The sequence below is a fragment of the Maribacter aquimarinus genome, assembly GCF_047345505.1.
In the GTDB taxonomy this organism is placed as follows: Bacteria; Bacteroidota; Bacteroidia; order Flavobacteriales; family Flavobacteriaceae; genus Maribacter.
Window position 1 is genome coordinate 1 of sequence record NZ_JBLFEO010000005.1, and the last position, 57,671, is coordinate 57,671.

Annotated in this window: 41 protein-coding genes and 2 tRNA genes (1 of these 43 running past the window's edge); 14 read left to right on the forward strand and 29 right to left on the reverse strand. The window is 42.4% G+C overall.

The annotated features are described in order from the left end of the window. Positions 1 to 493 precede the first annotated feature (493 nt). Positions 494 to 1,921, reverse strand: a complete 1,428-nt coding sequence (locus ACKWCC_RS04850) for an ATP-binding protein (RefSeq protein ID WP_413994788.1) — start codon at positions 1,919 to 1,921, stop codon at positions 494 to 496. 425 nt (positions 1,922 to 2,346) lie between these two features. On the opposite strand from ACKWCC_RS04850, the gene rnhA reads away from it, so the two are divergent. Together rnhA and ACKWCC_RS04860 are read left to right on the forward strand one after the other, a co-directional pair. After that, positions 2,347 to 3,063: a ribonuclease HI gene (rnhA, locus tag ACKWCC_RS04855; RefSeq protein WP_413994789.1), complete on the forward strand. Its 717-nt coding sequence runs from the start codon at positions 2,347 to 2,349 to the stop codon at positions 3,061 to 3,063. Then, complete coding sequence (locus ACKWCC_RS04860) at positions 3,029 to 5,236, forward strand: UvrD-helicase domain-containing protein (RefSeq protein WP_413994790.1); 2,208 nt, start codon at positions 3,029 to 3,031, stop codon at positions 5,234 to 5,236. Before rnhA ends, ACKWCC_RS04860 begins: the two co-directional genes overlap by 35 nt. Before the next feature lie 535 nt (positions 5,237 to 5,771). On the opposite strand, the gene ACKWCC_RS04865 is transcribed toward ACKWCC_RS04860, so the two are convergent. Next, positions 5,772 to 5,855, reverse strand: a tRNA-Asp gene (locus ACKWCC_RS04865). A 109-nt stretch (positions 5,856 to 5,964) separates the two neighbouring features. Here ACKWCC_RS04865 and ACKWCC_RS04870 point away from each other — a divergent pair. Next, positions 5,965 to 7,191: a phage integrase SAM-like domain-containing protein gene (locus ACKWCC_RS04870; protein WP_413994791.1), complete on the forward strand. Its 1,227-nt coding sequence runs from the start codon at positions 5,965 to 5,967 to the stop codon at positions 7,189 to 7,191. Between the two features lie 402 nt (positions 7,192 to 7,593). Here ACKWCC_RS04870 and ACKWCC_RS04875 read toward each other — a convergent pair whose 3' ends face one another. From ACKWCC_RS04875 to ACKWCC_RS04945, 15 genes are all read right to left on the reverse strand, one after another. Next, positions 7,594 to 9,558 carry a heavy metal translocating P-type ATPase gene (locus ACKWCC_RS04875; RefSeq protein WP_413994792.1) on the reverse strand — a complete coding sequence of 655 codons (1,965 nt, stop codon included), beginning with the start codon at positions 9,556 to 9,558 and terminating at the stop codon, positions 7,594 to 7,596. Further along, a complete protein-coding gene (locus tag ACKWCC_RS04880; RefSeq protein ID WP_413994793.1) occupies positions 9,558 to 9,929 on the reverse strand; it encodes a DUF3703 domain-containing protein in 372 nt (123 codons plus the stop codon). Before ACKWCC_RS04880 ends, ACKWCC_RS04875 begins: the two co-directional genes overlap by 1 nt. 55 nt (positions 9,930 to 9,984) lie before the next feature. Continuing rightward, positions 9,985 to 10,401 (reverse strand): Fur family transcriptional regulator, encoded by a 417-nt coding sequence (locus ACKWCC_RS04885; protein ID WP_413994794.1) that lies wholly within the window; start codon positions 10,399 to 10,401, stop codon positions 9,985 to 9,987. Between the two features lie 11 nt (positions 10,402 to 10,412). Beyond that, complete coding sequence (locus ACKWCC_RS04890) at positions 10,413 to 12,593, reverse strand: TonB-dependent receptor (RefSeq protein ID WP_413994795.1); 2,181 nt, start codon at positions 12,591 to 12,593, stop codon at positions 10,413 to 10,415. Positions 12,594 to 12,654: 61 nt separating this feature from the next. Continuing rightward, positions 12,655 to 12,972: a DUF6660 family protein gene (locus ACKWCC_RS04895; protein ID WP_413994796.1), complete on the reverse strand. Its 318-nt coding sequence runs from the start codon at positions 12,970 to 12,972 to the stop codon at positions 12,655 to 12,657. A 52-nt stretch (positions 12,973 to 13,024) separates the two neighbouring features. Further along, positions 13,025 to 14,797 carry an efflux RND transporter periplasmic adaptor subunit gene (locus ACKWCC_RS04900; RefSeq protein WP_413994797.1) on the reverse strand — a complete coding sequence of 591 codons (1,773 nt, stop codon included), beginning with the start codon at positions 14,795 to 14,797 and terminating at the stop codon, positions 13,025 to 13,027. A 6-nt stretch (positions 14,798 to 14,803) separates the two neighbouring features. After that, positions 14,804 to 15,283: a DUF305 domain-containing protein gene (locus ACKWCC_RS04905; protein WP_413994798.1), complete on the reverse strand. Its 480-nt coding sequence runs from the start codon at positions 15,281 to 15,283 to the stop codon at positions 14,804 to 14,806. 23 nt (positions 15,284 to 15,306) lie between these two features. Then, positions 15,307 to 17,808, reverse strand: a complete 2,502-nt coding sequence (locus ACKWCC_RS04910) for a heavy metal translocating P-type ATPase (protein WP_413994799.1) — start codon at positions 17,806 to 17,808, stop codon at positions 15,307 to 15,309. 4 nt (positions 17,809 to 17,812) lie between these two features. Further along, complete coding sequence (locus ACKWCC_RS04915) at positions 17,813 to 18,535, reverse strand: acetolactate decarboxylase (protein ID WP_413994800.1); 723 nt, start codon at positions 18,533 to 18,535, stop codon at positions 17,813 to 17,815. 6 nt (positions 18,536 to 18,541) lie between these two features. Next, entirely contained in the window at positions 18,542 to 19,057 is a 516-nt protein-coding gene (locus tag ACKWCC_RS04920) for a DUF3347 domain-containing protein (RefSeq protein WP_413994801.1), read from the reverse strand. 15 nt (positions 19,058 to 19,072) lie between these two features. Beyond that, positions 19,073 to 20,293, reverse strand: a complete 1,221-nt coding sequence (locus ACKWCC_RS04925; RefSeq protein WP_413994802.1) for a TolC family protein — start codon at positions 20,291 to 20,293, stop codon at positions 19,073 to 19,075. Next, positions 20,290 to 24,036, reverse strand: a complete 3,747-nt coding sequence (locus ACKWCC_RS04930) for an efflux RND transporter permease subunit (RefSeq protein ID WP_413994803.1) — start codon at positions 24,034 to 24,036, stop codon at positions 20,290 to 20,292. The genes ACKWCC_RS04925 and ACKWCC_RS04930 overlap by 4 nt, the downstream gene beginning before the upstream one ends. A gap of 119 nt (positions 24,037 to 24,155) precedes the next feature. After that, positions 24,156 to 24,578 carry an HYC_CC_PP family protein gene (locus ACKWCC_RS04935; RefSeq protein WP_413994804.1) on the reverse strand — a complete coding sequence of 141 codons (423 nt, stop codon included), beginning with the start codon at positions 24,576 to 24,578 and terminating at the stop codon, positions 24,156 to 24,158. Between the two features lie 144 nt (positions 24,579 to 24,722). Then, complete coding sequence (locus ACKWCC_RS04940) at positions 24,723 to 27,035, reverse strand: relaxase/mobilization nuclease domain-containing protein (RefSeq protein ID WP_413994805.1); 2,313 nt, start codon at positions 27,033 to 27,035, stop codon at positions 24,723 to 24,725. Beyond that, complete coding sequence (locus ACKWCC_RS04945) at positions 27,032 to 27,418, reverse strand: hypothetical protein (RefSeq protein WP_413994806.1); 387 nt, start codon at positions 27,416 to 27,418, stop codon at positions 27,032 to 27,034. Before ACKWCC_RS04945 ends, ACKWCC_RS04940 begins: the two co-directional genes overlap by 4 nt. Positions 27,419 to 27,962: 544 nt before the next feature. Between ACKWCC_RS04945 and ACKWCC_RS04950 the strand changes: the two genes are divergently transcribed. Continuing rightward, a complete protein-coding gene (locus ACKWCC_RS04950; RefSeq protein ID WP_413994807.1) occupies positions 27,963 to 28,499 on the forward strand; it encodes a hypothetical protein in 537 nt (178 codons plus the stop codon). A 22-nt stretch (positions 28,500 to 28,521) separates the two neighbouring features. On the opposite strand, the gene ACKWCC_RS04955 is transcribed toward ACKWCC_RS04950, so the two are convergent. Both ACKWCC_RS04955 and ACKWCC_RS04960 read right to left on the reverse strand, forming a co-directional pair. Further along, positions 28,522 to 28,791: a hypothetical protein gene (locus tag ACKWCC_RS04955; RefSeq protein WP_413994808.1), complete on the reverse strand. Its 270-nt coding sequence runs from the start codon at positions 28,789 to 28,791 to the stop codon at positions 28,522 to 28,524. 2 nt (positions 28,792 to 28,793) lie between these two features. After that, positions 28,794 to 29,081 (reverse strand): helix-turn-helix domain-containing protein, encoded by a 288-nt coding sequence (locus ACKWCC_RS04960; protein ID WP_413994809.1) that lies wholly within the window; start codon positions 29,079 to 29,081, stop codon positions 28,794 to 28,796. 427 nt (positions 29,082 to 29,508) lie between these two features. Here ACKWCC_RS04960 and ACKWCC_RS04965 point away from each other — a divergent pair, with 427 nt between their 5' ends. From ACKWCC_RS04965 to cap12, 10 genes are all read left to right on the forward strand, one after another. Next, positions 29,509 to 30,519 (forward strand): helix-turn-helix transcriptional regulator, encoded by a 1,011-nt coding sequence (locus ACKWCC_RS04965; RefSeq protein WP_413994810.1) that lies wholly within the window; start codon positions 29,509 to 29,511, stop codon positions 30,517 to 30,519. Between the two features lie 76 nt (positions 30,520 to 30,595). Next, positions 30,596 to 33,037 carry an N-6 DNA methylase gene (locus tag ACKWCC_RS04970; protein ID WP_413994811.1) on the forward strand — a complete coding sequence of 814 codons (2,442 nt, stop codon included), beginning with the start codon at positions 30,596 to 30,598 and terminating at the stop codon, positions 33,035 to 33,037. Next, the gene (locus ACKWCC_RS04975; protein WP_413994812.1) at positions 33,030 to 34,184 is read left to right on the forward strand and encodes a hypothetical protein; all 1,155 of its coding nucleotides are present in this window, start codon (positions 33,030 to 33,032) and stop codon (positions 34,182 to 34,184) included. Before ACKWCC_RS04970 ends, ACKWCC_RS04975 begins: the two co-directional genes overlap by 8 nt. Continuing rightward, a complete protein-coding gene (locus tag ACKWCC_RS04980; protein ID WP_413994813.1) occupies positions 34,185 to 35,804 on the forward strand; it encodes a type I restriction-modification system subunit M in 1,620 nt (539 codons plus the stop codon). It begins immediately after the preceding gene. 2 nt (positions 35,805 to 35,806) lie between these two features. Then, a complete protein-coding gene (locus tag ACKWCC_RS04985; protein WP_413994814.1) occupies positions 35,807 to 36,913 on the forward strand; it encodes a restriction endonuclease subunit S in 1,107 nt (368 codons plus the stop codon). A gap of 6 nt (positions 36,914 to 36,919) precedes the next feature. Then, positions 36,920 to 38,311, forward strand: coding sequence for an RNA-binding domain-containing protein (locus ACKWCC_RS04990; RefSeq protein ID WP_413994815.1), 1,392 nt, complete (start codon positions 36,920 to 36,922; stop codon positions 38,309 to 38,311). 132 nt (positions 38,312 to 38,443) lie between these two features. Further along, positions 38,444 to 41,935 (forward strand): DEAD/DEAH box helicase family protein, encoded by a 3,492-nt coding sequence (locus tag ACKWCC_RS04995; protein ID WP_413994816.1) that lies wholly within the window; start codon positions 38,444 to 38,446, stop codon positions 41,933 to 41,935. A gap of 108 nt (positions 41,936 to 42,043) precedes the next feature. After that, positions 42,044 to 42,319, forward strand: coding sequence for a DUF2188 domain-containing protein (locus tag ACKWCC_RS05000; RefSeq protein ID WP_413994817.1), 276 nt, complete (start codon positions 42,044 to 42,046; stop codon positions 42,317 to 42,319). Positions 42,320 to 42,324: 5 nt separating this feature from the next. After that, the gene (locus tag ACKWCC_RS05005) at positions 42,325 to 43,401 is read left to right on the forward strand and encodes a hypothetical protein (RefSeq protein WP_413994818.1); all 1,077 of its coding nucleotides are present in this window, start codon (positions 42,325 to 42,327) and stop codon (positions 43,399 to 43,401) included. Further along, the gene (gene cap12 / locus ACKWCC_RS05010; protein ID WP_413994819.1) at positions 43,398 to 44,312 is read left to right on the forward strand and encodes a CBASS system CD-NTase-associated NAD(+) hydrolase Cap12; all 915 of its coding nucleotides are present in this window, start codon (positions 43,398 to 43,400) and stop codon (positions 44,310 to 44,312) included. Before ACKWCC_RS05005 ends, cap12 begins: the two co-directional genes overlap by 4 nt. Before the next feature lie 112 nt (positions 44,313 to 44,424). Here cap12 and ACKWCC_RS05015 read toward each other — a convergent pair. The 10 genes from ACKWCC_RS05015 to ACKWCC_RS05060 form a co-directional block, all read right to left on the reverse strand. After that, positions 44,425 to 44,498, reverse strand: a tRNA-Asp gene (locus tag ACKWCC_RS05015). 142 nt (positions 44,499 to 44,640) lie between these two features. Continuing rightward, positions 44,641 to 45,570, reverse strand: a complete 930-nt coding sequence (locus tag ACKWCC_RS05020) for a DUF58 domain-containing protein (protein ID WP_413994820.1) — start codon at positions 45,568 to 45,570, stop codon at positions 44,641 to 44,643. A 114-nt stretch (positions 45,571 to 45,684) separates the two neighbouring features. Further along, positions 45,685 to 46,002 (reverse strand): thioredoxin, encoded by a 318-nt coding sequence (gene trxA / locus ACKWCC_RS05025; protein ID WP_413994821.1) that lies wholly within the window; start codon positions 46,000 to 46,002, stop codon positions 45,685 to 45,687. 276 nt (positions 46,003 to 46,278) lie between these two features. Continuing rightward, the gene (locus tag ACKWCC_RS05030) at positions 46,279 to 47,040 is read right to left on the reverse strand and encodes a carbonic anhydrase family protein (RefSeq protein WP_413994822.1); all 762 of its coding nucleotides are present in this window, start codon (positions 47,038 to 47,040) and stop codon (positions 46,279 to 46,281) included. Between the two features lie 46 nt (positions 47,041 to 47,086). Then, a complete protein-coding gene (locus ACKWCC_RS05035; protein WP_413994823.1) occupies positions 47,087 to 47,779 on the reverse strand; it encodes a DUF2490 domain-containing protein in 693 nt (230 codons plus the stop codon). Between the two features lie 735 nt (positions 47,780 to 48,514). Next, positions 48,515 to 52,900, reverse strand: coding sequence for a DNA polymerase III subunit alpha (gene dnaE, locus ACKWCC_RS05040; RefSeq protein WP_413994824.1), 4,386 nt, complete (start codon positions 52,898 to 52,900; stop codon positions 48,515 to 48,517). 312 nt (positions 52,901 to 53,212) lie between these two features. Next, on the reverse strand, positions 53,213 to 54,391 hold the full coding sequence (locus tag ACKWCC_RS05045; RefSeq protein WP_413994825.1) for an acyl-CoA dehydrogenase family protein: 1,179 nt from the start codon (positions 54,389 to 54,391) through the stop codon (positions 53,213 to 53,215). Positions 54,392 to 54,534: 143 nt separating this feature from the next. Continuing rightward, entirely contained in the window at positions 54,535 to 55,254 is a 720-nt protein-coding gene (locus ACKWCC_RS05050; protein ID WP_413994826.1) for a tRNA1(Val) (adenine(37)-N6)-methyltransferase, read from the reverse strand. 194 nt (positions 55,255 to 55,448) lie between these two features. After that, positions 55,449 to 56,900: a sulfatase family protein gene (locus ACKWCC_RS05055; protein WP_413994827.1), complete on the reverse strand. Its 1,452-nt coding sequence runs from the start codon at positions 56,898 to 56,900 to the stop codon at positions 55,449 to 55,451. Positions 56,901 to 56,907: 7 nt separating this feature from the next. Further along, positions 56,908 to 57,671, reverse strand: the 3' end of a protein-coding gene (locus tag ACKWCC_RS05060) for a chitobiase/beta-hexosaminidase C-terminal domain-containing protein (RefSeq protein WP_413994828.1). It continues 1,297 nt past the right edge of the window; only the last 764 of its 2,061 coding nucleotides appear in the window; its start codon lies off the right edge, out of view; the stop codon is at positions 56,908 to 56,910.

Consider the following 57,671-nt stretch of genomic DNA (forward strand, 5'->3'; position numbering starts at 1 on the left):
ATGAAAAAAAAAATTAAAAATAAACGTTAACTTCAGCACCAAAATGAGTCGATCTCGTGCACTTGATTTGCACTGCTCATTTTCATCCGCCGCAGGTGGTATACATTGACCGCCCTATCCAATAGTCCCAGTTTTGCGAATTTTTTGCCTTAGCGCAAGCAGTTAGAAAAAGAACAAGCCTTTCTTTTACTCCATCAGTTACTCCCGCAATTGATGCCTTATTAGCTCCACTAGTACCTCCATGATCGACTCCACGAACAGGAATAGGGATTATGGTTTTGAATGTAGCTCCTTCAATAAATTGAGGATTATTTTTACCCGAATAGGCTTTGATATACTTATTCACATGGAGGATTCCCGAGTCTAATTCATCAAATCGGACCAGTTCCATAAAGAACTTGGCAATTGAAGGGTTTTTGGGAAATGGCGAAAAGTCAGTCGGAGTCAAGGGGCCTTCTCCGTGCGGATTGTTCGCATTCTCGGTTTTTGAAATCTATTTCTTCTTATCCAATGTGTTCTTGCCAACATTATAAGCATAGGTGGCACAAGGTACATATTGTAAGGTTACGCCTTGAAATTCCTTTTGGGTTTTGACATCGATAGTGGTTGCCAATGCGGATGTTAGCTTATTCCAATTACAGAAATCAATAAGGCTTTTTAACTCGCTAGGTTTTTCTTCATATCTATTGCTCCATTTTATTTCCAATGCCCAAATAGGTTTTAAGGTGCCATCATCGATTCCCACCATATCTACTTCCCCTTTTCCCCAACGGGCATAATACGGATTGAACCAATCACGGTGCATCCACTGTGAGTAAATAGCGGTTTCTACCAAGTTGCCCATGCGCTTTTCGTTGGTAATGGCCAAGGGCGTGAATAGCGCGGCGTACAAAGACGGGTTTGAGAGGTACATTTTAAACTTTACCTCTCTTTTGAAACGTTTCCCGCTCTGATCTACCCTACTGATTTTCTTGACCAAAAATGCTGATTCCAAATATTCAATATACCTTTTTATAAGATGTTTTTTTACACCAGAAGTTCTACTCAATTCTTCATATTCAAATTCATGAGCCGTATTAAAACAAATAGTGGTAAAGAGCCTGTTTAGTTCTTGCACGTCCTTAATACCGTACAAACTTGGTAGATCGCGCAACAGTACTTTATCCACAATATCCTGTTTTATATAGCGTCCTGGATTTTTTTGCATTTGAGGCGAGAAGATAATCTCGGGATACCCTCCAAAGTTGATATACTTCACAAAATGTTCGTTCAATAATTGTGTGTTTACCGTATCATAAAAGGGTTTTTCCTTCCCTTTCCACAGTAAATTGCTCTCTACCATTAAGTGCTGTAGATTGTTTATATGTATGTATTCGTAGAAGGTGAGGGGTGGTAATAAGAAATCTGTAAAACGCCCTGCGCCGCTCTCATTGCTTTTAAATTTTAAGGCAGCGGCGGCACTACCAGATACTATAAATTTTGTGCCGCGATAACTGTCCACCAGTGTTTTTAGATGAATTTCCCAATCTTTCAAATACTGGATTTCGTCAAAAAATACAAAGCAGTCTTTAGGGTTTTGATTGCCGATGGCTTCCAAAGCATATTTGAAAAGCTCCTCTAAAGCAATATTGGTATAAATGGGATTTTCTACCGTAATGAAAATAATCTTTTGGGCGGGTACCCCTTCATCCAACAACTCCTGAATGGTGTGGTGCAACATTACGGTTTTTCCTACCCTTCTTGGTCCCATTAGCACAACGGCCCTGTTGATGGACTGGTCAAATACCATAGGTTTGAAAATATCAAAGTACAATCGGCGTTGCATCGCATTGTAATCTTCTTCAATGCCATTGTTGCGCCACCAGTAATTTTCAAACTGGATGCGCTCTAAAACCTGAGATTTAGATATTTTTTCAATCATTATTTCCTTACTTTGTTCAAAAATAATAAAATAAGTAATATTTTTTATCTTAATTTATACAAAATAGACTTGATAAGGAAATTACTCGATGTTTTTTCGCTTAGTTCGTAGTTTACTTTATCCAACGGTTTCGTGTTAGATTTTTCCTGCAATCGAAAAATTGCCCTATTTTAGAACGCTGAACCCCACTACCGACCATTAATGATATTCAACGAAGACTCCAGGGTAAAAATACCTTCCATACTACATCTTATTAAACTGGGGTACAACTATTTGTCTCTATCCGAACAAACATGGGATGAATCAACGAATATTTTTACAGCTATTTTTAAGGGAAGTATTCAACGGTTAAATCCAGAATTGGATGCAGATGCTATTTCCCGATTGTATGCGGAAGTTTCGCTTTGTCTAAAAAGCTAATAAACTTGGAAAACAAAGAAATACCGGAAATAGAACTTTTTACCGATGGCGGAGCAGAACCCAACCCTGGCAAAGGTGGGTTTGGTGTAATTCTCAGTTACAAGGGAAGGCAAAAAGAATTCTTTGAAGGTTACGAGTTCACCACCAATAATAGAATGGAGTTGATGGCCGTAATCTTTGGTCTGGAAAAAATAAAAACCAAGGCAGCGGTCACGGTGTTTTCAGATTCTAAATACGTGATAGATGGTATAGAAAAAGGTTGGGCAGAAAATTGGGAACGAAACAATTGGATTCGTAGAAAGGGTAATTTAGTACTCAATAAAGACCTATGGGAAAGGTTGTTGGATGTCATAGATAAACATATAGTCACTTTTAACTGGATAAAAGGGCACGCTGGCCATAGACAGAATGAACGTTGTGATGCTTTGGCTAAAGAAGGTATTAACTCAGACAGTAAAAATACCGATGAAGGATACCTGGAATACTTGGAGCATATAGACTGGTACCAAGAAAAGAAAATAGAAAAGGAGGGTGACTTATGCAGAAAATGCAATACAGCCGTTATAAAAAAGAGTCCAAAGAAAAGAAAGATAAAACCAGGTCAAAATTATTATTTTGAGTATTATCTATTTTGCCCAAATTGTAAAGCCATGTATATGGTGAATGGGGCAAAAAGAGAAGTGTCAGATGGCGACACTTTATTTTCGGCCTCAAATTATTAAAGATTACTTAATGAAAAACCTTTCAACCAAAACAGATTTATCCACATTAAACGATAAGCAACGTGCGGCTGTACTATCCGAATGTAATCGTCTGCTTGTTTTGGCAGGTGCAGGTTCAGGAAAAACCAAAACCTTACTGCATAAAATTAATTATCTGGTAGAGGATAAGCTGGTAGATGCCAAAAACATTCTTGCAGTAACTTTTACTAAAAATGCAGCCCATGAGATGCTTGATAGGTTGATTGTGTCTGCAGACAACACGGGTTACTATGAAAAATTTCTGCAGACTAAAGGCAGTTCCATAACTGAAAAAAGTAAAGCACGCCAATCGTTTTTAAAAAAATTTCCATGGTTGGATAAATTAACCGTTAAAACTATACATAGTCTGTGTTATCAAATCATAAAAACTGATGGGGTACATGTATTTGACAATAAATTTAAAATAGTAGCCGACCAAAAATCAAGTAGTGAATTTTATGGAAGTACTGCACAAGAGACCGTTAGTCAAATCATTGAGAAGGTCACGATTAATTTGTCTAATGATAAGATGTTTCTATTGAAATTGAAACGATACATTTTAGATTATTTTGTAGACTTCATTCACCAGCATAAAGAACAAGAGGAATTTAGGCCCAAAGGTAAATTCTTTACAAGTTTAAAGGGAGATAAAGTTCGTTCAAAATCTGAGCAATATATTGCAGATTGGCTTTATCGAAATAGTATTGACTATGTGTACGAACCAGAGGTAAAAGTTGGGAGCTCGGCGTTCCATCCAGATTTTTTTATTCCCCAAGCAAATATTTATTTAGAACACATAAGCGCTAAAAGTTATCCGTCTTTTTGGAAAGAGGGCAAAATGAAGATCGCCGGTAATACTTGTATAAAAACTTACGATGATGCCACCCATAACTCCGCAGTATTCAATAAGGTTTTAGATCGGGTAATTAAAGGTAGGATCAGTGCTGATTTAAGTTCAGCAACAGTTCTTCATTACGACGAAGAGTTCTCAAATTTCAGAAAAGAAATAAAAAGCTTTTATAGGGAGGTAAATGAGGTAAGGAACAAAATTGTGACCTCAGAAAAGTCTGTAGAACAGATTATAAAAGAGGCTTCGGAAAGTGATTTTGAAAGAGTTCGTATGTTCTACGAACTTGCAATACCTATTATAAATGAATTCAATGGTTATTGCACCAATAGGTCATATTTGGATTTTGATGGGTTATTGACCAAGAGTATTCAATTGTTACAAGAGTACCCAAACATTCGTGAACGATATCAGGATAGATATAAATACATTTTGGTAGATGAGTTTCAGGATGTAAATAATCTACAGGTAAAATTGCTTAATCTACTTTCAAAAGAGTCAACACAACTATTTTGTGTTGGCGATGATTGGCAGAGCATATACGGTTTTCGAGGGTCTGAAATAGCCTATATAGTAGATTTTAAAGAACATTTTGCTGATTCTGAATTACTAACGCTCAATTTAAATTACAGAAGTACAGACCCTATTGTTAGCGCATCTACGGAGGCTATCAAGAAAAATAAGTTTCAAATACCAAAAGAAATAAAAGCGGTTAAGCGAGGTGGACAAAAGATTAAAATCTTTTATGAAGAACAAGACGGTCATTCACACGCCTTTATTCGGGAAACAATAGAAAAACACATTGGCGAAGGTATAAATCCAGAAGATATTTTAGTGCTTTATAGAAGGTCGGCGATGGCATCAAATTTAAGGCAAGCTTTAAAATATAGCGGTCACAAAATTCAATTTAAAACTATCCATGGCGCAAAAGGATTAGAGGCTAAGGTGGTGTTTATTTTAGGATTGCACTCTAATAAGGGAGGATTTCCCGATCCTTGGCTACAAGATAAAATTTACCAAGTCATAAAACCTACGGATTACGATTATTTGCTGGAAGAGGAACGAAGGCTATTCTATGTAGCTCTGACAAGAGCAGAGGAATACCTTTATTTGATATCTCAAAAAGGAGCAATTTCTGATTTTATTAGGGATATCCCAACGGAGTTTATTTATCAAGAACAAGCTGAAAATGATTTTACCGGCAATAGCGTAGTACTTTGTTCTAGTTGCGAGTCTAAAATAGAAGATCATTATAGGTTCTGTCCAGAATGTGGAAGCTCAATAGTTGAAGAAACTATAGAGTCTTAAAGTTTAGCTGAGAAACAAAGAATGGCAAAGTATAAGTAATTTACCCACTACTTATATGGCATCGGCAAACCTGATATGGGACAGAGGCAAGAAGGGATAGCGTGTCAAATTGATGTAGGGGTCTAATTGGCTAAGACAAGTAGAAATTAGCAATGTTCTGATATTGAGTATGGACAATTATTGCCTAAACACATCAGTTATGCGAAATACCCGAAGACAACTCGGGGTAGGTTGGTATATGAGCTGAATAAATCTTCTCATCGGCTCACGGAAGAGGAGATGATACTGCACTGTGTTAAAAAATGAATTTTTTGGAAAAGGTGGTTTAAAGCGGAACCAAGTTTTACAGCACTTGGCAATATAATAATATGAGAGTAGAGAAGTCCTGTAAAATGCTGCAAAGAAGTAAAAAAGGGGCAAAAATGCAGCACGAACGCAGCACGCTGATCAACTTTTGTTTGACATTGATATTTTTATAACAATGACGGTCAGTTAGTTACAATAAAAAAAGCCCCTAAAATAGAGGCTTTTGCGGTCTGGACGGGACTCGAACCCGCGACCCCCTGCGTGACAGGCAGATTTTAATTAAATTCATATGAATTAAAAAACCAATAAATACGGGGGTTTTCAGCGATTATTTGTATCTTTAAGTACATTTAAGACCATAAAAAACCATATTCTACGTGCAAACTACGTGCACATTTGTACGTAGTTTTTAATATCACAAGATGGCTACCTATATAAAACTCTCATTGGACACTCGGAGGAAAGATACTAAAACCTTTCCTTTAATCTTTAGATTAAGCCATAATCAGAAAACTACGAGCATCTCTACAGGGCATAAATTAGCAGCTTCCGAATGGGACGATAAAAGGCAAAAGATAAGACCATCCTTCAAAGGCACAGAATCACCTTCACGTTTGAACAATCTATTACAAAAGAAAATGGCGCGTATGGTGGATATCCTTACGAAATTGGAAGATGGTGACAAATTGAAATATATGAGCGTGTCCGAAGTTAGGAGCCATATTACCCGCACTACCAAAAAGGTTACTTTTTATCAGTTTGCCGAAAAGCAGATAGCCGACCTGATCAAAGCGAACCGTATTGGAAATGCAAGGGCCTACAAACATGCTTTAAAAGCGGTTAAGAATTTTAGAAACGACAAGGATTTTACATTCGATGAACTGAACCTAGATTTCCTTAACCGATTTGAAAAGCATCATTTGGCCAAGGGCAACAAATTGGGTGGCCTAAGTGTTTATTTGAGAACTGTAAGGGCAATCAACCGAAAAGCTATCAAAGCAGGGATTGCCGATAAAGAAGGTTATGCTTTTGATGACTATGTCATTCGAAACGGAAAGCCTGAAAAACGAGCTCTTCCTATTGATGCTATCCGTAAAATAGCTGAACTTGATTTGGAAAAGGATACCGCCCTGTTCAGGGACAGAAACATTTTTATAATGAGCTTCCTGCTCAACGGCATGTCCTACGTAGATATGGCCCATCTCAAGCTTTCCAATATCGTTGATGGTCGCATCCGATATTCAAGAAAGAAGACAGATGAACCCTATAACATAAAAATCCATGACCAACTCAAACCTTTGCTGACCTATTTTACCAAAGGCAAGAAAAGAAGCGACTACTTGTTGGGTGTTGTCAAGAGCGAAAATCCTATTGAAAGCTACAATCAAATCGTTTGGGCAAGAAAGCGGTATAACGATAATTTGAAAAAACTGGCCGAGCTAGCGGGAATTCAAGAAAATATTACGAGCTACGCTGCACGCCATTCATTTGCTTCCGGTGCCAATGAAATGGGAATTCCTCTTACAGCTATTTCTCAAATGTTAGGGCATAAGCGAATAAGCACAACACAAGCGTATTTAGCAAATTTGAGGAAAAGTAAAATGGATGAGTACCAAAATGAAATTTTCGGACAACTTTCAGAAAAATGAATTTATTAATTTCCTTTCAAATAACACCCGAATCTATCGTCTATTCCTTTGAACATTTTTCCGTTCTTCCCAAATCTTACCATAGCTAACCTGCGCGTGGATCCTGCGGAGTTTCTTTAGCGTTCCTGTAGATAAGCGTGAAGAAGAAACTCCGTAGGGCGCAACCGAACCTTTGCTCTGCACACTATCCCTCTTCTCTCCCTATCCACAAAAAAGCACCCGAAGGGTGCTAGAATAAATATCGAATGCGAAATTTTCTTGATGATTTTTAGTTCCCTAAAAAGCTAATTATCGGAACTTCCAAAAAAGAACGGTAAATGGAACAGGCCGCTAAAAACTTTGTTTTTTAATTATGTTGTTCCTTGAAACGGCCCTTTTTTTGAACTGGGTTAAAAACATAAATTACTCCCATTTCATCCTTTGCAACCGAACCGCATTTAAAATAGCAATCAACGCTACACCCACATCGGCAAACACAGCTTCCCACATTGTGGCCAAACCGCCTGCACCAAGAATAAGCACAATTACTTTCACCCCAAATGCCAAGCCAATATTTTGCCAAACAATTTTTCGGGTAGAACGCCCAATTTTAATCGCTCTTGCAATTTTACTAGGTTGGTCGGTTTGGATGATGACATCCGCCGTCTCAATGGCAACATCGCTACCCAAACCACCCATTGCGATACCTACACCACTTGCTGCCAATACAGGCGCATCATTTATACCATCGCCTATAAAAGCTACTTTTATTTCAGGTTGTTTTTTGAGCTCTTCGACCTCGTTCAACTTATCTTCCGGTAGTAGGCCACCTTTTGCCCAATCTATTTTCAATTCTTTAGATACTTGCTGGGTAATGGAATCCTTATCGCCAGAAAGCATTATGATTTTTGAAATACCAGCCTCACGTATTTGGTTAATGGCTTGGTGGGCATCTTCCTTCAGCTCATCGGCAATGGTCACGTAACCTGCAAACTTTCCATCAATGGCAACCATTACTATGGATTCTACAATGCTATCAGTTTCAGAAGGAACTTCGATGTTATTCGAGGTCATTAAAGCTTTGTTACCGACCAAAATAGTTTTACCACTAACCGTTCCTTTTAATCCTTTTCCGGCGACTTCGGAAACTTCGGATGCTTCCAGGTCGGCACCATCTGCTTTATATTCCAAAATTGCCTTTGCAATGGGATGTGTGGATTGCTCTTCCATTGCCATTAGGTATTGCATAAATTCCGCTTCCGCGAAAGCGGATTTATTGACTACTTCCTTAATCTTAAAGACCCCTTTGGTAACAGTTCCAGTTTTGTCCATTACTACTGTATTTACTTTGGTCATTGCATCCAAGAAGGATGCGCCCTTGAATAAAATACCGTTACGTGATGCTGCACCCAGACCGCCGAAATAGCCCAAAGGAATGGAAATGACCAATGCACAGGGACAGGAAATAACTAAGAAAATTAATGCTCTGTACAACCAATCACGAAACACATAATCATCTACAAAAAAATAAGGAAGAAATGTCAGACCAATAGCCAGAAATACAACGATAGGTGTATAAACCCTTGCAAACTTTCTGATGAACAATTCAGTCTTTGATTTACGGGCGGTGGCATTCTGCACCATATCCAGAATACGGGCAATGGAACTGTCCTTAAATTCTTTGGTGGTTTCAACTTCGATGACACCATCGAGATTGATGCTTCCCGCAAAAACCTTTTCGCCTTTCGCAATGGTATCGGGCTTGCTTTCACCTGTCAAAGCTGCTGTATTAAACGACCCTTTATCTGAAAGTAAAATACCATCGAGTGGTACTTTTTCACCCACCCGAACCTGAATTTTCTCGCCAATCTCGACGGTTTCAGGATTGACAGAGACAAAATCATTATCTCGATAGACCAATGCTTCATTAGGGCGCACGTCGAGTAACGCTTTAATATTTCTTTTGGCGCGATTGACCGCTGCGTTTTGAAACAGTTCGCCTACGGCGTAGAAAAGCATCACCGCCACACCTTCGGGATATTCACCTATGGCAAATGCCCCTAAGGTGGCAATTGACATCAAGAAAAACTCCGTAAAGAAATCGCCTTTTAGAATACTGTTCCAACCTTCCTTGATAACGGGAAACCCTACGGGAATGTACGCTATAGCATACCAAACGATTCTGACCCATCCCTTAAACAATGATATGGCATCGAAGTAATCAACGGCAATACCCGCAATCAGCAGTACAAAACTGAATATCGCCGGTAAATAGGTTTTAAAATCACTCCCATTTCCGTGGTCGTGGTTATGCCCGTCATCGTGACTGTGCTCGCCCTGATGCTTTTTAGGATCTAAATCGCGTAAGTTTACTTTTTTCTTTTTCATCATCGAGTTTCGTAAAGCCCTAAAATTTCTTCCAATTCAACCGGAAGTTTCATTCTTGTTAAAGGCGGGACATTTGAGCCGCCTGTATTTCCGATTGGTACATGGTCAATGAACGATTTCCAACCGCCGACTAGTAATCGTAGTAATTGTCCGAATACTTCTTTTAAGTTTTTCTGTCTGAAACCAAATTTTAGCATGAGCCAATGGGAATATGTATGCTCCAAAGGATAAGATTGCCCCAGCACATGCGAACGCTCAAGATGATGCCATGCCATCGATGAATCGTTCTTTTGAAGGCATGAACGATACTGTTCAAGTTCCATTAGGTAATGCCTTTTAAGTCCATCGGGAATAACCGTATTGAATTTCATTGGTCGTTCTTTTTTGTTGCAAGGTATGTCATGCAACCATGCAACGGAAGTGCATTTATTCCCCGCTGCACTTATCGCATACGCCCTTTAAGACCAAATTGGCATCTTCGGCAACAAAGCCATCCGGCAAGTTGATATGTGGAATTTTCCGTTCGGTCAGACATACGGTCTCACCACAATTCACACAGTGAAAATGAAGGTGTAGATCTCGTTCCAATTCACAATTGCAGCCTTCCTCGCATAACGCATACTTGGTCATGCCCGTGCCATCATCTATCTGATGCACTATGGCTTTATCTTCAAAGGTCTTAAGAGTTCTGTACAAAGTGGTCCTATCCGCCTTTGCAAAGGCGTTTTCGATGTCCGATAGGGTTTTGGTGGTTTCGCTTTCTGCCAAGAACCGGAAGACCAACAAACGCATTGCCGTAGGACGGACCCCTTTCTCTTCCATAAATTTATCTGCTTGTATCATGTAATTGTCAGTTAATCATTGTCTTCGTTTCCAAGTGGTTTAAAAATAAGGCCTACGCTAAAGATAAACCCATCCGTTGGGGCATAGATTTCAGGAAAGGTAGGATTTGCGTGCGGTGGTAGTACCAAAGGAGAGAAACGGCTCTGCCTCCTGTCCGTGAAATTTTCAAAATTAATGAATGTGCTTCCCCATTTAAAGTTGCGCATCATCAATAATCCCATCGTCACAAAATCCATAGTTTCAGTTCCATTGGAGAGCAGTTGCTTTCCAGTATAATAGGTTTCATAACCTATTCGCCATTTTTCCGATTCATACATCAAAACACTCCCTGCGTTGTGTTTGGCCGTCAACGGTTTTTGGGGATTGCTTGGCAAATAGTTCAATCTCGTATCGATAAGCGCATAATTTAAGAACCATCGAAAATCCTTGTAAGTAAATTTGATGTTCGTCTCCGCGCCCTTGCTCAAAATTTCCCCGGTCGCATTCTCGAACTCAAACAAACCATTGTCCAATGAATTAAGCAACAGGCCGTTTCTGATAGCGGTCAAATAGAACAATTGGTTGACCGAAAAGCCCAGCTCGTCCGATAATCGTGTTTGATAATTAAAATCAAGGTTCAGACCGTACGACCTTTCGGCTTTCATAGTTTCCCTATCAATGGGAAGTACATCCCTGAAATTGATGAACTCCGCTTCTTCCGTAAAAATATCAGGGATTTTATACCCTAGCCCACCACCGAGCCTACTTGAAAAACTAGTGTTTGATTTATACAACAAGGAGACCCTTGGGAGTGGAAAGAATCCCCAATCCTTGGCATAATCCGTGCGAAGGCCTGTTTCAAGGATCCATCGCTCTGAGAGGTCAAAGATACTTTTTGCGAACAGTCCGTATGTAATATCGCGTTGATCTCGTTCAACGGGATTCTCCATTTCATCAAATGATGTAGTATAAAGGTTGGCTCCCAAGACCCAATCTGATCCTAGCCCCTGTTTCTGATATGAGGCCTCCGTAAAGGTGTTCCATTGCGTTCCTTTGAAAGAAAGGTCAGGAATTTCAAGACTTCTATCAAAGAAGGCGACACTGTTCTTGACCGATATGGTTTGGGTCGAATCCAAACGGGTTTCAAAGACAGCTTGTGTGCTAATTCGTTTGGACAAGTTTTCTTCGGTGTACTGATGGATTCCATTTTCACCCTCTTCAATCTTCGTAATATCACCACCCCGTCTATCATCATAGGTTCCGTTAACACCAAACCAAACTGTTGTATTGTCGGAAGGATAATAGAATAATTTGGGATTGAAACTTAAGGAACGGGTACGAGGTAGGTTACTGAATCCGTCATCCTCTGGGTCAAAGACTTTTTGTAAATGACCGGAGCCGTAAAGTGTCCACCCCCATTTGTTGTTTCGTTGGCTATAAAAAATATTGGCCGTGCTTCCCAATGCTTGGGTCTGTGTAAGCATGATATCCAGTTCTGGATTTTCATTGGGCGTTTTGGACACCATATTGACCAAACCTGCTATGGCTCCACCACCGTATAATGTGGAGGAACTTCCCTTTACGATTTCAAATTGTCTCAAATCCAATGGTGGTATTTGTAGAATGCTCAAACCGCTTGAAAAACCTCCGTAAAGTGGAAAACCATCCCGTAGGAGTTGGGTATAGCGACCATCCAAACCCTGTATTCGAATATTGGTGTTGGCACTGCTCAACGAGGTCTGTTGCATTTGAATTCCCGTACTTTCCCGGAGTACCATGGAAATATTCGTTGGGTTCATCATCGCCTTTTCCCCTAATTCCTCGACCCCGATATATTCTATTCGTGTCGGTATCCTTTTTATGGTACGGGTGCTTCTTGAGGACTGGACTACCACTTCATCCAAAGCGTTTGCACTTTCCCTCAGATAAAAGACCAACTCTTCCTCCATAGGCACGACAATGTTGGTTTTCAAAGTCTCAAAGCCCAAGTACGAGATTTGAAGACTATATTGACCATCGGGCACGTCCTCCAATAAGACTACACCATCAAAATTGGATGTTGCCCCTTTGTTTAGGCTCTCAATGTAGACCGTCGCTCCAAATAAGGGTTCTTTTTCTTCTGCTGTAAAAATCTTGATTTCCAGATTATTTTGTGCATAACTGAATACACAGGAAATGAGCATAAGCCAAAGGCCTATTGCATATTTGTTCATAGTAATTTGAATTGGAATTGACTAAATTTTTCGGAGAGCGATGATGTCATCGCATAGGTAACTAGCCAATAATCTTGGGAGGTTGAAAGAGCGTAAAAACTGGGTCTTCGCTTACGCTTTCAAAATGGGAGAAACTTTCTTGAACAACTGTGGGTTCGATAGGCTCAAAAATGTCCAAACCAAAAACAAGGGTATGGGAATGACAGCAATGGCACTGACAAAAAGGCGAGCAAAGTTCGCAATCACCGTGATCCTGGTTATGGTCTAAATCCACTTGGAACTCGGTAGTTACCGAATCGGAAATTTCACCATCATCCCCGCAAGGCATTACATTAAGTGCCAAAAAATATAGGGATAGTATGATCGCTAAAAATCTCACATTGCAAAGATAAACGATTTATGATGCAACTGGATTGCAAAAATGAGTATCATTATTGCAACGAATCAATCACACTTCCACATGTTAACATTTGTTCACCGTAATATGGGTTGCTGATTGCTTTATCCTTGCTTATCCAGAATGCCCCTTTGTTATTATTAGCCATTGGGCATTTTTGAATATATACCTTCTGATTTAACCCCTGAATAGTCCTAACAATCGGCACAAAATTTTGGTTCAAAACCACAAAATGGTCACGCTGATTTTCAATGTCATCACTTTCAGAAATAGACATTAACATTTTTTTGATTTTGGAAATGTGGGCTTGTTCCATTCTACCCAAATCTGAATCAGAAATAGATTTTAATACCCCTAAAGTTTCCTTTGAGAAAGTAGAGACTTGTTCAGCATCACTAGCCACAAAGGCATCTTTCATTCTAAGATAAGGCGTTAAAGCAGACTGAAATGCAGCTTGAACTGTTTCTGGAAGTTCCATTTTCATTGTTGAACTACTAGTGGTTTCACTACCTGTATTCTGCATACCTAAGTGTCCTTCGTGTCCTGTCATTGTTTTTCCACCTGATTTATTCATCATTGATTTCTTGCCCTGCAATTGAGCAGCTGCATCCACCGTGAAAGTCCCATTAGTTACTATTTCATCGCCTTCTTGTAATCCGGATGCAACCATAAAAATATCACCAACTCGATTGCCGAGCGTTACTTCCCGCATTTCAAAAATGGGTTCATTTGGATTTGTCTTGATGTAAACTAATGAGCGTTCGCCCGTCCACAAAACCGCACTCGCTGGAATACTAAGTTGTGCTTCTGAGCTATTCGATTTACTTTTTATTCTACCTGTGACAAACATCCCAGGCTTAAAAAGGCCTTTATTGTTTTTCAAATTGGCCCGAACTACGACCGTTCTCGTTTGAGTATTCAGAACAGGGTCTATAAATGAAACCTTGGCATCAAATACCTCGTTGGGATAAGCATTAGTTGTAACCTTGATTTTTTGGCCTTTCTTAAATTCCGAAATCTGGTTTTCATAAGCATCAAATTCAGCCCATACCGAATTTAGATTGCTCACCTTTACGATGGGTTGCCCTTGCTTTACGTAATCGCCTTCAGAAGCCATCTTTTCAGATACCGTACCGCTAACCGTTGCGTATATGGGAAAGTTTTCTCTAACCTTCCCCGATTCTTCGATACTATTAATTTGGCTTTCCGATAGCTTCCAAAGTTTAAGTTTATTGCGTACCGCTTTATATAATTCTGGTTGTGATGCTTTAAGGGAAGCTGCGGTTATCAATTCTTGCTGAGTCGCTACTAAATTTGGCGCATAGATGGTTGCTAAAAGTTGTCCTTTCCTTACTTCCTGACCCTCAAAGTTGACATTGAGCCGTTCAATCCTACCATCAAAATAACTCGCTTGAATGGCGTTTTCCTCTTCATTCATTTTGATTTTTCCTGAAAGCGAAATCATATTCTCGCTGTCTTCTGATGCATTGCCTACAATAGTCGTTTGGATGTTTGCCAATGCCATTGCATTTTTTGTCATCTTTATTTCATTCATTGCTAAACCATCTGCGCTTGATTTCGCTGGAATTAAATCCATACCGCATATAGGACAGTCGCCTGGTTCTGGTTGCATAATTTGTGGATGCATAGAGCACGTCCACATTTGTTCAGCACTTTCATCTGAATGGTCGTGTGTTTCGGTCATCGCCGCCCCGTCTTTTTCGGTAGAATTACCACCAAAAATGAGCCACCCACCAAACAGTCCTATGACAGCTGCGATACCGATGTATAAAATGTTTTTGTTCATATCAAATTATTTATTTTCTAATCGTTCAATCATCTGCTTCATTTCTTCAATTTCCTTCTTTTGTGCCTTGATGATATCCTTTGCAAGCTTCTTTACTTCAGGGTCTTTAATATCGGCACGCTCACTAGTTAATATTGCTATGGAATGGTGTGGAATCATCGCCTTCATCCAGAGAACATCCCCAACTGTTGTCTTTTGTTCTCTTACTAAAGTCAAAGCCCCAACAAATAGGACTAGGCTGCCTACCAAAATGGCAATATTCTTCTTTTTATCGGTATACATATTGCGCATAAAAAACCACATTATTACGGCCATTGTAGCAATGCCAAGACAGACCATATAAAAACGGGTCAAGCTGAAAAATACGTGGTCTAACGAGTAGGTGTTTAGATACATTGTAACGTACATTGCAACAAAAGAGCACGCCAGCATTATGTAAAAAGTTTTATAGTTCCCTTTGTTTGAATCGTGTTTTGAATCTTCCATATTACTTTTGTTTTTAGTGTTAACTATATAATTGATTTTGTTCTTAATCTTAGTGCATTGGCGATTACCGAAACGGAACTGAAACTCATTGCCAAAGCCGCAATCATTGGGGATAATAGGATTCCAAAAAATGGGTAAAGCAAGCCAGCTGCTATTGGTATGCCCAGCGTATTGTAAATGAGTGCAAAAAACAGATTTTGCTTGATGTTCCTCATAACAACATCGCTTAGATTTCTGGCTTTCACAATGCCGTGTAAGTCACCTTTTACTAATGTTAGAGCAGCACTCTCTATTGCTACATCCGTTCCCGTTCCCATTGCTATACCAACATCACTTTTTGCCAATGCAGGGGCATCGTTTATACCATCGCCGGCCATTGCGACTACGTGTCCATTATTCTGCAATTTTTCAACTTCCCGTAATTTGTTTTCGGGTAGCATTCCTGCTTTAAAATCAGCAAGATTAAGTTCAGTTGCAACGGCTTGAGAGGTATCGTGATTATCGCCTGTGAGCATTATGACATTAATATTTTTATCTTGTAATGCTTTTATAGCCTTAGCACTTGTTTTCTTTATTTTATCGCCTATAACAACATATCCAGCTACTTTCCCATCTATGGCCATATAGGAAACTGTCTTCCCTTGTTTTTGATAAGTTTGAGCCTCATTTTCCATAGCCTCTGAAAGTTTCGCATTTGCTACTTCCATCATTTTAGTATTGCCCAAAGACAGTTCTTTTCCATTGACCTTTCCTTCAACACCCTTACCAGTTACAGCATTGAAACCAGTCGCTTTTAGAAATTCAGTTTGTTGTTCCCTTCCGTATTTAACTGTTGCTTCAGCGAGTGGATGCTCACTTTGGCTGTTCAGGGAAACGATATATTGTAGTACTTCATTTTCAGTAAAGCCATTATCAAAAGCCCCAACTTTTTCAACTGTCGGTTTACCTTCCGTAATTGTTCCCGTTTTGTCAACAATGAGTGTATCTACCTTGTCCATCTTTTCGAGGGCTTCAGCATTTTTGATTAGCACCCCATTTTGTGCGCCTTTACCAACACCTACCATTACGGACATTGGTGTGGCAAGACCCAAAGCACAAGGACAAGCGATTATTAATACAGCGATGGCATTGACCAAAGCATAAACATAGGCTGGCTCTGGTCCCCAAATTGCCCAGACCGCAAAGGTTATCAGGGCAATTATGACCACAACTGGTACAAAATATCCCGAAACCTTATCTGCCAAATTCTGGATGGGCGCACGGCTGCGACTAGCATCGTTTACCATATGGATGATTTGGGATAATAGCGTGTCTGAACCAACTTTTTCAGCTTTCATTAAAAAGGACTGATTTCCATTGATTGTTCCGCTACTGACCTTATCGTCTACGATTTTGTTTACGGGAATCGGTTCGCCTGAAATCATTGATTCGTCAACCGAAGTTTCCCCTTCGGTCAAAACACCATCCACAGGAATCTTATCGCCCGGCTTAACTCTTAGAATGTCGCCTAATTCAATGTCATCGATACTCACTTCTTTTTCTTCGCCATCGACTATTTTAATAGCTTTATTAGGTGCTAACTTCAATAGTTCTTTTACTGCGGAATTGGTCTTGCTGTGAGCACGAGCTTCAAGTAACTGCCCCAAAAGGACTAAAGTGAGGATTACAGTAGCGGCTTCAAAATAGACGTGCACCGTACCTGCTTCGGTCTTAAATTGGTCTGGGAAAAAGTCAGGGGTAAGCATACCTATTACACTAAATAACCAAGCTACACCAGCACCGATTCCAATGAGTGTAAACATATTGAGATTCCAAGTTTTAATACTGCGGTAGGCACGTTCAAAGAACATCCAAGTAGCATAAAACACGACTGGAATGGAAAGCACAAACTGAATCCAATTCCAATACTTCAGTTCCAGAATATCATATAATGGATTATTGGTCAGCATTTCGGACATTGCAATCAAAAAGATGGGCAATGTAAATGCCACGGCAACCCAAAACTTTTTAAGTAGTTTTCTATAGGTCTTTTCCTCTGCGGACATATCGGGTTCCATCGGCACTAAATCCATCCCGCAAATTGGACAGCTTCCAGCTTCATCCTTTACGATTTCGGGATGCATAGGACACGTATATTGAGTAGCTGAAGAATTGGATAGATTTTGTTCTTCGACCAAATCCATTCCACAAACAGGGCAATCACCTGGTTTGGCATAAGTTTTGTCGCCTTCGCAATGCATCGGGCAATAGAACGTTCCTGTTCCTTGGCTCTTCGGTGCCTTCTCTTTTTTATCGACAACCTTATGATGTTCGCCTGGTTTGTGAATACTGTATGAGTCCCCATCTTTCTTCAGAGCCTCTTGAAACGTATCTATGGAAATATGGGATTCCATTTCGATGACCGCTTCCGATTTCTCTAAGTTGACGGATGCATTTGTTACGCCATCAACATTTTGTAATACGTTCTCGACGTGGGTTCTACAACCGTTACAGGTCATCCCGTGTATGTGATATGTATGTTTCATTTTTTTAGCCTTTTGGTAATTTCAATATCATATCAGTACCCAATATTAATTCATCAACGTGTCCGGCCAATTCTTCATTTTGACTTTTAAAATGCATATGCAAAAAGGTAGTATGATGAGTAAATACCGCTTGATGCGATTTGGAAAAGAAACCTATAATTTCAACTTTCTTATTTTCCTCAACACCATTTAAACCAGATTCCTTATGCTTTTGATGGGTGTGTTCAGTATCGCCATCCTTCCAATTGATGACGTGCCAACTTAATGATTTCGCCTTTCCTTCAATTAAAAACGGAATAGGCTTTTCAGCATCGATGCCTAACTGATTTGCCTGTTTTTCAATAAATGTTTCTAATTTCTTTGAAGAATTAATTGCACTTGGAATTTCAATATTCTGCCAACTGGATATTTCAGCATATACAATGAGCGATGCCTTTTTATCGAAGGTTTTATCAAACACAAGATTTCCAGATTGCACAGTTGAGTTAAATGCCTTGCCGTCAAAAATTTGAATCTCACCTTTCAAATTTTCAAAAGCACCCAATGCATATAAATGAGGCTTTTTTGAAAGCGAGTCCAAATAAGCAGTCGCTTGTAAATTACCAGACATCATTGAGCGCAATGCACCTGAGTATTTTACTTCGGTATTCTGATTGCCTGAATTACAACCAACCACTAATAAGGCAAATGACACTAAGACAAGAATTTGTTCTGATAAACGACCCATAGTTGATTACTTCAAAGTTTCTGTGACTTTACCACATTTCAACATCTTATTCCCGAAGTATGGATTGCGGATTTCCTCTTCTTTAGACAGCCAGTAACCGCCTTTGTTGTTAAAGGCCATTGGGCAAAATTGTTTATAGACCTCACCACTAGAAAGTGATGCAGCTACCACATCAGTCATCTTTTCCGTAACATCGGAAAATATGGTACGTTGTGCTTCGATATCAGTTGTTTCTGAAATTTTAGAGAGCATACCTTTTAGGTCTGCATCATCCGTGTTTTCCATTAACATTTTTGCCCCGGATTGAGCCTCATTGAAATCTGAGTTTACCAATGCAGTTTTTAAATGAATGTAGTGTTGAAATTGTTTTCCAACCTTATCATCATTAAAGATTAATCCAGCTGTCTTGGCAGTCTCAGTAACGAAATCCGAATTTTTATTGTCATTTTTTGTTTCATTTTTACACGAAACCAAACTTGCGATAGCAAGCATTAATACTGTTGTCTTAAATAGTGTTTTCATTGTTATAATTTTAGATTATTGATTTATTAAATAATTGATGACGGCAGATTGTACATAGTACATTTGTACCGACACGATTTGATTAATTTGAAATTTTAGTTGTAATTCCTGTATGTCTAGCACATCGTTAAAATCTATGGTACCCGTTTCGTAATTCTTTATCAGAATTTCTTCAGCATCCTTTGCCTGTTTTAGATTTTTTTCCTGAGTATTGAATTTTATCCGTGCTTGATTACGTTGTGATTTTGCCTTTGCGAAAGCAGTTTCTAACGTATTTAATCGTTCTTTTTTTTGCGATTCTATTTCCTGTTGTCGCAACTTATTTTGCTTAGAAACAGAACTATACTTATTATTGAAAATGGGAATGGAAAGCGTAACCATTGGCATTACTATATCCTTTCCGTTATCGTTAAAGTTCATCGCTGGTCGCTCTGCCACGGGAACATAGTCTAGCCCAAATCCTAGATTTGGCGCACTTTCTTTTTGATTTAAAAGTTCTGATTGCTCTACGGATTTATAGAGTTTGTCGTATTTGAGCAGTTCGGGATTAAGCGTCAATCCTTCATTGCTCAGAATAGGGTCTTCCGTAGGAATCATCATTTCTGTAACAACTTCAACGACTATATCTTCTTTACGATTCAACAGATTATTGAACACAGTTTGTTCTGAGAGATATTCTTCCTGTAAAACTTCCTTTTGTTGTTGCAGTTCATTTTGTCGAATTTGCAAACGTAGCACATCAACAGCCGAAGCTTTTCCAACTTCAACTGATGTCAATGCCAACCGCTCATAGGTTTGCAATAACTGAATATTATTGTCCAATACATTTTGCTTCGCTTTATTAGCATATAAACGGTAATACGATTGTGCAACCGAAAGTGCCAATTTGCGTTTCGCAATGGCAATTTCCACAAATTCCGTTTCTGCCATTGAACTAGCATAATTTTCCCTAGCGGTAATTGTTCCGAACCAAGGCAACATTTGGGATATTGAAAAACGCGCACGTTGCGCACCTGTTCGGGTTTCGGGTTCGCTCACAAAATAACCAGCACTAATTGTAGTGTTGGGCAACGTATTGACTTCACTTGCCTTTTCTCGGGCAATATTATACCGCAATTCATACGCTTGGATATCTGGATTGTTCGCCTCTGCTTCTTGAATATAGGATTGCAGTTCTTGTGCTTTCGCAAAAGCGGAAACAAGCAAAAGACATACTATGATTATTATATTTTTCATTTGCTCGCTTGTTTTAGTTGAAACTCTTTTTTCATACTGAATAGCACAGGAACAACAAACAGCGTAATCAATGCTATAAGCATCCCACCGAAACTTGGTATGGCCATCGGTATCATTATATCGCTTCCTCGACCAGTTGATGTCAAAATGGGCAATAGTGCTAGTATGGTTGTTGCCGTTGTCATCAAGCAAGGACGAATTCGCTTTTCGCCAGCTTCTACTATCGAATCACGAATTTCATTCTTGTTTTCAGGTGTATTTCGGTCAAACGTTTGTGTGAGGTAGGTCGCCATCACAACACCATCATCAGTAGCAATACCAAACAGCGCAATGAATCCTACCCATACTGCTACACTTAGATTTATAGTATGCATCTGAAACAAGTCCCGCAGATTTTCGCCAAAGAAATTGAAGTTTAAAAACCAGTCTTGACCATAGAACCATATCATTAAGAAACCACCTGCGAAGGCAACCGCAATTCCCGTAAATACCATTAAAGATGTAGCTACCGAACGGAATTGGAAATAAAGAATCAAAAAGATAATGACAAGTGCCAATGGAACAACCACGGATAATGTTTTCTCTGCGCGTAATTGATTTTCATACGTTCCCGTAAACTGGTAGTTGATACCTTTTGGAACGGTTAATTCGCCATTATCGATTTTTGCTTTTATTAACGCTTGGGCATTTTCTACGACATCTACTTCGGCAAAACCGTCCAGTTTATCAAAAAGGACATAACCCACTAAAAAGGTATCTTCACTTTTTATAACCTGTGGGCCTTGTTCGTAACGAATATCTACCAACTCACCCAGAGGAACAGGATTTCCTTTTTCCACAGGTACGTAAATATTCTTCAAGTCCGTGGGGTTTTCTCGCAATTCCCGAGGATAGCGTACACGTACCGCATAACGTTCCCGACCTTCCACGGTTTGAGTTAGAGGCATTCCGCCAACGGCTACTTGCAAAATTTCCTGAACCTGCATTATTGAAATACCGTACCGGGCCAGTTGCTCTCTGTCAATATCAATTAGCAAATAAGGCTTACCTACGATTCTGTCTGCAAATACAGCTTGTTCTTTGACCCCTTCAGCCTGTTTAAGAACTGCTTCAAGCTGAAGACCAAAATCTTCGATTTCGCTCAAATTCTGGCCTTTGACTTTAATACCCATCGGCGCTCGCATTCCTGTCTGTAACATCACTAATCTAGTTTCAATGGGCTGTAACTTTGGTGCTGAAGTAATGCCGGGTAGTTTTGTGACCCGAACGATTTCATTCCAGATATCAGCTGGACTTTTGATTTCAGGACGCCAATTTCGATAGTACTCACCATCATCGTCAATAATCAATTCATCTCGTGTAACTGTTGTCTGTAATTGGGATGCTTCATAGTTTTCACCTTCCTCTATTTCATTATTTGGATTGATAATTAACCTACCATTTTTGAGAACAAAAAGACCATCATCATTGACTTTATAACGCTCTCGTTTTCCTTCCGAGTTCATCATATATTCAGACTTGTACTGAATGATATTTTCATACATCGATAGGGGTGCAGGGTCTAGAGCGGATTCCGTTCGTCCAGACTTACCAACGACCGTTTTTATTTCAGGGATAGTGGCGACTGCCATATCCAATTGTTGTAGAATTCGTTTGTTTTCTTCAACCCCTGCGTGTGGTAAAGATGTTGGCATTAACAGGAACGAACCCTCGTTTAATGAAGGCATAAATTCCTTACCTGTATTCTGCATTATAAGAACACCGAATATGATTATAGCCGTTGGTACGGAAAGAAATAGAAATTTATTCCGTAAAGCCCATCTTAAAATTCTTGTATAATATTTGCGGAAGACCCAAAATGTACCTAGTAATCCAAAACAAACAATACTCACAAAAATGAGGTTCATCGCAATGCTTCGGTCAAAGCCCAATGGTCGCCAGTATTCCGCTAATAGGAAAACAATGGCTACCGACGAAATGATGATGTTGACCAAATTTGCCTTCTTTTCGGTCAGCTTTCCTTGTAGTCCAGCAATTCCCGAAGCACCAAAGGCTATCAATATAATACCTAACCAGAACCCATATATCATTGCTATTATACCTGCAATTATCAAAGAAATATTTAGGATATACTTAAATGGATTTTTTAGGCTTTTCTTTCGGAATAAAAAGGCCGCAAATGGTGGGATTAAAAATAGTGCGACGATAATAGATGCCGTGAGTGCCATTGTTTTTGTAAAGGCTAATGGACGGAAAAGTTTCCCTTCGGCACCTACCATTGTAAAGACAGGAATAAAGCTGATAATTGTGGTTAACACCGCTGTAAGGATTGCACCTGATACTTCTGTTGTAGCATTGTAAACTACTGTGTTTATCGGCAGTTTATTTCCTTCGGAATCGGTGTTTTCCATATCCAAATGCCTGATAATATTCTCGGAAAGAATTACGCCCACATCGACCATTGTGCCTATGGCAATAGCGATTCCTGAAAGTGCTACAATGTTTGCATCTACATCGAAAAGTTTCATCGCAATAAAAACCATCAATACCGCAACAGGTAATAGACCAGAAATTAAAACAGAGGCTCGTAGGTTAAAGACCATTATGATAATGACCAGAATTGTAATTAAAATTTCGAGCGTTAACGCTTCATTCAGCGTACCTAAAGTTTCTTGAATGAGTTCGGTTCGGTCATAAAACGGAACTATGGTAACTTGTGAAGTGCGACCATCGGCCAATTCTTTAGAAGGAAGTCCAGCACTTAAATCGTTGATTTGGTCTTTAACGTTGTTAATGACTTCCATAGGATTTGCACCATATCGAGCCACAACCACACCGCCGACAACTTCAGCACCCTCTTTGTCAAGAATACCGCGTCTTGTAGCTGGACCTAAATGGACTTTGCCCACATCCTTTATCCTGATAGAAGTGAATTCTTTAGAGGTAACTACCGCGTTTTCTATATCTTCTATGGACTTTACATAACCTAGACCACGAACCAGATATTCAGCTTGGTTCATTTCCAAAGTCTGAGCACCGATATCCTGATTACTATGTTTAACGGCTTTTACAATATCAGATAGCCCAATGTTGTACTGGCGCATCAATTCTGGATTCACGTCCACTTGATATTCTTGAACATAACCACCAATAGAGGCAACTTCTGAAACACCGCTTGCAGATGACAAGGCATATTTCACGTAATAATCTTGGATGCTACGAAGTTCCTGTAAGTCCCATCCACCTGTAACATTGCCATCCTTATCACGGCCTTCTAATGTGTACCAGAAAATCTGTCCCAATCCCGTGGCATCTGGTCCTAAAGCTGGGTTAACACCATCTGGCAATAGACCGCTTGGAAGTGAGTTGAGTTTTTCAAGAATTCGACTTCGTGACCAGTAGAATTCTATATCTTCTTCAAAAATGATATAGATGCTCGAAAACCCGAACATTGAGGAACTTCTAATGGTTTTTACCCCTGGTATTCCCAATAAGGAAGTGGTAAGCGGATAGGTAATTTGGTCTTCAATATCCTGTGGCGAACGTCCTTGCCATTTGGTAAAGACGATTTGCTGATTTTCGCCAATATCGGGTATGGCATCTACGGCCACAGGGTTACTAGGCAGAATGCCAGTTTCCCAACCAAAAGGTGCATTTACAATACCCCAACCCACAAATAGAGCGAGCATCAGTACCGAAACGAGTTTGTTCTCGATTAAAAATTTTATGCTTTTATTGAGCATATAGAATGATAATTAGACAGTTATACAAAAGCTGGTCTTGATGTAGTTCTGAAAAAAGACCACAACAAAACGAGCCCAAAACGGAAATACCGCAGGGCGAAAAAGTTACTGTCTAAAAATCAAATAAGGAAAGTCTGATCTAGGATTTGAACATCCCGTATCAGGGGTGGGGGCGCATAGTCTTTAAAAGGAACTACATCTTTATTGAATCCTTCAAAGCGGCTTATATAGGAATATACAAAAGAGGCAACAAACACTTGTTGGTCAAAGGTGAGTTGATCGAAAGAAATTTTCAGATCATCTTGTCCTTCAACTACGACTTTGACGTCGGTACAACAGTCCATCTCCATTTCCATAACCTCACAGGAACCGGAAGTTTTGGTCATTTCGGCCTTCATCATGCAAGTATCGACCTTATCATAAAGGCTAAAATCTACCAAATGGTCGCCACAATAGTGCATGTCTACCGAAAACGACATGGTAGAGAACAACACTATAAGTGCCATCGCAATGGATGTTATTTTTCGCAAGGCTTCTTTCATTTGTTTGGCAAATTTACAAAATTTTAAGATTCGTTTTTTGGCTTTAAGGAAATTTTGGGTAAAGCAATGGATGAAAAAATAATCAGAAATTATGAGAAGTTTTATTTAATAAACGCTCTTGGGATTAAGAATGTAAAATGAAATTTAGAATGAAAGCCCAATACCCTTACCTTTCCTTTTAGATTTTGTGAAATCCGTAAATTCATCTTTGAACCCGTTATAGACTTCTTCGGTTTTCTTGCCGCTACCGCCCATTAATGAACTAACCGCATAAGCGCCTTTTCTGAGCAGTCGGTTTTGTTGAATATTGGTTTGCCTCACTGATGCCAAGTTCATGCTTTCGCGAAGTCCGTTGTCCATATGGTGCTGCACCATTTCCCGATGCAGGTTCGGATAGACTTTTTCAGCCGTTAGCAAAAAGGCGACCTTATCATATAGCCCTCTTTCCATGAGATGACCCGCCCATAGGTTTTTATGGTTGTTCCGGCCTTCTTCAACAAGCCCATTGATGACGGGTTGCTGTTCTTTTAATGCTTTGTTCAAATCGGGCATTGAACTCAAATATTGGCTCGTTCTTTTCGGCAATGGGCAACTTGTCCTATTGTCCGTATAAATGGATTTGACCTCGAAACCTTTCTCCCCTTTTACAAAATAGAACCCTTTGGCATTGAAAAGGGCAATATAGTCCTTCGGGGATTTTTCAAAGGGAGCGTGCATCCGTTCGGCATTTTTCACATAGGAACCCAATGCGACACTTTCATAATGCTTTTTGTAATCGGGATTCATTCTATCATACAGTTTAGGAAAAATCATCGGCAGGAAAATGGCCGATGCCGTCATCTTGGGGCTATTTTCAGAAGATTGCTCCGATAACATTTCTAGTATCAAATGATTTTGGCGGACGAATCCCGCGGATACATATTGTTCCATCCTCTCGGGGAAAGGCAAGTGCCCCAAAGGAACAGGAACCGTGTGCTTGTTCGAAAGGGTAAACGATAACTTGTTATCATGATACCTTACGCCCAAAGCTTGAAACAAAAGACGAACACTACCTTGTTTCGTGCCTACATCGAAAACATCTTTTTCCAATATCTTTCCGATAAGCTCGAATTTGCTTTCCAAGGTTTGCTTTTCCTTTTTGCTCTCAAGTTCATATAATCTTTCCCTGACCATAGGAAAAACATTTTCCACCACCTTCCTAAATTTCGTCCTTTTATCTTTTGGGATGTAACGTTCCAAAAAATTATACTTTTTCGAGGCCAACAGTCCCATAACGATATCCTTGAATTTCATATCGCCGATATGTTCCGATAGCAACCCATTCTGTTTCGAGGTTTTTAGGTAAGATGTCGTCAATGCCTCTTGTATGACTTTTTGGACTTCCAATCTGAACTGTTTACTTTCGATATCGATTTGAGTAGGTTTGTCCCCATTGCCGAAAATGTCCAAACGATTCTGCATCCGAACGTTCTTACCGAGCTCCCTTGCCCTGAAAACATACATCGATTTGTCATAGAAGGTAAATCCCTCGATAACGTCTTCATTCTTGTCCAGTTTGATGTCGATATCCTGATAATCCTTGAGTACTTCTTGTAAGTCATGCGGTCGGATGGTCTGGAAAAGGTCATAGGTCGTCTCCAACTGTTTCAGCAGTCTTTTTCGGTGCATCGGCAACAGCTTCGATTTGGAATGAATATCGAATACCTTTTGTAGTTTCGGGCCGCTTAGGTTACGGTGTACCTCGGAACCGTTGATGAAATTTGTCCGATACCCCTTTTGGTTGTTTAGTCCGTATTTTACACCTATCCTTCCCGATTCGTTCTTGGTCTGTTTTATTTCGATGTGATAGGGCTTGACCAGTCTGGCCAGTTGATCGAAACTGCGCACCTTGTATTTTTGGTTGATACTATTGAGTACATCTTGCAGGTAATATTTCGTTCCCTTTTCCGCGTTCATTGTAAACTGAAGTTGGGGTAACCTGTGAACCGGGAGTTGTTCTTTCCGTTTCGTTGTCGGAGCCGGTTTGAGGTCGTACTTTTTCTCCAAGAGCTGCCGTGTCGCCATGCTCCTTATATGGCTATTGAAAATTCCGAGTACTTTGCCATCTTCCTTGACCGTGGTCGTTACTATATGGACGTGTTCGTGTTTCGTATCCGTGTGCCGTACGACAACATAGGGCTGGTGACCAAAGCCCATGTTTTCCATATATTCCTCGGAAATTTTATAAAAGGTCTTATCATCCAGATGTTCCCCGTGCGGAAGGTTCAGGCTGATATGTGCATAGCGGTTCTTGGTGGCGTTGCGCTGTCCCTGAAAATACAGAACGCTCCCGAAGAACTTTGGCGATATACTTTGGGAAAACGTATTGCCGTAACCGAGTACTTGCATACCTTCCTTGCCGAGGACATAGTTCAATGTTCCGGTACAGGTTTCGCCGTAAATGATTTTCGCTATCATCTCGATTTATCTTCCCTCATAATTTCCAAAAGTGCACAAAGCAATTCGTTTGTTCTTTGTATCTCGTTTTGCAAACTACTGTTCGGACTTCTTAGGTTCTTGTGGTGCGCGATCTTTACCAGTTGGTTGATATTGTTGCCAATTTTATTGATATGGTAGGCAAGGTTTGAGGTGTCGGGGAGCATATCCTTTTCTTCGGATTCACTTTGCAAAACCAATCTTCTTAAAAGCGGACTTATCGTTCCCCTTTGCGAAATATCCAGATTATAGGATTGGCATAGTTGTCTCAATTTATCATATTCCGTATCGTTGAACCGCAGCATGATGTTATGGTAACGCTTCTTGTTTCCCAATCGTTTTCGGCCTCTTTTCCGTTCTTTCATTTTTATTGCTTTTCAAAGCAAAACACTTCGCAAGAAGTAGACAATTCTGAGTTACTCAGAATGCACCTCGCTATCCGTTTCACGGATAAATATAAGTGATTAATATTGAATATAAATAACTTATAATCAGTTATTTAACCTGATAAATCATATAAGGCCATATCAATATAAATGGGTACAGCAAGTAGATTTATCTGGTCTAATATGGTGTTGAAAAAATGGAAGGAAATACGGAAATGTTCAGGCTTTTTGTGGGTAGGGGGAGAAAAGGGCAAGCGGCCTTTTCGCCGCTTGTTCTTTTGCGCGGCCGCGAGGGTGTCGGGCAAAACTGGAACGGAAAGACGACCGAAAGCGGTCGGCCAAAGGTCGCCTGCTCGGGAGGATTGGAGTAGAGGGTTTGTGCGACTTCCGCAACGGCTTGGGGAACATACGATTGGGTGCAAAAGTTAAATTGTGAATAGCATCCTCGGATAATTTCTTTACTGGGTATCTTTGGGTAATCTCAAGATTTTAATCTGCAAACATCTCTAAAATTTAAAGCCCTTTGATCAGTATCAGCGACAAAATGTTCATTACGAAAGAGGTCAATTCGGCTACCGTAGCCTATTTTAAAAAGTCGGTTCTTCGTAAACTTTTGATGGCTTTTTCCTTCGAACCGCCATCAAATGAAAGGGTTATTACCGACTTGTTAAGAAGCGTCAATCACTATGGATTTGACTTGCCCTATGAAATCAGACTTGGCCTATTTGAAAAGTTATGGCGGTTCAAAAACAGCTTGGAAAAAGACGAACTTACCGCACTATACTTTTGGGGCCTGGACCAAAAATACATGTGCTATTTCGAGAACTTTTTAGGTGATTGTGATACCTATTCGGAAAAGAAATTCGATACTGAATTCGGGAGGTCTCTTGCCTATAAAATCTATGAGCCTAATGCAAGTGGATTGGAGGAGGATGTTATGGAAGAACTCAAACTACTCTTATGTAATTTCGCTAGCGAATTTGATCTTTCGCTGGTGGACAAATATACTTATAGGGATATTTTTGAAGTAATGGAAACGTATTGCTCGGCAACAAATTGAGTTTTATCGAATCTTCCGGCAATTAAAAGCTCGGCCCTCTCCCACGGGATTTTCCTTTTTTCCTTTTTAGTGTATCATCTGTACTTTGATTTAAAGATTCTTTCTTTTTGATGTTGATAGCTAGTTTGGCTTCATCAATATACTGTTGCATGCCCAAGTGTATTGGGTTATTGGGCACGAGCTTTTCGTGATCCCTAAGTATTTGGGTTTTTAGATCGAGTTCCTGAGCTACACGGTAGCCCATATTAAAGGAATTTTTAAAATCTTCGTCCACTCTAATTTCTTCTTCCATAACTAAAAGGTTTCTCTGGCGTGTTTCTCAATATATTCCATGACCGATTCCCTATCGTAAAGGATAATCTTCTTTTGAGGTTGGGAGTACCTTATTTTACCCTCGTCCCTTAATTTTTGTAATGTGGTCGTAGATTTTATCCTGAGTATGGACATCACCTCCGCCCCATCGATCCATTTATCCTCGGTGTCCTTCCTATCCGCTTCAAGATGTTCGACCACCTTTTTGAACAGGGCATAAAAAGCTTCCTTATGTAAAACGACCACCTCCATAAAATGATTTATAAACATATAAGTTATGTTTTCTATTTAGCTAGGACGTTGGATTTCGACAAATCACACATTAATTCGTTGTGGAGTTCAAATAAATAAGGGTTGGACATAAACCATCTTAAAAAAGTGTTTTGTGTAATCAAAGCCGAAAGGTTCAGTTTTGAAAATCAGCTTTCTGACTTTTTCATACAGTGAACCTATGACTGTCGCACTTTTTGCTATCATACCTTTACGTTTAACCGAAGTACTTATGGGAGAAAACGAAATGATCTTCAAAATTGAAAGAGATTTTCTTCGTCGATACCTAGATTTGGTTAGAATGCAACAATTCGAAATGACATATTTTTTATAGGGTATTTATTCAGGATATGATTAAGTCCTTGATTTATGCAGTTTGTCTGCACAGGTTTTCATATTTTTAAGGTCTAACCGTTACCGAACCAAAATGGCCATTACTAAAAACGCAATAATCCGATATCAAGCATTGGATAGATGCTTCAGAAATCCGGGAAGGAGATTTTACATAGATGACCTTTTAGAAATTTGTAATGAAGCCATTGCCGAACTAGACCCCAATTCTTCGGGTATAAAAAGACGGCAATTATACGACGATATTACCTTTATGGAATCTACCCAGGGCTGGGACATTCCATTAGAAAGAATCAAAGATGGAAGAAAAAAGTACTTCCGCTATGAAGACTTGTCCTTTTCGATAAACAATCAACCGATAAACGACTTAGAGGCTGAACAATTAAAATCTGCGATGATGGTATTGAGACGCTTTAAGGGAATGCCACAATTTGAATGGATCAATGAATTACTTCCCAAACTTGATGACACTTTCAAATTATCGAATCATTCCGATAATATCATCAGTTTTGACCGCAATGAATTTTTAAAGGGCACCGAACATTTAACCCCTCTGTTCAATGCCATCCTCTATAAGCAAACACTACAAATAACCTATCAATCTTTTAAAAGTGATACCGAACAAAAAATCGTATTCCATCCGTATCACTTGAAGAACTATAATAATCGTTGGTTTTTATTCGGAAAAAGTGGCAATTACGAAAACCTGACCAACCTTGCTTTGGATAGGATTAACGAAATACAAAATTCCAACATAGAATACATTGACAATGAATCGTTAGATTTTGATGAATATTTTGAAGAAATTATTGGTGTTTCAAAGACTATTGAGGAAGAACCCACAAGAATAGAATTATGGGCTACAAAGCAATTAGAGCCTTATATAAAGACGAAGCCCTTGCACGGCTCTCAAAAGACCATTTCAGAAACATCAAATGGATATTCCTTTTCAATTGAAGTAATACCCAACTATGAGTTAGAACAATTATTATTGTCTTTCGGAGAGGCCATAATCATAAAGGCCCCAACTGATTTTAAGCTAAAGATGAAGCAAAGGGTTCAAAAATTATTAGAAAATTTTGACTAGTGCAGTTGTACTGCAAACGTTATTCTCAAATTTGAAATCCAATACGATTTTAATTTATGAGGAATAATAAATTACCATGAGAGAAGACAATTACGAAAATATAGAAGAGGTAAAATTTGTGACTAAACAGATGTGGAAGTCTATGAATATCTTACGCGGTGTTATTCCTGCCGAACACTACCATGTATATCTGTTCTTGCTTTCCGCCTATTATGATGGAATCATTTCGAAGCGTTACGTAGATTTCACAAATAATCTATATAACTATATTAATCATTCAGTCGAAGGAAAAGAAAAGTATGCCCAAGTTATCGACGTATATTCTCCGATAATTAAAAGTATACCTGAGTATACTTTGGACGAATTGTTACATCAGTTCTCATTATTCAACATAGATATCCTAGAAGAAAATTTCGAAGAAATTTTTGATGATTTACTTTTCCGTTTGGCTGATTCGCAAGGTAAATTTTCGGGTGAATTTTTATTGCCCTATGAAATCAGCAAGGTTGCAATGGAAATTGCTAACCTTACGAGTGGAGCAAGTGTTTATAATCCATTTGCTGGCCTTGCCTCTTTTGCCACCCACTTAGAAAACAATCAATTTTATTATGGTCAAGAAATAGTTCAATCAACCTGGGCTTTGGGCAAATTACGCTTGATGAGACAAAATAAAAGTCTTGATTTGAAATATGTGGTCGAAGACTCAATCAATAACTGGCCTCAAAATAAGAAATTTGATTTAGTAGTTACAAATCCACCATTTGGACTAAAGATTAATTCACATCTCTCATCCGGTAATTACAGATACCCTAAAATGAATGCTGAGCAATGGGTACTAGAAAAAGGGCTAGATTGCATCAATCTCGGTGGCCAAGTTATTGGTATTTGTTCACAAGGCATTCTATACCGCGGTGGTTCTGAAGCTAAAATGAGAGAAAGGTTAGTAGAAAATGGCTACATAGATACCATTATTTCTTTGCCAGGAGGGCTTCTGAAACATACTGGAATACCCATATGCATTCTCATATTGAAGAATGAGAGATTCCCAGAATCTGAAATTAGATTAGTAGATGGAACTCATTTCGTAGAAACAATTGGGCGAAAGGAAAAACGTCTGAACGCGAATAAACTACTCAATTATTTAAAATCTAATGGCAATCGAGATTATTTACGCTATATCCCATTAGAACAAGTTAGGGATAATAAATATAACCTAAGTGTTCAAAGGTACTTTGCAGATGAGTTTGATGGAACACCCTTAAAAAGACTTGTTAAGTCTATTTCTGGAGAAAGAGCAGGTAAAGACACTTTTGGAAAATTCATCAGAACAGGTAATCTAAAAAATGATGATGTAGATTATTTACTGAACATCGACAAAATCGAAAAAAGAAAGTTGCCCGTACATTCAAGAAAGATTGAAGAATCTTGCATCTTAATTTCTACAAGATGGAAATCACTTAAACCCACATTGTTCGAATATAAAAGCGAACCAATTTATATCGGAATTGACATATTGGCTCTTGAAATCAGAAATTCTGATTTGGATAGCCATTATTTAATAAGTGAACTGAATTCCAAAAAGGTAATCAAGCAAGTAACTGCCTTTCAAAACCTAGGAGCAATCCAAGCGATTAATAGAGCAGATTTTTTCAGAATAAAAATCAATGTGCCTTCAATAGAAGAACAAAGGGCCAAAATAAGAGGAATACTTGAATTATCTCAAAAATTAAAAATCCTTCAGGAAGAGCGAAATGCTTTAGTACATGGACAACAAATAAAAAGCTTTGATGAGTTTGCCTCATTGAAGCATTCTTTAGGTGCACCACGACAGAACATACTATCCAATGCAAAAAGCTTAATCCGATTTTTTGAAAGTAATGATACTGAAGCGTTCAACGAGGTTAAAGATAATTATGGCAAACATTATGGAACTGACTTAATAACTGATTTGATTCAAATCAGGGAAGATATTAATCATATCAGTGTTATTCTTGAAAAGGGTGAAAACGGATTGACATTGGATAATTATGAATTGGAAACGATACCGATTCAAAATATCAACAAGCTCTTAAAAGGGTTAAAAAGGCCTAATGAAAAATATTCTTTACGGTTTGACTCCTTATCGGCCACCGAAATGTCTGGAAAAGCCATAACAGCAAATCTGACACTTTTTCAGATACTTATTAATAACATTCTTGAGAATGCTTCAAAGTATGCTTTTGAACAAAAAGCGGATTCCAATGAAGTTGTAGTTGAAATGAAAGCTACCCCTGACTACTTGTATCTTGAAATAATGAATAACGGGAAACCTTTCCCGAAAAACTACAACAAAGAGAAATTTGTCACTAAGTTTTCAACTATTAATCCCGAAAACGGAAGTGGCTTAGGCGGATATGACATTAATAGAATTGCAGAGTATTTCGGAAATCCGGATTGGGAACTAGTCCTTGATGAAAATGATGTTTTTCCAGTTGTATTCAAGTTCAATTTTCCTATAACACCGATAGTAAATGAGTAATAAATACAATGTTCTTTGGATTGATGACCAGCATGAGTCACTAGCTGCCATACATAAAACGGCCACAGATTTTGATATAAAATTGTGGCCCTATAAATCTATGAATGGCGGATGTGGTGATTTAGAAACTAATCCAACAAAATATGATGCTGTCTTATTGGATGCAAAATTCTTTGAAAATGAGGATGACGCACCTGGTACTGAAGATACAAGATGGGTGCATCAAACCAAAGATAGAATTAGGGATTTAGATAAATCACTTGCTTACTTTGTCTTGACAGGACAGGCAAAAACCTATGCATCACCTGAATTCAACAATGCCTTTCAATACGTATTTGAAAAGGGTAAAGACGAAGATGAGGATGTTCTTTTCAAAATGTTGGTTGAATCCTGTAGGAATAGAACATTGACGAAACTGAAGCATAAGTACCAAAATCCATTTAAAATTTGTTCGGATGAATATATTGGGAGAAAGCACTTTGAAAGGCTTTTAGGCTTAATACAACATATCGAACACCCTGAAAGTTTATCTAGAGCTGAGGATATGCTTAATCCCATGCGCAAAATCATAGAAGCACTTTTCTCTAAACTCAATGAAATAGGCGTTATACCAGACGAAATAATCAAGGGGCAGGGTTCAATAAACGGGTCAAGTTACTTTCTGACCGGAAAGAATTCAGGATATACTTACAACGAAGTTTTAATTCATCCCATGGTTGCTGAAAGTATTTTTAGATTGACAACGTTGACCCAAGATGCATCCCATAATGTTGGAAGTAAATTAGAAGCAGATGAATACCTTGCCAATAGTGAAACGAACCACCTTTATATAAGCAGCATTTATTTGCTACTGGACATATTGGATTGGATGAAAAACTATATTGATAATAACCCTAATAAGAAAACCAATTCGGCAAAATGGTCCAGAAAAGAGCAAAAAACGGATGCTTCTCTTTTGGAAGGGCAAATCAATCAAGACGAAGCAAACAATTATTATTGTGGGAAGTACCTTTTGAATTATGGTTATGTTCATGGTAAATTTCAAATAGGGCAGAAAATCAATATTCTTCAAGAGGATACTAATTCAAACCCCAGAACAAAACATTTATATAGTCATTACGCAGTAAAATTTGAAATCATAAACTAAATGATCACAGGAGACCTAAAATCACAAATAGACCAAATTTGGAATACCTTTTGGACAGGTGGCATCACGAACACCATTACCATCGTAGAGCAACTGACCTACCTTATCTTTATTAAAAACCTTGATGAGATCGAGACGCGAAATGAACTAAAGGCCAAACGTGGGTTTAAGTACACCCCTATCTTTAGCGAAGACCAACAAGATTTTCGTTGGAAAAACCTTCGACAGATGGATGTAAATCCTCGCCATGCTATTTTTAGTAATACGGTCGATGGGGTGTTTCCTTTTATTCGCTCATTGGGTAAAGATAAAAGTCTCTTTAGTACCTACATGAAAGGAGCCACTTTCGGTATTTCAAAACCTGCCGTTCTTGATCAGGTCATCGAGAAATTGGAACGGCTGCCTATGGAAAATCAAGATACTAAAGGCGATATCTATGAGTATCTACTTTCCAAGCTTGAAGGCGGTGGGACTGCTGGCCAGTTTCGTACCCCTCGGCATATTATAAAATTGATGGTAGAACTAATGCAGCCTACTTTGGAAGATAGTATTTGTGACCCATCGGCGGGTACCGCTGGTTTTTTAGTGGCTGCCAAAGAATATATCGACAAGCAATATGGCGTAACCGAACTGGACAAACATGCCGATTTTATCAACAAGAAAATGTTCAACGGTATGGAGTTCGATGCTACCATGTTACGTATTGCCTCTATGAACCTTTATCTGCATGGTGTAGAAGAACCCAATATTATCGATGTGGATGCGGTCTCCAAAGACAATACCATTACCGATGCCTATACTTTGGTATTGGCAAACCCACCCTTTAAGGGAACAATAGATAAGGAAAGTATTTCGCCCGGACTCAAAAACGTAACCAATACCACCAAGACTGAGCTGTTGTTTTTAGCCCTGATGCTACGCCAATTGAAAACGGGTGGCCGTGCTGCCGTAATCGTACCTGACGGGGTACTCTTTGGAAGTGGCAAAGCGCATAAAAGTATACGTGAAGAAATCGTGACGAACCATAAATTAGAGGCCGTAATCTCTATGCCCAGCGGGGTTTTTAAACCTTACGCAGGAGTTAGTACAGCCATTATGATATTTACAAAAACAGGTTCGGGCGGTACAGATTATGTCTGGTTCTATGATATGTTGCAAGATGGAAAATCATTGGATGATAAACGACAGCTATTGGTAGACGAAGCCTTGTTCGACGATTTTGCTTTTGGCGACGGCTCAAAGGCACTAAGTGCAGCAGAAGCGCATGAAAAATTTAATCTGCCGCAGTTATTAGATCATTACCGCTACCTGAAAAGCCCCTATTTTAAAAAAATGCATGCTGAAAACGGAGAATTGTTGCATGTACACGATTTACCCGAAAATTTAAGGTGGGATAAATTTCTCGAAAATACCTGTACGCACGATTATAGCGACCGTGCCTCGCAGTCTTTTTTAGTGCCGTTTGAAGAAATCAAGGACAGCGATTGGGACTTGTCCATCAACCGCTACAAGGAGATTGTGTATGAAGAATTGAAATACGATGCGCCAGAAATTATCATTGATCGTATAAAAAAATTGAGCAAAGAGCGAAACGTTCTTCTTAAAAACTTGATTCGGTAACTATGGGGAACTGGAATAACACAAGGTTGAACCAAGTATTGGATTATGAACAACCAACTAAATATATTGTAGAAACTACCGACTATGACGATAGTTTCAAAACTCCTGTGTTGACTGCGGGAAAATCATTCCTGTTAGGCCATACCGACGAAACTACCGGAATTTTTAAAAATGTGCCCGCAATTATTTTTGATGATTTTACGACGGCTTTTCATTATGTAGACTTTCCTTTCAAAGTGAAGTCTTCGGCAATGAAAATCTTAACAGCCAATGAAGACGAAGCCGATTTGCGTTTTCTCTATTACAGAATGGGGAGAGTTCGGATAGACACAGAGCTTCATAAGCGATATTGGATATCTAAATTTTCAAAAGTCGAAATCCCCCTTCCGCCCCTAGAAACCCAAAAACGTATCGCCCAAATTTTAGACGATGCCTCCGAAATGCGCGACAAAACCCAACAACTTTTAAAGGAATATGATTTGCTAGCGCAATCTATCTTTTTGGAGATGTTTGGGGATCCGATTACTAATCCAAAGGGCTGGGGCAAAGAAACATTTGAGCACTTTGCAATTATTGATACTCAAATGACAACAGAATTTGACAAGTATTCGGATCAACCCCATATAGGTATAGCAAACATTGAAAGGAATACTGGAAAGCTCAAAAACTATGTAACGGTTTCAGAAGAGAATCTCTCAAGTGGAAAGTATATTTTTGATGAACGGCATATAATATATTCTAAAATTCGTCCGAACCTAAATAAAGTCGCTCTTCCAACATTTAAAGGACTTACCTCTGCTGATTCATACCCTATATTAGTAAAAAGTGAAAATTCAAATAGGATATTTTTCGCATTTTTATTACGTTCAAAATCATTCGTAGATTTCATCTTAACCCATAGCAAAAGAACCAATATCCCAAAAGCAAATAAATCGCAAATCCTTAAATACAAGGGTATTGCTCCGCCTGTTGAACTTCAAAACCAATTCGCTGAAAAAATCGCCTTAATCGAAAAACAAAAAGATTTGGCAAAACAAGAACTAAAAGAAAGCGAAGACCTGTTCAATTGCTTATTGCAAAAAGCGTTTAATGGGGAATTGGTAAATTAGCGATACATGACAGTAGAAAGGTTACAAGATATCATAGATTTAGGCGAAAGCGTCAATGTTGAGTTCAAAACATCAAGTATTGCACTCAATAAAGATGCCTTTGACTCAGTATGCGGTTTTTTAAACCGTAGCGGTGGGCATCTGATATTGGGCGTACAGGATGATGGTACTGTAAGCGGCGTACAAGAAGATAAAGTACAGGGCATTATCGATGGTTTGGTTGCCAATGCCAATAATCCCCAAAAATTGAATCCGCCGTATTATGTTTCGCCTGAGGTCATTGACATGAAGGGCAAAAAAGTCATTGTAGTCTATGTACCCGAAAGTTCACAAGTACATGCCACCAACGGCCGAATATATGACCGCAATCAAGACGGCGATTTTAATATTACCAATCTGCCAGACCAAGTGTCGCAACTATATTTGCGCAAACAGAATACGTATTCCGAGAATCAGGTTTATCCATTCGTTGAACTATCTGATTTTAAAGAATCGCTCTTTGAAAAGGTGCGCAATCTGGTCAGAAATATAGAGTCCAAGCATCCTTGGCTCGCTATGACCAATGAAGAGCTACTGCGTTCCGCAGGTTTATATAAAAAAGATATGAAAACGGGGCAATCGGGCTATACGCTCGCAGCCGTTCTGCTCTTTGGAAAAGATGAGACCATACAAAGTGTAGTACCGCACTACAAAACGGACGCCATTGCCCGTAAAGAAAATACCGACCGCTATGACGATCGCGACGATATACGCACCAATCTTTTTGATAGTTATGACCGGCTCATGGCATTTACGGCAAAGCACCTGTCGAAAAAATTTCATTTGATAAATACACAGCGCATCAATGTAAGGGACAACCTTTTTCGAGAGGTAATCGCCAACCTGTTGGTACATCGGGAATACACCAATGCCTTTCCGGCAAAATTTATCATCGAAGCTGATCAAGTACGTGCAGAAAATTGGAACAAACCCCATGGTCAGGGCAATATAGACCCGGCCAATTTCTCGCCCTACCCAAAAAATCCGATTATTGCGAAACTTTTCAAAGAAATCGGGTGGGTAGATGAACTGGGTTCTGGTATACGTAATACCTATAAATACACAGAATTATATACTCCGGGAGCGAAACCTACTTTTACCGAAGGCGATGTTTTTGAGATTATAATTCCACTTAGCGAAAATACAAGTGAGAAAACGTCGGAGAAGGTATCGGGGAAAACGTCGGAGAAAATTATTGCGCTTTTAAAGGAAAATAATAAAAGAACCGCCAAGGAATTATCGGAAATCATTGGTATTTCCGACAGGGCAGTAGAAAAACAGATAGCAAAATTACAGCAACAAGGCAAGCTAACAAGAGTAGGCTCCGATAAAGCTGGCCATTGGAAAGTGATGAATTAAAAAATAGAATGTTAAGGCCGCTTTAAAAAGTTCGGAGTAAAGTTCGGAGTAAAGTTCGGAGTAAAGTTCGGAGTAAAGTTCGGAGTAAAGTTCGGAGTAAAGTAAATTTTAAAAAAAGGCGACACAAAACAAATGGGTACAAATTTCCAATTTTTAGCTGCTGAATGGGGCACTTTCTACGAAAGAGCAACCAAAGCGGAGCAATTGGTCATTACAGACCCTCGCGCCTCTTTGGCCTATTCGCGAATGGCCTTGGAACTTGCCGTGAACTGGATGTATACGAACGACGAAGAACTAACGCTACCTTTCGATACTTCGCTCAACAGCCTAATCACAGCGAAAGCTTTTGAAGAACAGTTCAATCATAAACTATACAATGAAATCCACCTCATTCGAAAAGCAGGCAATCTGGCCTTGCACAACAAAAGGGTTTCAGATGTTGATTCGCATACCGTCATAGAGTACCTGTTCTATTTTGCCAAGTGGTTCGCAAAATCGTATGCACAAGAAGTTCCCGAGAGCATAGGTCTTTTCGATTGGGAATTGATTCCAAAGGAAGGGCAAGATGCACTTTCAAAAAAGCAGTTGGCACAACTTCAAGAAAAACTTGATACCGAGAAAAATACTTTTCAAAAACAACTGGCTGCATCAGCTGAGAAAAATAGGTTATTAGAGGAAAAGAACGAACTTTTCAAAAAACGGCTCGAAGCCTTACAGCAGCAAATCGAAGCGAACAAAGTTGTCGCTAATACGCAAGATGAAGTACACCATCCGCGAAACGAATACGAAACCCGCAAATATTTTATAGATGTGCTTTTACGGGAAGCAGGATGGGATTTGGCAGGAATCAAGGATACCGAATTCAAGGTACAGTACATGCCCAAATCAACAAATACTTCCGAAACCGGGTATGTAGACTATGTGTTGTGGGACGATGATGGCCTCCCATTGGCCTTGGTCGAGGCAAAAAAGACCCTGGAAAGTGTCAGCAAAGGCGAAAACCAAGCCCAACTGTATGCTGATAGTTTAGAGACAATGTACGGGCGAAGGCCTGTGATGTATTATAGCAACGGATTCGAGACCTATCTCTGGGACGACCAGTTTTATAAAAGATCACGACCCGTACACGGTTTTTATACCAAACAGGAACTCCAGACCCTAATGTACCGTCGCAACCATCGCACAGATATTAGAACGGCTGAAGTAGATGTATTGATTGCAGGTAGAACGTATCAATTACGATCTATAAAAAGTATTGCCGAACACTTTGCAGGCACCGATAAAGAAACGGGGAACCTTATCGGAACAAACCGTGGTGCCCTATTGGTTTTGGCAACAGGTACTGGAAAGACCAGAACATCCATCGCCCTCTCAAAAATGATGTTGGAAGCCAATTGGGTAAAGCGTGTACTGTTTTTGGCAGACCGAAAAAGTTTGGTGCGACAGGCAAAGAGCAATTTTGTAAAATTTCTGCCTGAACACTCCAGCGTAAATCTATTGAAGGAAAAAGATAATCCGGATGCCCGTTTTGCTTTTTCTACCTATCAGACCATGATGGGATTGATAGACAGTTCAAAAGATGATGACAAACGTTTTTATGGGGTCGGGCATTTTGATTTGATTATCGTAGACGAAGCACATCGTTCCATCTATAAAAAGTACCAAGCGATTTTTGAATATTTTGACGGCTTGTTCTTAGGGCTTACCGCAACGCCAAAAAACAGTATCGATAAAAATACGTACTCCATTTTTGGTTTGGCGGACAAGTCTCCTACAGATGCCTATACTTTTCAAGAAGCAGTTGCCAATAAACATTTAGTCCCCTATCGAACCGTTTCCGCACCGACCAAATTTTTGAGGGAAGGCATTCGCTACGATGAGCTTTCCGATGAAGAAAAAGAAGAATTCGAAGAAGAAATATTAGATGGGGAAAAGGCAACGGGCAATGAATGGATAGCGTCCAATGAATTGTACCAATGGCTGTTCAATAGAGATACCACGATAAAAACATTACAATTTATCCTGAAGAACGGCATCAAAAAACGAGGTGGAGAAGAACTCGGAAAAACCATTTTTTTCGCCCGTAATAAAAAACACGCACAGTTCTTAAAAGATATTTTCATGGAATTGGATAAGGAGCGTTTCGGCAACGACTATGTAAAAGTCATTACACATGGCGAACCCAAAGCGGAAGAATTTATTCAGCGTTTCTGCGATGAAGAAAAAGACCGTTTGCCGCAGATCGCCATTTCTGTGGATATGATGGATACCGGTATCGATGCCCCCAGTTGTGTAAACCTCGTATTTTATAAACCTGTAAAGTCGTACGCCAAATTTTGGCAAATGATTGGCAGGGGTTCGCGCCTACGCCCTGATTTATTTGGTGTCGGAAAAGACAAAGAGCGTTTCTTGATATTCGACCTATGCGGCAACTTCGAGTTTTTCAAGGAAAATCCCGAAGGAATAGAAAGCAGCTCCCAAAAAAGTTTGACCGAAGTCGTTTTTGGCCTGAAACTTCAATTAGCAGAATATTTAAGGACGGATGCTTTTATCGAAAACACAGATTTACAGCAATTCCGAACAGAACTATTAAATACGCTGCATTCGGAAATATCACAACTCAACAAAGATAGGTTTGACGTTAAGATGCGAATGCAAACTGTTATGGAGTATGGTAGCGAAAATCGTGAACTGTGGAACCACCTATCGAAAAAAGATGTTAAGATAATCGAAGAAACCTTAGCTCCTTTAGTGAAGCCAGCAAAAGGCGATGTTGATTTAGCTCGATTCTACGATAAACTATTGTACACTCTAATGATAAAAGGTTTGGAAACCCCGAATAGAGCCGAATTTGTTTCCTCTTTTACCGTACCCATTTCTAAAGTGGTCGTCATTTCCAAAAAACTACTAAAGAAAACGACTATTCCAGAAGTAAAAGAAAAAGAAGGCCATATAACAAAACCTTTGGAAGAAGTGTTCTGGAAAAAGGACGGGATTGCCCATTTGGAAGAAATCCGAAAAGGTATCCGCAACCTTGTAAAGTACATTGACCCTTCCGATCAGAAGTATGTAACTACCGATTTTGAGGACAGTTTAGATGAAATTCAGGTGACTGCCGAGGATTTTGTAAATGAACCACCGATAACCTTAAGTACACCGTTTACCAATAATCTGCACCGACTAAAAGAGCTAATCCGAGCAAACAAAAACAACCTGACCATATCAAGAATACGCAAGGGCGAGACGATAACTGAAAGAGAACTGCAGTCTTTAGAGACCATACTATTCACTGACGGAATCAAGAAAGATGAGATTGAAAAGGAAATAGGCGAGCAATTTAACCTTGTTCAATTTGTTATCTCGCTTATGGGTCTTTCGGCTGATCGGGTTGATGAAGCCTTCGCCAATTTCATCAATCTGTATCAACTCAATTCGGTACAAATTCAATTTTTGGATACAATAAAATTGTTTTTGACCAAAAACGGAAAAATAGACCCTACCAAACTTTATGACTCTCCTTTCAGAAACTATCATTCCATGGGCATCGACGGTGTATTCGACGAGGCACAAGCAGATACCATCTTCGAAATTATCGAAAACTTGAACGGTAGCCAGTCCGTTTAATTCTTATTACCGTACAAAAAAACTACCTGATTTTACTTTTAATTCTTATGTGTGCAGATAGGCTGCATACATCCGTGTCATCTTTGTATCAGTTCAATCAAGGTCTAATTGCCAGCACCTAAAAAAGATGGCATAAATGAAATACTAGGAAAGATGAAAAATTTTCATTTGGTTCAGGAAGACGGGGTTTATAAACTCAAAAAAGAGAATGCTCAACGAGCATCTAAAGTCATTGACGCAAACAAGCCCGAAGCTATTAAAGAAGCACGGGATTTCATTACCGAACAAGGGGGAGGGTCATTAAAAATACACAAAAACAAGGGAGGTTTTCAAGAAGAAAGAACTTATCCTAGATCAAAAGACCCTAAAAAATCAAAAGGATAATAGTTATGAAAAAAAACTACGAACAGCTCATACAAAGAGTAAAGCAAAGATCTAATCCTGGCGCAATCGATGAATCAGTTCTATTAGAAAAGTCCTTTAGTGCAGAGCTTAGGGGTCTATATGATAAAAAGATTCTTGTCTATATAAAACGGGCTATGCAGGGAGTAGAAGCTGTATATACTAGCAACACGTTCGCTGCCGGGGACAAAGTAAAGGTTCAGTTGAAAAATGTGTATCCAAACTTAGACTATGAATATCAAGGTTCCGTACCGTCAAACACGCACATCAAAGGGTACAGCGATATTGATTTAGTGCAAATTAGCGGTGGCTTTTACGCGCACGATAATAAATCAAATTTTATCGCAGAAAGCCAAAAGTCAAATTTAAGCTACGACCAGAAGATTCGATTAAACGAAGTAATAAATGGAGCACCCTATTTGGGAAATGCAAATGAGGATTTAAAAAAGATTAGATTAAATGCTGAAGAGGTTCTAGCGAAGGTCTATAAAGAGGTCAATATAATAAAGGCCAAATCCATTGAAGTAAATCTAACCAACCCAAAAAGAATTGTAGATGTAGTTACGGCATCTTGGTATAAGTCCGTGGAGGCTGTTGTAAGTGCCAATGACTACGAAAAGGGCATTCAAATCTATAATAAGGAAAAAAATCAGCGTCTAAAGGCAGATTTTCCATTTTTAAAGATTCATCTGCTCAATAAAAAAGATTCCGACGTTAACGGACGATTAAAAAAAATGATTCGTTTTTTGAAAACTTTGAAAGCAGATTCAAATGTTGAAATTGATTTCTCTAGTTTTGATATTTCTTCAATTTGCTATAACATAGAAAAAGTGAAGTATTATGACAAATCTTATGATGAGCTTGTCCATGTCCTATTTCATGAACTGACAAAAATTGCATCAGACTTAGTTTATAGAAACACCATTAAATCGATTGATAACACGGAATATATTTTTAGAGATAGCCCAGAAAAAATTGTTCAACTAAAGCTAATGCTTGAAGAGTTAAACACGGTTAATTCAGATTTGATCAAGGATAATTTAATTAAGAGATTTTTATCATGAAAAGAATATTTATAGGTAGTTCAAGTGAAGAATTGGGCACCGCCAAAATAGTAAAGGCAATTTTGCGACAAGATTTTGAGGTGATCATTTGGGATGAGGCATTATGGAATAAATCGGTTTTTAAATTAAACCGTAACTTCTTGTCGAACTTATTGACCGCTACCTTAAAGTTCGATTATGGCATTCTAATCGGTTCCCCTGATGACAAGGTAGATTACAGAGGAAAGGAAATGCTTCAAGCCCGTGATAATGTTTTATTCGAATTGGGCCTATTTACAGGACGTCTGGGATTGGATAAATGTGCCTTTCTCGTAGATGATACTGTAAAGATTCCTAGTGATTTGGGAGGTATCAAGTTGGCAATGTTCAACAAAGGCAATCTTGCAGAAAAAGTAGAGGAGGTCAAACAAATGTTTCAAAATTCTAGTGAAGTGGATTTGAACTTTTTCCCTTCAAGCACCTTGGCATATGCATATTATGAGAACTTTATAAAGTACGTTTGTGAACACTTTGTAATGAATAAAGGATTCGAGTTCAAAAATAAATTGCATGACAAATGTAAATTCAAAATAATGATACCAAAAACGCTACCCAACGATTTGAACATGGCATTCCAGAAGATTCAAAATAAGATAGGAGTGGAAAAAATTTCATTTGGTGCTACGGGAAGAGTTAGAAATGTACATGTGGATGTTAAAATTGAGAATGGGCAGCTTATTTTATTGGATTTTCCGACAACGTTAACGGGTATTGATCATGCGATTTCCAATTTACTCCCTAACGATTTTAAAAATCAAACTAATGATTATAAATTGATATTGGATAGGGAGCTAGACAAATTTATAGCAACCTTGAAGAAAACAATAGAAAAAAATGAATACGATGATTTTGTGACTATTGAGCGGGTTTAAAGGCTATTAGGTGATTTTTCAAAGTTTTCAAGAAGATAAAAACCGCGTGCAATCTGCGTGCAACCTAAAAATAAAAAAGCTTCCAATTTCTTGGAAGCCCTTTATTTACTTGCGGTCTGGACGGGACTCGAACCCGCGACCCCCTGCGTGACAGGCAGGTATTCTAACCAACTGAACTACCAGACCAATGATTTTATGCCGATTCTTTTGGGCACTTCCGCAACAGCGGGATTCAAATCTTGTTCTAAAAAAACCTTCCGAGAAGGCGCCTGCAAATATACACTGCTATTCCAATTGCGCAAACAATTTTTTACATTTTATTCCGGGCTCAGAGAAATTTCTGCCGTTCGGTCAGAAAAGTGTTCAGTACCGTGGCAAAGTTGTCCTGGATGTCCACCGGCACATACTTTATGCGGTACTGGCTGCACTTTAACCTTAAGGCGGCAATGTAGGTTTCCACACCTTCCCGGTAGGCCTCTTTGATATTTTCCGAATACAGGTCCAGATGTTCGCCGGTCTCCACGTCCACATAGCGCTTTGGGGCATTTTCGAAGTTAAAGTGGCGTTCTTTTTCATCGTCCATCAAGTGGAACAGCACCACTTCATGCTTGTTGTACTTTAGGTGCCTCAGGGCCTCAAAGAGTTCCGCGTCCGTTTTTTGGGTCTGGAACATGTCCGTGAAGAGAAAAATAAGGCTGCGCCTTTTTATTTTTTCCGCTATTTGGTGCAAGTAGGTATAGGTGGCTGTTTCCGTGGCCCGTTGGGGCGAGGTGCTGGCCGAGGCCAATTGCGCCAACAGCATCTGCATGTGGCGCTCACTGCCCTTTTCCGGGGCGTAGTACTGATAGCTGTCCGCGTACATGCTCAGGCCCACGGCGTCCCTTTGCCGCTTTAACACGTTCATCAGGGCCGCAATGGCCAAGGCGGCAAAGCCTATTTTGTTCATGTTCTCCAGGGACGGTTCCTTTACCTCGGGGTAGTGCATGGAGGCCGAGGTGTCCAATATCATGTGGCACCTTAAATTGGTCTCCTCCTCGTACCTTTTGGTGTACAGCTTGTCCGTTTTGGCAAACAGCTTCCAGTCTATGTGTTTGGTGCTTTCGCCCTTGTTGTAGATTTTGTGTTCGGCAAACTCTGCCGAGAAACCGTGGAACGGACTCTTGTGTATGCCGCTGATGAAGCCTTCCACCACCTGGCTGGACAAAAGTTCCAGGTTTTGGAAAAGGGGCGCCTTGTTTAGTTCGTTCTGGAGTTTCATGGGACTAAGATAAGCAAAGGGGCGCCCTCCGCAAAGTGCCCCTCGGCCGGCCTCCAAAAAGCAAAAGCCCGGAAGGTTCCCGGGCTTTTTGGCTACATGGTTCTTACTTCAACGCTAGAGCAGTGCATCTATGGCCTCCGTATAGGCGCTTTTTGGGGAAACCCCCACTTGGCGGCTCACAATCTCACCATCTTTGAACACCAATACGGTGGGGATGTTGCGCACCCCGTACTTGGCGGCAAATTCCTGGTTGGCATCCACGTCCACCTTGCCCACAACGGCCTTGCCCTCGTATTCATTGCTCACCTCGTCAATGATGGGTCCCACCATTCTGCAAGGCCCGCACCAGGCTGCCCAAAAATCCACTACTACCGGTTTGTCACTCTTTAAGACCACTTCATCAAAAGTGGCATCTGTTATTTCTAAAGCCATTTGAGTTGTATATTAAAATGATGGCAAAGTTAATCATTTATTTGTGGCTTTGCACCCGGAACACGCATACGTTTTTATTATGTGCGCATCAAGTTAATTTATTCTTAATCACCATGTTGTACCATAGAGTTGCCTCTGGAAGCGCAATACCCCATGGACGGGTGCCCAACGGAGGGGCGTTCCCGGACCATCCATTCCCAAGGAAAAGCGAAGGCCCCTTGCAACCAAAATGGTTCCAAAGGGCCTTGTGCTGTGCAGGCCGCCAATAAAGTCAACCTATCTCATAAAATTCACTTTTCCTGTCTCCATATCGTAAACCGCTCCTACGATCTTTAGGCTTCCGGCCGCTTCAAGCTCGGTCATTTTGGGCGATTTGTTTCTAATGTCCTCCACGGTCTTGGCCACATTCTCAGTGATGACCTTGTTGGTGAACGGGGTGTTTTTGGAACTGACATCCTCTCCCTCAGTGGTTTCCACCACCGGCCGGATCTCATTGAGCAGGTTCTGTAGGCTGTTCATGCCCAGGGAGGCGGCATCCGTGTTGTCAATGGCGTGCTTTACGGCGCCACAGGCAGTGTGTCCCATAACAATGACCACTTTGGATCCGGCCACGGCACTGGCAAACTCCATGGAGCCCACAATGTCGTCATTTTCAATGTTGCCGGCCACACGGGCCACGAAAACGTCACCTATGCCCAGATCAAACACATCCTCCACGGGTACACGGCTGTCCACGCAAGAGAGCACCAAGGCTTTTGGATATTGGCCAATGGTGGCCAACCTGCGCTGTTCGGAGTGGTCCCTTGTGGTAAGGTTGTTGGCCACAAAGTTCTCGTTTCCTTTCTTGAGCCTTCCAATGATCTCGTCCGGGGTCATGTCCGCTTGTTCCTCGGCGGTTAAAATACTTCTTACGGGCTGTTGCGCCACTTCAACGCTGTCCGTTGTTGCGGCCGGAGCCTCTTTTTTGGTGGCTTCTTGGCAAGAGATGCCCATGAACCCAAGGGTCAGCGTGGCCAATACAATGTTTCTAGTTTTCATAAGATACTTTTTTTAAGGTTTATAATGGTGTTTTGCGTATTTGTGATCAAAAAGTGTGGTGCAAACTGAACTGCAACTGTCCCTTGCCCCAATTATCGGTCTTTTGGTTCATCCATCCCAATTGCACCCGTACTTTGGGAGAAAGCACATAGCCCATGCCCAAATAGGTTCGGTTACGATCAAAGAGGGACACGTTCCGGTTGTTGCCTATGTCCGTTTGGCCGTTCATGAAAAGTTCATTGTACAACGCCAGGTAAATGGCATCCTTTTCCAGGGAGGTCTTGTTAAAGGGCACATTGAAAAACAGCATGTATCGGTAACGGGTTCGGAAATCCTGACCCTCCACAAAACGTTGTTCGTACCTAAAGCGATGGGTAAGGTAGTAGCGCTTGCCCACCTTGTGCGGGATCAGGGCTTCCTGGTAGATCCTGTTCTCCCCGGAAGTATCGTCATTGTCTCCGGGCACCCCAGACGTTATGTTGGCGTAACCCAAGGTAAACAGAATGTTGGCCTCCTTGGGCCTAAAGGTAAGGCCACTTCTGAGCAACAGTTGCTCCATATCGCCAAGACCGGCCCAGTCCCTATATTGAAAATCGCCCTGGATGCCCCATTGGCTGTCCTTGAACTGCATGTTGTAGAAGTACATGTACCAAGCACCGGTTTGGGCTTGGTCCACCTGGGCCATAGCATGGTGGCCAAAAAACAAAAATGAAAGTACTATAAGAAATCCCTTTTTCATATTTCCCTTATTTAGAGCAAATCTAAATGTTAAAATGAACGGTCAATACTGTTTGCAATACATTTAAGCTATAATAGTATAGCTTTTATTTATGCTTATAAATAGCAGTATCATATTCTCTATACTACTTATATTGATAGTAAAACTATTATTTAAAGAAAGATGATGGTTGATTTTGAAAAGAGGGCTTTCCCCTTTTCACCATATCAGAAAGGCCCGTGGCGAGGCCACCGTTTCCCGGTTTTGGGCGAATTTGGTTCGGGGGGGGGCAGCCTGTTGCCAAGCCCTGTGTAGGGTTAAACCCGGATGCTGTATGGGACTTTCATAACCAGGGTGCAACCCCCAACAAAATCAAGCCTTTTGCGTTCAAGGCGCCCGCCCGTACCGAACGTGCCCTTCGGGTACGGTGAGTGGGCAAAAGTCGGTGCAAGGATCGGTTTGGCAACGATTTGCAGCGGTAGTAAACTACCTCTGGGCAAGCCCACGAGGCATTAATAAAAAACTGAATTTTAATTTTCAGCCAAGCCTCGGAGCATCAAACCCTTTGGCGGTGCCATTGAAATTTCCATTGCTCAATCTGGGTTAAATCTCAAATGGCGCCTAAGGAAATCGTGGATCTTGCGGCAGATTTAGGCCAAAAATCATTGCATAGCAGTAGCTACGGAATCATTTTTAAACGACAATATGCCGCAAAAGAAGCATTGGATCATGCGGTCATTATGACTTGATTTAACCCTAGTTCAATTTGTAGTTTACCTGTTGTTCTTTCAGAGTCTCAATGAGCTCGCTGCTGATCTGCACCTTTTGTTTTCGGCTAATGAGGTTCACTTTAATTTTCTCCTCCATTTCGTACAGCACAAAATTGAGGTTGTGGTTGCCCTTGTGCATGGCCAAGGTATCCTTCAGGTCCCTGATGTGGTCTTCCCTGAGTTGGGCCACATCCAGGCGTATGGTGATCTTTTTGGCAAAGGCCTCCATCACATCTTGCAAGAGCATAAAGCTATTGAACTGTATGCGGGGGTCTCCTTTCTTTCCGGTTTCCCTATTGGTCCAGCCCTCGCGCACCAGCGCCTTGACGTACACAAAGGAATTGATCATTAAAAAATGCCTGAACTTTAGGTATTCTTCCCCAAAGATCCTGAACTCAAAGGAATCCGTATAGTCTTCGATGGTAAAGGCCCCCCAGCCCTTTCCGTTCTTGGAGATGCGGTGCTGCACGTCCGTGATCACCCCGGCAAAGCTCAGTTCGCGGTTCAGGTGGTTCTCCAGATCACCGGCAGCGGCCAGGCCGGCGTTGCAAAAGGCCTTGATCTCCGTCTTGAAATCGTCCAGCGGATGGCCGGAGATGTAGATGCCCACCACTTCTTTTTCCCGGCGCAGTTTTTCCATGGTGCCCCATTCCTCGCAGGGCGGTACCACGGGTTCGGGGATCTGGGCCTCGCTCATGCCACCGAACATGTCCATTTGGGAAGAGTTTTGGTTCTCCTGGTACTTGGCGGCAGATTTGATCACTTTTTCCAAGAAGGTAACGCCATCTCCCTCATGGTGAAAATACTGGGCCCGGTGGGTAGTGCCAAAAGAGTCGAACCCGCCGGCAACGGCCAGGTTTTCAAAGGCTTTTTTGTTGGCTGCTCGAAGGTCCACACGCTTGGCCAGATCAAACACGGATTGGAAGGGCCCGTCCTTTTTTCGGTGGGCCACAATGGTTTCCACGGCAGAGCGCCCCACGCCCTTTACCGCCCCCATGCCAAAGCGTATGGCCCCTTCTTGGTTCACGGCAAACTTGTAGTAAGACTCGTTCACGTCCGGGCCCAGCACCTGCAGCCCCATGCGCTTGCACTCTTCCATGAAAAAGGTGACCTGCTTTATGTCGTTCATGTTGTTGCTCAGCACCGCGGCCATGTACTCGGCCGGGTAGTGGGCCTTCAGGTAGGCGGTCTGGTAGGCAATGTAGGCGTAGCAGGTAGAGTGGCTTTTGTTAAAGGCGTAGGCCGCAAAGGCCTCCCAATCTTTCCAGATCTTCTCCAGCACTTCCCTGGGGTGGCCGTTCTTTTCGCCTCCGTCCAGGAACTTGGGCTTCAGTTCCTGCAAAAGGGCAAATATTTTTTTCCCCATGGCTTTCCGGAGCATATCGGCCTCGCCCTTGGTAAAATTGGCCAGTTTTTGGGACAGCAACATCACCTGCTCCTGGTACACCGTAATGCCGTAGGTCTCTTTCAGGTACTCTTCCATCTCCGGCAGGTCATAGGCAATGTCCTCCCTGCCGTGCTTTCTGGCAATGAAGCTCGGGATGTATTCCATGGGCCCGGGCCGGTACAGGGCGTTCATGGCAATGAGGTCGTCAAAGACGGTGGGCTTCAGATCCTTCATGTGCTTTTGCATCCCGGGAGATTCGTACTGGAAAATACCCACCGTGTCCCCTTTTTGGAAAAGGGCGTAGGTGGCCTCGTCATCCAACGGAAAATCATCGGGCACCAGATCAATGTTGTGCTTGGCCTTAACGATCTTTACGGTGTCCTTGATGAGGGTAAGCGTTTTAAGGCCCAGAAAATCCATCTTCAACAGGCCGGCGCTCTCCACCACGGAATTGTCAAATTGGGTAACGTAGAGTTCGGAGTCCTTGGCAGTGGCCACGGGCACAAACTTGGTAATGTCGTCCGGGGTTATGATCACCCCACAAGCGTGTATTCCGGTGTTCCGTACCGAGCCCTCCAAGGTCCTGGCCATGTTCACGGTCTGCCCCTCCAGGGTTTCCTCTTCGGAGATATTGAGCAGTTCGTTCACCTTTTCCAGGTCTTCCGCCCTGAATTTTTTTCTCAGTTCCGCCTCGGTTTTTCCAAAGATCTTGCCCAGTTTGGACATGGTGGGAATGAGCTTGGCAATGCGGTCCGCATCGCCCAGGGGCAGGTCCAGCACCCTAGCGGTGTCCCGGATCGAGGATTTTGCCGCCATGGTGCCGTAGGTAATGATCTGTGCCACTTGGTTGGCCCCGTATTTTTTGATCACATAGTCCATGACCCGGCCCCGGCCCTCATCGTCAAAGTCAATGTCTATATCGGGCATGGACACCCGATCGGGATTCAGGAAACGCTCAAAGAGCAGGTCGTACTTCAAGGGGTCTATATTGGTAATGGTAAGGCAGTAGGCCACCACGGAACCCGCGGCAGATCCCCGACCCGGGCCCACGGACACGTCCATCTTCCTGGCCTCCCGGATAAAATCCTCGGTAATGAGGAAATAGCCCGGATAGCCCGAGTTCTTTATGATCTCCAGCTCAAAGTCCAGCCGCTCCCGGATGGCGTCCGTGAGCTCCCCGTAGCGTACCTTGGCCCCCTCGTAGGTAATGTGCCGCAGGTAGGCGTTCTCGCCCCGGTTACCGCCGTCCACCAGATCCTCGGGGTGCTTGAATTCCTCTGGGATGTCAAACTTGGGCAAGAGCACATCGCGGGCCAGCTCAAAGGGCTGGATCTTGTCCACAATTTCCTGTAGGTTCAAGATGGCCTCGGGCACGTCCTTGAAAAGGGCCTTCATCTCATCCTGGGTCTTAAAGTAGTATTCCTGGTTGGGCAGGCCGTAGCGGTAGCCCCTTCCGCGGCCAATGGGGGTGGCCCGCTTTTCGCCATCCTTTACACAGAGCAGGATATCGTGCGCCTCCGCATCTTCCTTGGCGCAGTAATAGGTATTGTTGGTGGCCACCACTTTTACCTGGTGCTTTTCGGCAAACTGGAGGAGCACCTGGTTCACCCGGTCCTCGTCTTCCTGCCCGTGGCGCATCAATTCCAGGTAAAGGTCGTCCTCAAATTGTTCCTTCCACCAGAGCAGGGCCTCTTCTGCCTGTTTTTCGCCCACATTGAGCACTTTGCCCGGCACTTCGCCGTACAGGTTCCCGGTAAGGACAATGATATCTTCCTTGTACTGCTCAATGACTTTTTTATCGATCCTGGGCACGTAGTAAAACCCATCGGTGTAGGCAATGGAAGACATCTTGGCCAGATTGTGGTAGCCCTTCTTGTTCTTGGCCAAGAGAACGATCTGGTACCCGTGGTCCTTGACCCTTTTGTTGGTATGGTCCTCGCAGACAAAGAACTCGCAGCCCACAATGGGCACGATCTCCTGTGCACTGGGCGCTTCGCCACGTTCTTCCGCTTGGGCATTGGCGGCCTTTGCCGCTTTGTTGTGGGCGTTCACTTCCTTTACAAAATGAAAGGCGCCCATCATGTTGGCGTGGTCCGTCAAGGCCACGGCGGGCATCTTGTTGCGGGCGGTTTCCTCTACGAGCGATTTTATGTTGATGGTGGATTGCAGCACCGAAAACTGGGAATGGTTGTGCAGGTGCACAAAGGTGGCCTCTTCCAGGGTCTTGATGTTTTCGGTTATCTCGGCCTGGCTCACCCCTCCGGTGTCCCTTTCCCAGAGGGCATCGGCAATTTTTTTGGACGCTTTTTTTAGGTTGATGTGCTCTAGGCCAATGAGCTGTATCTCCCCGGGGTTGGCCTCGGCATATCTTTTGAAGTAGTCCTGGGGCACGTTCAGCTGCTCCGTGGTGTACTGCCTAAGGCGCAGCAGTTCCAAGAAACAGCGGGTGGTGGCCTCCACGTCTGCCGTGGCGTTGTGGGCCTCCCCAAAGGACTCCCCAAAGAGGTGCTGGTGCAGTTCGGTAAGGGTGGGCAGTTTAAACTTTCCGCCGCGGCCCCCGGGAATCTGGCACAGCTGCGCCGTGTGCTCCGTACAGGTGTCCAGAACCGGCAGCTCCTGGAGGGGGTTCTCCATTCCCATCCTATGGAATTCCGCCCCCATGATGTTCAGGTCAAAGCCCACGTTCTGGCCCACGATGAACTTGGTCTTGCCCATGGCCGCCAGAAACTTTTCCAGCACCTCTTGCAGGGGGGCGCCGTCCTGTTCTGCCAGGGCGGTGGAGATACCGTGGATCTGTTCCGCATCATAGGGAATGTTGAACCCGTCCGGGCGCACCAGATAGTCTTGGTGCTCTACCAACCTGCCCATGTCATCGTGCAGTTGCCAGGCGATCTGTATGCAGCGCGGCCAATTGTCCGTATCGGTTATGGGGGCGTCCCAACGTTTGGGAAGGCCAGTGGTCTCGGTGTCGAAAATGAGGTACATGCTGCGGTTTTTAAAAGCCAAAAATAACTGGTCCCGTGGGTAGGGGCGGTCTCGGGGAAAATGGAAAACGACCCAAGCGGCACCGCCAATTTTGGGCCTCTAAAATTAAGTAAAATGAACCGATGTAAAGGGGTTGGGGCGGAAGAGTTATCAACCAAAAAAAGCCCAACGGAACGGTTGGGCCTGTGCGGAAAATTCGGTGGTGCCCCCTGGGCCGGCCAAAGGTTTCCCCAGCGCTGGTTTTTGGTGGGCCCAGAGCCCTCGGAAAAGGCGCTCTGGGCGGCAAAGACCACCTGCTTTATGGCAAAGTTCCTATTTAAAGGCGGCGTGCCCGGTGATGTCCATTCCCGTGATCAAGAGGTGAATGTCATGGGTGCCCTCATAGGTAATGACGCTTTCCAGGTTCATCATGTGCCGCATGATGCTGTACTCCCCCGTTATGCCCATACCGCCCAGCACCTGCCGCGCCTCGCGTGCAATGGAAAGGGCCATTTCCACATTGTTGCGCTTGGCCATGGATATCTGGGCCGTGGTGGCCTTGCCCTGGTTCTTTAGCTGGCCCAGCCTAAAGGCCAATAGTTGGGCCTTGGTGATCTCGGTGATCATTTCGGCCAGTTTCTTTTGCTGCAGTTGAAAGGCCGCAATGGGCTTCCCAAACTGTACCCGCTCCTTGGCGTAGCGCAAGGCGGTGTCATAGCAGTCCATCGCTGCCCCAATGGCGCCCCAAGAAATGCCGTATCGGGCAGAATCCAGGCAGCCCAGGGGTGCGCCCAGGCCACTCTTGTTGGGCAACAGGTTTTCCTTGGGCACCTTGACGTTGTCAAATATGAGCTCGCCGGTGGCAGAGGCCCGTAAAGACCATTTGTTGTGGGTCTCTGGCGTGGAAAATCCTTCCATGCCCCGCTCCACGATAAGGCCGTGAATACGGCCCTCCTCATTCTTGGCCCAGACCACCGCAAGGTCGCAGAAGGGCGAGTTGGAGATCCACAACTTGGCACCGTTAAGGAGGTAATGGTCTCCCTTGTCCTTGAAATTGGTGGTCATGCCACCGGGATTGCTACCGTGGTCGGGCTCGGTAAGGCCAAAGGAGCCCATCCATTCGCCAGTGGCCAATTTGGGCAGGTATTTTTTGCGCTGTTCCTCATTGCCATAGGCGTAAATGGGGTACATGACCAAGGACGACTGTACCGAGGCCGTGGAGCGCACCCCGCTGTCGCCCCGTTCTATTTCCTGCATAATGAGGCCATAACTGATCTGGTCCAGCCCGGCGCCGCCGTACTCCTCTGGAATGTAGGGGCCAAACGCACCAATCTCCGCCAGGCCCTTAATGATCTGTTTGGGAAATTCGGCCCGTTGGGCGTAGGCTTCGATGATGGGAGACACATCCCGTTTTACCCATTGCCGGGAGGCATCGCGCACCAGCAGGTGTTCTTCAGACAATAGGTCGTCCAGTTGATAGTAATCGGGCGCTTCAAACAAGTCGGGTTTCATAACATTATTTTTTTTGTAAAGATAGGGTAAAGAACGTACGGGGACGGGATTTCATTGTACGGGCCCGGGGCTCCCCTTCCGGTTGTCAACAAAAATAAACAATTTCTAAATTGTTCCATTCACAACAATGGTCAAACAAAATGTTACATTTTCAAATAAAAATCGTGGGTTAGCTTCCTGTAGGCCTCCGTGTAGCGGTGCCGCGCCTCCTCAACCACAAGCGGTTTGGTGGCCACCCCACGCTCTTGGAAGGTAAATTGCAAAAGACTGCGCTTGCTGGGGACGGTGGGGTTTCCCCTGACGTCCGTGATGTGGCTGGGGAAAAGGCCAAACTCCTTTGCCATGCCCAAAAAGGCGTTCTTTTCCTTTATGGGCAACACCACACTAAACGTGCCCTTGGGCGCCAGGAGCTGGGCCACGGCCTCCAAGAGTTCCCCAAAGGGCAGGGCACTGTTCTGCCGGGCACGATCGCGCGCCCGGTTGCCGCTGGACACCGCTTCCGAGTAAAAGGGCGGATTGCAGACAATGAGGTCATAGGGCCCGGCAGCCTCGTCTTCCAGGAGTTCGTCCAGACCCGCGTGGTAGCAGAACAAGCGATCGGACCAGGGGGAAGCCTCAAAATTGGCCACACATTGCTCATAGGCCGCTTCCTCTATCTCAATGGCCTCGATATCTTCCGCAGGGCACCGTTGGGCCAGCATAAGCGCAATGAGCCCCGTTCCCGCCCCGATGTCCAAGATACGCCCCGCCCCCTGGGGCACGGTGGTCCAGGCGCCCAAGAGCACCCCGTCGGTGCCCACTTTCATGGCACAGCGATCTTGGTGAACGGTGAACTGTTTAAATGCAAAAGGCTTGTTGCCCATACTGCAACCCATCTTTGGTTCAGGGCACAAAGGAATGAAAACTAAGGCATTGGCACAAAGGAATTCGTCCTGGCCTTGGGGGCCTCCGAAACTGTGGGTCCCCACCGGCATCTTCCCCGCACCTACCCAAAGGCCGCACGGGACGCTTGGCATCCGCGTGCCACCATTGGGCCACGGGCCCCTCACAACAGGGCTTATTGCTCCAATTTACCGGCGGACCTGGTTTCGGACCCTTCCAAATCCAAAAGGGAATCTCCCAAACGGGAGCGCATGCCGTTGGCCAACAAACGTATCTTGGCCACCACCTCGGGGTGTTCACTGGCCACATTTGTGGTTTCGCCAATATCTGCCTCCAGATCATAGAGTTGAATCTCCTCCACCTCCTTCATGGCATATTTGCCGGGGAGTCCGTCCCGGCCGGGCACCTGCCCCTCCATGCTGCGGTAGGTGTGCGGAAAATAGAGTTTCCATTTACCGTGGCGCACGCCGTGCAGTTCGTTGACGCGGTAATAAAAGAAATAAGCCTCCTGGGGCGAGGTCCGTGTTTGCCCCGTGAGCAATGGCCAGGCGCTCTTTCCATCTATGGTGCGCTCCGGCAGCGGTGCCCCCGTGACCTCGGCCAGTGTGGGCAGCAGGTCAATGGCCATAAGCGGGGTGTCCAGCACCTGGCCGGCCTTTAGCTTTGCCGGGTATTTTATGATAAAGGGCTCCCGTTGGCCGCCCTCCCAGGCCGTGCCCTTGCCCTCGCGAAAGGGAGCGGCACTGCCGGCGTGGTTGCCATAGGCCAGCCACGGCCCGTTGTCCGAAGTGTAGATGACAATGGTGTTCTCCTCCAGTCCGTTTGCCCTCAAGGCCTGGTTGATCTGGCCCACGGACCAATCCAACTCCATGATGACATCGCCGTACAGACCGCGGTTGGACTTTCCCTTGAACTTCTCCGATACGTAGAGCGGCACGTGGGGCTGTGGGTGGGGCAGGTACAAAAAGAAGGGCTGTTCCTTGTTTTGGTTGATGAAGTCCACACTGCGCTCCGTAAGCTGGGTGGTGAGCTGGGATTGATCGGTAAGGGTATCGATCACCGTTTCGTTTTCGTACAAGGGAAGCGGACCGAAGTTGAACACCGATCCCTGCTGCGGGTGCAAGGGCCACATGTCATTGGAATAGGGAATGCCAAAATACGTGTCGAAACCGTGGCGGGTGGGCAGGAACTCAGGGGCATCCCCCAAATGCCATTTACCGTATATGGCGGTCTTATAGCCCAGTTCCCGGAGCATTTCGGCCAGGGTGGTCTCCCCGGGGTGCAGCCCCTTCCCGCTGTTGGGCATCATGGCGTTGTGTATGCCAATACGGTTGGGGTAGCAGCCCGTGAGAATGCCGGCGCGCGAGGCCGAGCAAACGGCCTGGGCGGCATAGTAACTGGTAAGTTGCACGCCTTCCTTGGCCATTTGGTCCAAATGCGGCGTGGCGATGTCCGCCGCGCCAAAGACGCCCACATCGCCATACCCTTGGTCATCCGTAAAAATGAGCACAATGTTGGGCGGGCGGGCGGTGGCCCCCTCTTTTTCGGCCGTGCCGGGCTTACAGGAAAACAGCACCCAAAAAAGGCAAAGGGCCGCCAGTGGGCGCAGTCTCAAAAAAAACACCATATTTGTTTCAATTTAGCAGAATTTCATCCACAAAGATCCAGCTTTTACCGCCGGGATTGGGATGCCAATCGGGGTTTTTTAGCGGACTCAATACCTCCACTTTCACAAACTTGGCGGTGGTGGGCGCGATCGCAACGTCAAAAAAAGTCCGCACCACGTTGGTATTGGGGGCTTCCTTGGGGAAAATGGTCTGTTTTATCCGTTTAAAGTTCTTTCCGTCTTCGGAACCATATACCCGGATGCCCGTGGGAAAGAAAATCCAGCTTGCGGGGGCAGAAAGGGCCCCCACCGAGACCGAGCGGATTTCCTTGGATTCCTCCAGCTCCATCACGGTACTGAAATGACTGCCCTCATAGCCCAGCCAAGCACCATCCACAAAATTGGTGGACCCCCGTTTCAGGTCCACCAAGGTCTGCCCCCCTTGGGCGGCATACTTCTCATTGGGCTCCCGGTTCAGGGCCACCTTGGCGTAGCTTACCGTGGCCGATTTGTATTGCTCCCGGCTCATCTTACTGGGCTCCCAACCCGGTTTGGCCGTAATGGCGCTCACCACAGTGGACTCCTTAATGACCAAGGGACCGGAATAGCGGTTGGACGTGCTGTCTGGCACGGATCCGTCCAAGGTGTAATGAATGGAAGCCCCTTCAAACGTGGTTTCCAGCGCCACGCGCAGGGAATCCCTGAAAAATGTGGTCTCCGCGATGATCACCGGTGGCGCCAGGACCGTCTGCTCAAAGGCATCTTCCGGAACGTGCTGCACGGCCAATCCCG

What these genes read in the sequence shown, in the direction of transcription:
- ACKWCC_RS04925 (WP_413994802.1), bottom strand. Translation starts at nt 20,293, where the DNA reads ATGAAAAATATAATAATCATAGTATGTCTTTTGCTTGTTTCCGCTTTT.
- ACKWCC_RS04990 (WP_413994815.1), top strand. Translation starts at nt 36,920, where the DNA reads ATGACAGTAGAAAGGTTACAAGATATCATAGATTTAGGCGAAAGCGTC.
- ACKWCC_RS04880 (WP_413994793.1), bottom strand. Translation starts at nt 9,929, where the DNA reads ATGAAATTCAATACGGTTATTCCCGATGGACTTAAAAGGCATTACCTA.
- ACKWCC_RS05030 (WP_413994822.1), bottom strand. Translation starts at nt 47,040, where the DNA reads ATGAAAACTAGAAACATTGTATTGGCCACGCTGACCCTTGGGTTCATG.
- ACKWCC_RS04875 (WP_413994792.1), bottom strand. Translation starts at nt 9,558, where the DNA reads ATGAAAAAGAAAAAAGTAAACTTACGCGATTTAGATCCTAAAAAGCAT.
- ACKWCC_RS04850 (WP_413994788.1), bottom strand. Translation starts at nt 1,921, where the DNA reads ATGATTGAAAAAATATCTAAATCTCAGGTTTTAGAGCGCATCCAGTTT.
- ACKWCC_RS05035 (WP_413994823.1), bottom strand. Translation starts at nt 47,779, where the DNA reads ATGAAAAAGGGATTTCTTATAGTACTTTCATTTTTGTTTTTTGGCCAC.
- dnaE (WP_413994824.1), bottom strand. Translation starts at nt 52,900, where the DNA reads ATGTACCTCATTTTCGACACCGAGACCACTGGCCTTCCCAAACGTTGG.
- ACKWCC_RS05005 (WP_413994818.1), top strand. Translation starts at nt 42,325, where the DNA reads ATGAAAAAAAACTACGAACAGCTCATACAAAGAGTAAAGCAAAGATCT.
- ACKWCC_RS04910 (WP_413994799.1), bottom strand. Translation starts at nt 17,808, where the DNA reads ATGAAACATACATATCACATACACGGGATGACCTGTAACGGTTGTAGA.
- ACKWCC_RS05045 (WP_413994825.1), bottom strand. Translation starts at nt 54,391, where the DNA reads ATGAAACCCGACTTGTTTGAAGCGCCCGATTACTATCAACTGGACGAC.
- ACKWCC_RS04935 (WP_413994804.1), bottom strand. Translation starts at nt 24,578, where the DNA reads ATGAAAGAAGCCTTGCGAAAAATAACATCCATTGCGATGGCACTTATA.
- ACKWCC_RS04945 (WP_413994806.1), bottom strand. Translation starts at nt 27,418, where the DNA reads ATGAAAGAACGGAAAAGAGGCCGAAAACGATTGGGAAACAAGAAGCGT.
- ACKWCC_RS05050 (WP_413994826.1), bottom strand. Translation starts at nt 55,254, where the DNA reads ATGGGCAACAAGCCTTTTGCATTTAAACAGTTCACCGTTCACCAAGAT.
- ACKWCC_RS05055 (WP_413994827.1), bottom strand. Translation starts at nt 56,900, where the DNA reads ATGGTGTTTTTTTTGAGACTGCGCCCACTGGCGGCCCTTTGCCTTTTT.
- ACKWCC_RS04955 (WP_413994808.1), bottom strand. Translation starts at nt 28,791, where the DNA reads ATGGAAGAAGAAATTAGAGTGGACGAAGATTTTAAAAATTCCTTTAAT.
- ACKWCC_RS04970 (WP_413994811.1), top strand. Translation starts at nt 30,596, where the DNA reads ATGAGAGAAGACAATTACGAAAATATAGAAGAGGTAAAATTTGTGACT.
- ACKWCC_RS04975 (WP_413994812.1), top strand. Translation starts at nt 33,030, where the DNA reads ATGAGTAATAAATACAATGTTCTTTGGATTGATGACCAGCATGAGTCA.
- trxA (WP_413994821.1), bottom strand. Translation starts at nt 46,002, where the DNA reads ATGGCTTTAGAAATAACAGATGCCACTTTTGATGAAGTGGTCTTAAAG.
- ACKWCC_RS04860 (WP_413994790.1), top strand. Translation starts at nt 3,029, where the DNA reads ATGGCGACACTTTATTTTCGGCCTCAAATTATTAAAGATTACTTAATG.
- ACKWCC_RS04965 (WP_413994810.1), top strand. Translation starts at nt 29,509, where the DNA reads ATGGCCATTACTAAAAACGCAATAATCCGATATCAAGCATTGGATAGA.
- ACKWCC_RS04940 (WP_413994805.1), bottom strand. Translation starts at nt 27,035, where the DNA reads ATGATAGCGAAAATCATTTACGGCGAAACCTGTACCGGAACATTGAAC.
- ACKWCC_RS04900 (WP_413994797.1), bottom strand. Translation starts at nt 14,797, where the DNA reads ATGAACAAAAACATTTTATACATCGGTATCGCAGCTGTCATAGGACTG.
- ACKWCC_RS04905 (WP_413994798.1), bottom strand. Translation starts at nt 15,283, where the DNA reads ATGGAAGATTCAAAACACGATTCAAACAAAGGGAACTATAAAACTTTT.
- ACKWCC_RS04870 (WP_413994791.1), top strand. Translation starts at nt 5,965, where the DNA reads ATGGCTACCTATATAAAACTCTCATTGGACACTCGGAGGAAAGATACT.
- ACKWCC_RS04960 (WP_413994809.1), bottom strand. Translation starts at nt 29,081, where the DNA reads ATGTTTATAAATCATTTTATGGAGGTGGTCGTTTTACATAAGGAAGCT.
- ACKWCC_RS04980 (WP_413994813.1), top strand. Translation starts at nt 34,185, where the DNA reads ATGATCACAGGAGACCTAAAATCACAAATAGACCAAATTTGGAATACC.
- ACKWCC_RS05020 (WP_413994820.1), bottom strand. Translation starts at nt 45,570, where the DNA reads ATGAAACTCCAGAACGAACTAAACAAGGCGCCCCTTTTCCAAAACCTG.
- cap12 (WP_413994819.1), top strand. Translation starts at nt 43,398, where the DNA reads ATGAAAAGAATATTTATAGGTAGTTCAAGTGAAGAATTGGGCACCGCC.
- ACKWCC_RS04890 (WP_413994795.1), bottom strand. Translation starts at nt 12,593, where the DNA reads ATGAACAAATATGCAATAGGCCTTTGGCTTATGCTCATTTCCTGTGTA.
- ACKWCC_RS04920 (WP_413994801.1), bottom strand. Translation starts at nt 19,057, where the DNA reads ATGAAAACACTATTTAAGACAACAGTATTAATGCTTGCTATCGCAAGT.
- ACKWCC_RS04885 (WP_413994794.1), bottom strand. Translation starts at nt 10,401, where the DNA reads ATGATACAAGCAGATAAATTTATGGAAGAGAAAGGGGTCCGTCCTACG.
- ACKWCC_RS04985 (WP_413994814.1), top strand. Translation starts at nt 35,807, where the DNA reads ATGGGGAACTGGAATAACACAAGGTTGAACCAAGTATTGGATTATGAA.
- ACKWCC_RS04930 (WP_413994803.1), bottom strand. Translation starts at nt 24,036, where the DNA reads ATGCTCAATAAAAGCATAAAATTTTTAATCGAGAACAAACTCGTTTCG.
- ACKWCC_RS04915 (WP_413994800.1), bottom strand. Translation starts at nt 18,535, where the DNA reads ATGGGTCGTTTATCAGAACAAATTCTTGTCTTAGTGTCATTTGCCTTA.
- ACKWCC_RS04995 (WP_413994816.1), top strand. Translation starts at nt 38,444, where the DNA reads ATGGGTACAAATTTCCAATTTTTAGCTGCTGAATGGGGCACTTTCTAC.